This window comes from Butyricimonas sp. Marseille-P2440 (assembly GCF_900091675.1).
Classification (GTDB): domain Bacteria; phylum Bacteroidota; class Bacteroidia; order Bacteroidales; family Marinifilaceae; genus Butyricimonas; species Butyricimonas synergistica.
In genome coordinates this window covers 575,901-618,601 of the sequence record NZ_LT594608.1, presented here as the reverse complement: position 1 = coordinate 618,601, position 42,701 = coordinate 575,901, and the positions used below count along the sequence as shown (strand labels likewise).

Here is a 42,701-nt window from a genome sequence, read left to right as displayed (position 1 = left end):
GATCCACCTCTTCCCATCCCGAACAGAGAAGTTAAGCCCGTTAGCGCCGATGGTACTGCCGAAAGGTGGGAGAGTAGGTCGATGCCAAATTTAGAGAGAGCGAGTTCAAATGACTCGCTCTTTTTTTGTCTGAACTTTTCATTTTTAATTTTCAATTTTTCATTTTCAATTGTTTATGTATCTTTGTCGCGATGAGAATACGGACGAATATCATATCGATAGGTTTAATCCTGTTAGCGTTGTTTATGATCGCGATATATTTGATTGGTAAAAAAATCAGCGATGTTGGTAATGATATGAACAATGCAAACGTGAGGGAAGCTTCACGTTACCGGGCGGAGTCCGTGGCTTATGAATTTCGAAAAACGGAGGAATTACAACGTTTGGCTAGGGAGTTTTTCGGGCGTACGGAATCCTATAATGAAGTGGATTTGTTTTCTCTTTTGAAGACCATGTTGCAGTTAGACCCGAAATTGAGCAGAACGTGGTTTTTTCGGGGAACAAAGGATTCGTTGCGTATATTGGAACGTAATAGTGAGTCCTTTCGTCGTATGAAACTCTCGGGGAGCGAGTTGAAATATATGTACACTTTACTTGACACGATGAGAGAGCATCATTATAGCGGGACGTACACGGAGAATGGCAAAATATACTGGACGACGATTGAAACGATAGAACCGGCGGTTTCCCGAAAAGCTCTTTTCGGTTTTGATATTTTGCTAACGGATTTGCATTCTTATTTTGCCGAGGCTAGCGGAAAAGTTTCCAGTTACGTGTTTATCGTGAACGAGCAAGGGGTATTGCTATCTCATCCGGATGAAAGGTTGTTGGGGTCATCTCCTTTCCAGCAGGAAGAGCTAGATACCTTGAGGGAGGTGATGAAGACGAAGCATGAAGTGGAGATGATGGTGCATTCTGTTTTCTTGTCTTCCCCGGTACTTCGTATTTATTATCCCTTGACAATCGGCGAGGAGAATTGGGTAATAGCCGTGAACGTACCCCAGTATGGAAATAGAGAGATTTTGGATGAATTTCATCGTTATACGTTGATGATAGCTTTGATTACGATCGTGATATTTGCGGTGTTGCTTTTCTTCGCTCAGCATAAATGGCGTAAAGAGTATCGGTTGAGACGGAAAATAGAGCGGGAGTCAATGGAACTGCATTTACAGCAATTGAAAAACCAGATTAACCCGCATTTCTTATTTAATTCCTTGAATTCTTTGAGCGTACTGATCGGTACGGATTCTGTCTTGGCGAAAGAGTTCGTGTTGAAGTTATCTAAAGTATATCGTTATTTGCTGGAAACGAGGAATGAAAGTTTGTCTACTATAAAGGAGGAGATCGATTTTACCCGGCAATATTATTTTTTGCAGAAGATACGTTTCGGTGAACAGTTAGAGTTAACGATTGACGTCTCTCTAGCCTGTCTGGACGCGAAAATACCTTCCATGAGTTTACAAATGCTGGTTGAGAACGCTATCAAACATAACCAGATCACGATGCAGAGTCCATTGCATATTCACATCCATGATGGTGAAGATTGGTTGATAGTGAGTAATAATTACCAACCTCGAGGGGAATCCGGCGAAGCCTCGATGGGCGTGGGATTTGAGCGAATCCGTACTATTTACGAGTTTTATTCCCGTGAAAAATTTGTATATGGTTGTCAAAATGGTTATTACGTGTGCAAATTGCCTCTTTTGAGAAATGATTTATAACTAAAAATCGAACTTTCACTCCGTTTTTTCGGGGATTCACTCCTATTTTATTTTTATTCGGCGAAATCTGTCTTAATATTGTATAGCATCAAAGATTTAGGTCAGATTTAACGAATAAATAAAGTATGGCAAAAACAAAGACATTTATCTTAGGCGTGACAATGATCGTGGCATTATTGTTACTTTCCATGACGGGATATTCTCGTGAAAGACAAAAGAAAAAAAAGTCTGAAGAAAAAACGGAAGTAGCCAGTAAGGATACTTATGGTGAATTAGTAAAAAAGGCAAAGGTTGCCGAAGGAGTGATCAAAATTCTGACGGTGGAGAATGATTATTATTTCGAGATCGCCGATTCATTGATGGGACGTGATCTCTTGATCGTGAATAAAGTGTCGGGAGTGCCTTACGAATTGAATGATGCAGGGTTGAATCGAGGAATGGAATATGATGATAAACTAATCCGTTTCTATAAAGACGAGAAGTTGAATAAAGTATGGGTGACAACCTATAATCCGAGAGTAAGTGCGCCGGAAGGAGATGCGATAGCGGAATCGGTGAAGGCGAATTACCGGGAGTCGGTGATCGAGTATTTCCCGATCGAGGCATACGGGAAAGATTCGGCATCCGTGGTGATTAAAGTAAATAAGATATTTGACGGAAGCGAGAAAAGTTTTAATGATGTATATAATAGTATCTCTTTGGGGGGAGCGATAAAGACAAATTTATCAAAGATATTGAGTGTGAAAGTGTTCCCTGAGAATGTGGTGGTGAAAGCGCTGATGACGACGTCAGTGGTAGATGGTGGCGTGGCTGTCCCTTTGACCGTAGAGACGACAACGAACTTGGTGTTGTTGCCGGAAGTGCCGATGAAGCCGCGTTTCGCGGATCCCCGTGTAGGGTTCTTCACGACGGAGCATGCTTATTTTAATGATGCGCAACAAAAAGTAGAAAAACGGGAGTTCGTCCACCGTTGGCGGTTGGAACCGAAGCCGGAAGATGTAGAGAAATATAATAGAGGAGAGGTGGTAGAGCCTGTTAAACCGATTGTGTTTTATATCGATCCTTCAACCCCGAAACAGTGGAGGGAGGAAATAAAGGCAGGAGTATTGGATTGGCAGGCAGCATTCGAGGCAGCAGGTTTCAAAAATGCTGTTATCGCGAAGGATGTCCCCGAGGGTGATGAAGATTTCGATATAGATGATGTTCGTTATTCTGTCATCACCTATGCGGCATCTGAGCAGGCGAACGCTATGGGACCTTCTGTTGTGGATCCCCGTTCCGGTGAGATTATAGAGGCTGACGTGGTATGGTGGCATAACGTGATGTCATTGCTTCATTCATGGATACAAGTTCAAACGGGACCGATAGACCCGAGAGCACGGGGAAATAAATTGAGTGACGAGCATATGGCTAGTGCTATTCGTTTCGTGTCATCGCACGAAGTTGGTCACACGTTCGGGTTGAAGCATAATATGGGTGCCTCCTCGTCTTTCCCTGTGGATTCATTGAGATCCCCGAGTTTTACCTCGAAGATGGGGGGCACGGCAAGTTCTATCATGGATTATGCCCGTTTTAATTACGTGGCACAACCTGGAGATGGTGTCGTGGCTATTACTCCTAAGATTGGAATATATGATAAATTTGCTATTAATTGGGCTTATCGTTGGTTAGACACGGAAACACCGCAAGAGGAGTTGCCGATTTTGAACGGCTGGATTCGGGAACACGAGGATGATCCGATGTATTGGTACGGGGAGCAACAAGACCCGAAAGACCCAATCGACCCGCGATCACAAGATGAAGACCTGGGTGATGATGTTGTGAAAGCGAATCGTTACGGGATTATGAACTTGAAGCGAATCGTGCCGAATATTATCACGTGGACGGAAGAAGAAGGAGAAGGATTCACGCAAGCTGGCAGGTTGTTGATGGCAGTGATTAACCAATGGAAAATGTATGCCGGACACGTGACGGCAAACGTGGGTGGTATATATATAAACAATCCGGTGATGGGTAGTTCAGAGGATCGTTACGTTCCCGTGCCGAGAGAGAGACAGAAGGAGAGCGTGAAATATTTGATCGATGAAGTATTTATCGTGCCGGATTGGTTGTTTGGAGCAGAGGTGTGGAAGAAGAGTTACCCGATACAAATGGGTGTAGAATATTCTCCTTACACGGTGGCACGAGAGATGCAGTACGCTACGTTCTATAATTTGTTGAAAGACGATCGCCTGATGCGTATGTTTGATGCGGAAGCGACTTTAGGACGTGCTAAATGTTATACTCCCGAGGAGATGTTCGCGGATATTCACAAAGTTATATTCGCCAGTTCTAATGCGGGAAAGAACCTGTCACTTTATGAAAGGATGACACAGAAGAACTTTATCGATGCCATCATTGTGAGTTCAAATAAAGCCGTGGAGAAAACAACAAAGAAGGCTTTACACAATACAAACGCATGTTGCTTTGCCTCAAAAGAAGCTGCGTTTAAAATAGAACCTAGAGAAGACGCTCAATTGAGAATTTTGCATTTCACTTCCATGGGACGGGTATCTGAGGCGGTGTCCGTGAAAAGAGGTGAGTTGTTGAAAGTTCTGAAATTGGCGGAAAGTAAGCGAAACACGGGCAACGTTGAAACGAGAAATCATTATGAAGATTTGATTATCCGTATCAAGGAAGCTTTGAACATGAGATAATTATTATACCTTTAACATACGAAGTAAACAAATGAACATGAGAAAATTTTTATTATTGATTGCGTTATTCTGTCCGCTTTGGTTGCTCGCTCAGAACGAGGGAGACTACCGAACAATTAAGGGCGTGGTAATGGATTCCGTTACGAACGAGACTTTGATTGGAGCGACAGTGGTTATAGATCCGGATGCCCCGGAGTCCAAGAATTTGGGACCTAAAGGAACAATCACGGATATTGATGGAAATTTTGAATTGAAAGTTCCGAAAGCCGTGAATTACGTGGTAATTAGTTTTATCGGGTATAAACCCTTGAAACTGGACATCTCTAAAAAGACGGAGTTCAAGGTGCTTTTACAACCGGATTTGGAGCAGTTGGAGGAAGTGGTGGTGACTGGGTATCAAAAAATAGAGAAACGAAAAGCTACCTCTGCAATTCAAACTGTAAAGATGGATGATATAAAACGAATAGGAGTTGCCAGTATCGATCAACTATTGGAAGGACAGGTTGCGGGTATGACTTCAATCCCCACGAATGGAGCTCCGGGTGCACCTAATAAAATGCGTATTCGTAGTACGGTGTCTTTGAGTGGGAGTACGGATCCGCTGTGGGTTATGGATGGTATGATTTTGGAAGGGAATGATATTCCGACAGATTTTAATAGTAAAGATAATATTGATGAATTATATAATACATCTATCGGAGGTGTTAATCCTTCGGATATTCAAGATATCACGATATTAAAGGATGCGGCGGCAACTGCAATTTATGGTGCTCGTGCTGCAAATGGTGTAATTGTTATAACGACGAAAAAAGGCTCTAGGGGAAAACCTCGGGTGAATTTTTCAGGAGGAGTATTTTATACATTAAAGCCGGATTTGGATAAGTTGAATTTAATGAATGCTTCAGAAAAAGTTGATTTTGAGTTAGATTTAGCTTCTCGTTCAGATTTGGATTATCGGAGTGATTATGGAGAGGTTGCTCGAATATTAAAAAGACACGATCAGTTAGGAGTTCTTCGGGAAAATGGATTTGGAGGATTATCCTCTGATGCTCAATCTGAGATTAATGCATTACGTAATATTAACACGAATTGGGGGGATGTCATTTATCGGAATGCAGTGAATCAACAATATAATATTAGTGTTTCGGGAGGTTCTGATTTCGCTAGATATTATTTTTCAGGTGGTTATTATAACGAAGAGGGTACTACAAGAAATACGGGATTTGAGCGTTATAATATAACGATGAAAACAGATTTTGATATAATTCCGAATTTGAATGTAGGAGTTTCTTTATTTGTAACTGATAGTAAACGGAATAGTTATTTGACAGATGCAGATGCGTTTATAAATCCGGCGAACTATTCTCGAAATGCAAACCCTTATTTGAAATTAAGAGATGAGAATGGCGATTATGTCTATGATCAGGATATAGAAGGATATAGTGGGAGGTATGTGAAGTTTAATTATTTGGAAGAGATGAATAATACGAAATATACCTTAAAAAATAGATCCATAAAACCGATGCTTTCTTTAAATTATAAGGTCGCTTCATGGTTAAATCTTTCTACACAATTTGGTATGCAATTGGAACATACCAGTTCTGAAAAGATTGCAGATAAAGAAACTTATTATGTCCGTAAATATAGAGAAAGAACGAGAGTAAACGATGGAACATATTTTCTCCCGGATGGAGGTATTATTCAAAATGCTACAACTGATATGAATCAATACCAATGGAAATTACAAGGAGAGTTTAATAAATATTTTGCAGAAAAGCACGAAGTGAATGTGATGGCTGGATTGGAAATGAGGGGAAATAAGACAACAACGATTCAGACTAAAGGGTTTGGGTATGATCCAAATTCCTTGACAACGAAGCCTCTAGTTTTTCCTACAGGAAGTACAGCTGTTGATGAAGCGGCATTCCGTCAATATCAGAAAAGTTTTGCGGAAGATAGATTCTTGTCTTATTACATGACGGCTTCCTATGCTTATGATAATCGATATGTATTTTTTGGAAGTTTGCGTTACGATGGTTCAAATATGTTCGGTGTCGATCGTAAATATAAATATCTGCCTTTATGGTCTGTATCCGGGGCGTGGAATATAAATAGAGAAGAATTTATGCGTGATGTAGAGTGGCTATCGAACTTGAAATTGCGAGCATCTTACGGTATTCAAGGAAATGTAGATAAAAACACGTCACCAGAACTTGTTGGTAGCTGGGGAAATGTTACGATTTTACCGGGTGAGAGCGAACCAAATATTTCAGTTGATTCTCCTCCAAATCAATATTTACGTTGGGAGAAAACAAGAAACTGGAATGGTGGCTTGGATGTTGCTGTACTTGATAATCGGGTAGCTTTGAGTTTGGATGTGTACCATCGTTTAAGTAAGGATCTTATTGGTTTACGGTCTTTGCCTGGCGAAAATGGGTTTAATTTTTCAAATATGAACTGGGCAAGATTAACTAATAAAGGTTTTGAGTTTTCTTTATCAACTGTGAATATTCAAACAAAGAATTTCAAATGGTCGATGGACTTTAATATCGCACATAATAAAAGTGTAATTAATAAGATTAATGTTCGGGAAAATTCATATGAACCTTCTCGAGAAGGGTATTCTGTTGGTGCTGTATTTTCTTTGAAAACAGCTGGTTTGGATGAAAACGGGATGCAGATGTTCTATAATAAACAAGGACAAAAAGTTTCGTTTAATGAATTTTATCAATTGAGAGAAGGATCTCAAATGGGAGGTTTCATAACCTTTTTGGAAAGTGGATTGTCTGCAGAACAATATCGTGATTTATATACTTATGAGGGAACAACGGAACCGAAATTTACGGGAGGTTGGATAAATAAATTCCGTTATCGTAATTTTGATTTAACTATTGCAGCTTCATTTATTTTGGACCAAACAGTACAAGAAACTCCGTTCTATAATCCGGCAACTACATCGCCTGGACAGAATTATTCGAATAGGATGTTCCAAATATGGTCTCCAAGTAATCCGAATGGGAAATATGCACGGTTGATCGGTACTAATACAGAAGGAGAAAAAAATTGGGGTTACCAATGGTTACAGGTGAAAGATCCGGGAAACTCATATAGGAGTTATGATATATGGTTTAAGCAAATGAGCTATATGCGTATTAATAGTATTCGCTTGGGGTATAATATCCCAGAAGAAATAATGAGAAAAATAGGTTTTGCTGCAGCTCGAATTAGCTTTGAATCTAGGAATCCTTTTGTTTTTGGGGGAAGTTACAAAGGTTATTTCGATCCGGAGACTTATGGAAGTATTTATGCGCAGCCTTTGGCAAAAACGTTTTCTTGTGGTATAGACTTGACCTTTTAATTAATTTAGTATGATGAAATATATACAATCTGTAATAATATCTTTGGTTATGTTCACGTCATGTAACTATTTGGACGTGGAACCAGTAGGCAAAGTGATACCTGATGAAGTTTCCGAATTTAGGGCTTTATTAGCATCGGCTTATTCAACTTATCCTAGATATAAACATTATCTGACCGTACGTTCGGATGAAGTATTCCCTTATATATATGGATTGTCTTATGACAATTATATTGATATGGCTACGTGGAAAGACGAGAGTGATGATCCTCTCACGTATGATTATCCTTGGCAACAAATGTATAGAATGATCTTTTATGCGAATAGTATAATTGATGGAGTATTGGATGCGAAAGTAGACGTGACTGATGATACTAGAGAACAAATTTTGGCAGAAGCTTATTGTTTACGGGCTTATACGCATTTTGAATTACTGAATCTCTATGCGAAGCAATATACGAGAGAAACAGCTTCATCTGATAAAGGTGTCCCTATTGTTTTGAAAGTGGATATAGATCAAAATTTTCCAAGAGCAACAGTGGAAGAGGTGTATACTCAAATACTGAAAGATATAGAAGAAGCTGAGAAATATATGCAACTAGATGAGCAACCGGCTTCTACACGTTACCGTTTTTCTAAGAAGTCATTAAAAGCTTTGGAGGCTAGAGTTCGTTTATATCGGGGAGAATGGGATTTGGCACAGGCGGCAGCGGAAGAAATTCTTCCTCAGTGTGCATTGACCGATATGGTCGCAGATGTTGAGGCTAAACCTTGGGCTTATGATTCACAAGAAGCTATTTTGTCATTAGAACAGGTTTCAAATGTGGATATTGTAGATGATATGACAATGCTTTGGAATATTGGCGATAAATATAACTCTGGGCAAGAGAATGATACTTATAAAGATACTCGGGTTAACCGTTATTTTAGAGTATCATATAGTGGGTATATTCCTAATAAAGGTACGGCGCTAAGTGATAAGGTTACTTTTAGAAGTTCTGAAATTTATTTGATTGCAGCTGAAGCTGCTGCAAGGCAAACGGGAAAGCTTGATGTTGCAAGGGGGTATTTGTTGTCAGTGATGAAAAATCGTTTAATTGCCAGTTATTATGATGAGAAAAAGGTTGAAATAGAGAAAATGAATCAGGAGCAATTAATAAACGAAATTATGGATGAACGAGCTCGGGAACTCGTATTCGAAGGACATCGTTGGTATGATTTGCGTCGTACAACACGTCCCGAAATTGTGAAAACTTATTATAATGAAGAATTTGAAGAGTTTACCGCAACATTGTATGCTGATGATCCCAAATATACTATTCCTTTCCCAAAAGAGGCAATTGAAAATAATCCTAATTTGATAGATTAGGTTGTATGTTTTAGGTTTATTAGTGGTTGGAAGCGCAGAGGAAAAATCCTCTGCGTTTGCTTTTTTGCTTTCGTGAACTATTTTCTATATTTTTGTAGATACGGAATCGGGGATGTACCCTGATGGGTATTTATAAAAATAGCCTATGAATGCAGTTATTATTGAAGACGAGTATCTTGCAGCTTCGGAGTTGGAGAGGTTGTTGGGGGAGGTGGCTCCGGATGTTGTTATTTTGGCGAAGTTGGGTTCGGTGAGCGAGAGCGTGGCGTGGTTGCGGAAGAATAAAGTGGATGTGATTTTTATGGATATTCATCTGGGGGACGGGCAGAGTTTTGATATTTTTGGGCAGGTGGAGATCACGGTGCCGGTAATTTTTATCACGGCATATGACGAGTACGCGTTAAAGGCGTTTAAGTACCAGGGGATAGATTATATTTTGAAACCGTTTGATAAGGAAGAGTTAGTGCAGGCATTGGGTAAATTGGACTCGCTTTCTGCTGCAAATGTTCCTTTCCCGGCGGCTTCATTAACCGTGTACCAAGAGCGTTTCCTCGTGACCGTGGGTACCAAGATGAAGTCCGTGACGATCGGGGATGTGGCTTATTTTATGGCAGACGGGAAGTATTTGGTGCTTTTTACCCGGGACGGGCAGAATTATATCCTCGACCAAACGATCAGCGGGATCGAGTCGAAATTGAACCCCGCTCGTTTCTTCAAGATTAACCGGAAGTTTATTATCAGCTATGATGCTATCAAGGAAATGGTGAAATATTCCAATAGTAGGATTAAGATTATTTTGTCGCCATTGCCGCCAAGTGGGATTGAAGCTATCGTGAGTTCGGAGCGGATTCAGGAGTTCAAGCAGTGGCTGAACCAATAACGAAAAGACTGTGCCCTTGCGAGCACAGTCTGTCCCTATTGATTACCTAGTTGTTTTTGTTTATTTAGTTTCCCATAAACACGATACCCAAGCTAAGCGTGAAGTTTTGCATGGCTTCTACTTTCCCGGCTTTCGTGCCGTAGGTGTATTTAGCCCCGATGTTGAATGCAAACTGGTCGTTAACTGGGATAATTGTACCTATTTCAGGAGCGAAGGCGAATTGCCATTTGGAGTTGGTGGAGCTGAATTGTCCCACGTCTAACTTCATTTCCGTCCAGCTTGTACCGACGCCTAGTCCGAAATAAGGTCTGAACGTGCTATTCTGATCCGTGAACCAGTAACGCCCGATTGCCATGATGGGCACAGTATTGACGTAGCGGTATTGATAACCGGTGATGGTGTGAATGTCATTGCTGCCTTTAAATCTAAAGTTGCCACTTATTTTTCCTTTGTCTTTGTAGAAGGTATTCCAGCCGATCATACCTCCGACGGAGAATTTCTCTCCTAGGAAATGGTGGTATTCGAGATCCATGCCTCTGAAACTCATTTTACTTGCGAAATCGTGCATTTTGCCAACCGGAACAGACATCTGGTAGTTCAAGTTCAGCATTTGTCCTTTTACTAATGGGCTTAACCCGAATAGTATAAGTGATATTATTAATAACTTTCTCATAATCGTTTGAATTTTAAATTGACAATTAGTGATCTACTCTATTGTGCCTGTTTTTTCAAGTAAGGTGATTGAACGAAACATTGGTCGATGGTTGATTCCATCCTGTCAAGAATAGATTGCGCGGAGCCTTGTAACAAGCCGTCAGCAACTCCACTCCAGAGTACCGGAATCTTTTTCTCTGAGCTTGTCGGAGCCGTTTGGTTTGCCGCAATCATGTCGATCACGATAGAACCGCTTCTGTAAGAGTATACGGCAACAGGATTCCACGGGTAAGAAGGTCCCCAACCCGGTCCCCAGGTCGGTCCCCAAACCCAGTTCCATCCCGGATACCAACCCCAGTAGTTGTACCAGTAGTCGTTGGCGTAGTAATAATTCACGTTAGAGAAAGCTGATACGGTGACAATGAAACTCGGCTGCACATCACTTTCGCTTTGCGGGTCAATGTAGGTGTAACCCAGTTGAGTGAAATTGTCTTTTACCAGTTGTAAGATTTGTGGGTCATAAGTGTGGTTCGGTGTTTCCCCTTGAGCCACGAAGTAGACAATCGTATCGGGAAGTGAGAATGTAGTATACTTGGAGAAGTCTGCATTCTTGTCATAATTGGTTATGGCAACATCCATCTCCTTCACTGTGTCTGCGCCTCCCGGGTAACATGAGACCAGAAACTGTGCAAACAGTCCGATGCATGATAAAAAAAGTAAACGTTTCATACTGTGTTAGTTTTAGTTTAACAATTGTTGCTAATATATTTTATCTACAACGAGATAATCATTACAAGCGATGAGTATCAAGTTCTTGATCACTTGTGTGAGGTTGTATACGCCAACGTGGGCGATAGGTTTCAGCTTCGCCAATTTATTTTTTACATAGGTCTGTAAGCTAATCTATTCGGGGGTTGTGGCTAAGATCAGGCGGTATTTATGGTCTTTGGCGATATTCATTACTTTCACGATTTGCTCCAGTGGCACGGATTTATCAGCCTGGAGAGAAATGCAGGGATCGTCTTGTTCTTTTAATTCTTCCACGAGCCGACGCTCGAGCATCGAGAAAGGGATTACCTTTTCGTTCAAGTAGAACGTGTAGTTTTTGTCAATGGACACGACCACGATAGGTCTGTCGGAAGTTTGGTTCGTGCTTTCCGGTAACAGTAATCTTAAGGCGTTCGGGTTGATCAAGGTGGATGAAACCATGAAAAAGATCAACAATAGGAATACAATGTCGGTCATGGACGACATGTTGAAATTCGGGTTGATTTTACTTTTGCGTTTGATTGCCATGACAAAAAAAGTTGAAAATTTAAAGTTATTTTTTTAGATGGAGAAGGTCGATGAGTTCGGAGGAGTGGTGTTCGATGGTGAGGACGATTTTATCGATTCTTGCGACTAGAAAGTTATAAGCCAACTGTCCGATGATACCAACGATAAGTCCTGCCACGGTAGTGATCATTGCCGTGTAAATACCTCTGGACAGGAGAGTGATGTCAATGTTACTTCCTGCCATTGCCATATCATAGAAAGCTTGCACCATGCCGACCACGGTTCCGAGAAAACCGATCATGGGGGCAACTCCGGCACAGGTGGCTAACGTGGGCAGGCCTCTCTCCAACAAGGCGACCTCGTAGTTGGCGGTGTCTTCCATTGCCTGGCGGATTTCACTCGGGATTTCCCCTTGCATGGTGATTCCCTTGGCGATTGTTTTTGCCAACGGGCTTGCTTCTGCTTCACATTCGGCGAGCACGGCTTTGGTGTTGTTGTTTTGGATGTATTCCCGAATTTTCTGCATGAAGGTCGCATCATTTATACCCGTTTTGCGGAGTAGCCAATAACGTTCGCAAGCGATGTAAATAGCTATGATAGAGAGTATAAAGATGGGGATCATTAGCCAGCCGCCTTTGACAACCATTCCCCACAAGCTCATGTCTGTGTCTGCTGCCGGGGTGGCAAGGATTATAAATGTTGTGTACACCATACGTTTTTCATTTTGTCGTGCGAAGATAAAAACTTAAAGTTAAAAACTAAAAGATAAGAGGTAAAAGTTTAGTGATTGCCAATAGGGTGATTCTTTAAACACAAAATCATCAAATCGGCAATCACGAAACTTTTAGCCTTTTCGTTTCCTTATCTGGATCTGATTTCTTTCCTCATAAATGAGGCATAAGATAGGGCGAAACAGATTACAGTGGCAGCAATTAGTCCCGTGAGTTGAGGCCAGACTACCATCAAGCTTTGCCCGAGTGGCAGCGGACTAGGGATTGCACCGTGCACCTGTTCCATTGTTAGCGGTCCAAGACTTCTTACCGAGGGCATCAGCAACGTGGTGGTAGCTTCGTTGAAAAGCATACTTGGAGCGAAACGCAGCAGGTTGAGCATGAATTTCTGGTAACTGATGATCTGGTACGTGCTTGCCATTGCCGAGGGGCTGATGGCTTTCCCTACCAGGTTGACAATCATGTTGTAGAATACACTGAAAAACAACCATACTGCTATGCATGCCAGTGCAGAGGTGGCAGCCTGTTTGAATTTGATCGAGAAGAATATCGACAAATTTAACCAGAATGCCACGTAAACGATGCTTACCCCGATAAAGCAGATAATACGCGAGAACTCTTCGGCTGTTGGGGGTATCCCGATGGCGATTAACCCGAATCCCATGACCAGCAGTGCCAACGTTAGCAACATAACCCCGATGACGATCAAGGCGCCCATGAATTTGGCATTAATGAGGTAATCCCTGTGTATGGGTTGGGATAGTACCCGGCTCAGCGTTCCTTTGTTTTGCTCGGAGTTGATGGCATCGAAACCTAATCCAATCCCGAGCAAGGGCCCCAGAAAGCTGATGAAGATCACGAAAGAGGGCAACGTCCCGTCAGATGCGGTAAAGAGTTTCAAGAAAAGAAACGAACCGTCTGGATCATTGGGTTTTATTGCAGCCCCGATGTTGGTCAGTGCCGTGTATAGTGAACCCATGCAGGTTAGCGCAATGATGGCAATCAAGATGATGAACCTCCAACTTCTGACGTGGTCGGCAACTTCCTTACGGACGATCACCCAAAACGGACTTTGAATTTTATTCATGGCTTTTTCCTCCTCCGAAATAACGGTTATACATATTCTCGAGCCCGTGTTCTTCGCTTTGCAGTTCTTCGATGTTTACTTCTGCCAGTAATTTTCCCCCTCCGAACAATCCAACCCGGTCGCAGATCTGCTGTACTTGATCCAGATGGTGGGAGGAGAAAAGCACGGTTAGCCCGTTTTCGTCTCTCAGTTGCCGGATGAGATCCATGAACTCTTGTACCCCGGCGGGATCTATTCCGGACGTGGGTTCATCAAGGATAATGACTTCCGGGTTTTTGATTAATACATCGGCAAGACCGAGTCGCTGCCGCATTCCCCGGGAATATTTTCCCGCCTTTTTCTTCGTGTCCAAGGGTAACCCGACCCGTTCGAGTAATTCCCGTGCTTTTGCCTGAGCTTTTTTCTCGTCGATCCGGTTGAGGCGTGCTGTATAGAGCAAGTTCTCGATACCGGTCATGTCGTCGTAGAAGCCCACGTCTTCGGGCAAGTACCCTACCTTCTCCCGTACTTGTATGGGATTTCGGGTGGAGTCGATACCGCATACTTTTACGTCGCCCGAGGTGGGATCTGTCAACCCGAGCATCATTAGTATTGTGGTGGATTTCCCGGCACCGTTCGGTCCTAGTATGCCGAAGATCTCTCCTTTGCGTACGGTAAGGTTGATACGGTCTACAGCGGAGAATTTCCCGTATTGTTTGGTTAAATCATGGAGTTCTATGATAGGCTCGTGCATGATTTACCTCCTTCCATATTTGCGGAATAGGAAGTACACGCATCCTAGTGCAACCAGAATGACCAATACACCCATCCATCCCCAGATCATAGGTGTTCTTACTGCAATACGAAAATCTGCCGATGAGTTGACCTCCGGGGTCTTGGCAGAGATCTTAGTTACATAGTCCCCCGGAAGGGCTTTCTTGGATGCCTTCACGATGGCAACGGCATTGGCTGTTTCCCCGGCTTTCAGACGATCTATTTTCACGGGTTCGAATGTAACTTCCCAATCTGCGGGTTTGTTAGCGGAAAGTTGGATGTCTTTTAGTTCTGCCGATCCCGTGTTTTTGATCACGAGGTCGAGGCGTTTCGTATCGCCTGCCGTGATTTCGGCACTAAGTAAGCCGCGGGGAGTGGTTAATTCCATCTGGTAAGTACCTGTGATGACAACTTCGAGTTGCAGGTCTGCTGATGTAGTGCTAGTTGCAGCTCGAACGGGAATTTTGTATGTTCCTGCCTCCACGTTGGCGGGAGGGGTAATGTCTATCGTGATGTTTTGGGTTGCGTTAGGTTCCACTTGCGCGGAAGTTGCTTGCTTGTAATTAGCTTTGAAGACCGCATTCCACCCCCGGGGGGCTTGAGCCATAAGAGCGTAGAGTTGTTGGTCGGCGGTTTGGTTTTTCAACGTGGCGTTGAACGTGAAAGTCGATTTCGAGTTCCCTTGCATATTGGGTTGGTTCGTCGTGAAATCCGTTTGGTAAGTACCCTGTTTTGAAACGGTTATTGATAAGGGAAGTTCGCCCAGCCCCTCTGCCGCGACGGTGAATCGGTAGGTGCCTTTGTTTACTTTCAACGGGATGTCTACCTTCAGGGAGAAGTTCTTTTTTTCTTTCGGGAGTACGGAGAGCTGGTTCACGATCCACGTTCCGGCTTTGATCTCGTACTTCCATCCCCGGGGCATTCCCTTGATGGTAATGTCGGCGTTTTTTACTTTGTCGCTGTTGTTGATGACGTCAATACTGTAATTAATAGATTCTCCCGGCGGCACGGCTATTTTCGTGTAGGGAGTGTACAGAATCACCTTTTTTTCGGGTTCTGATGCCTGCATTTTGAAGGGAAGAACTCCCGTGAGCAGGATGAGTAACAGACTTAAATAATTTGCACGCATTGTTGTAAAAATTACGTTAGATATTTAATTTATTATTCTCACTACATCGCTTACAAATTTAATTACTATGAGTATTATATAATTTTAAAAGATCGGAAAAAAGTTTATGGAGAAGCTATGGTATCCCCGGGGTGGCAGGAAATAAAAAGAGCCTGTTATGACAGGCTCTTTATGTATGAATGAAAAAAATGAACAGAATAATCAGAGAAGTAAGATCACGCTGGCAGACAAGGTGCTGATACAAATCCATAGGACAATACCGAGCAGGATTGGTTTGAATCCGACTTGTTTGATTGTATCTTTAGAAAGTCCGGCGCCGATCAGGAACAGTGTAAACAACATTCCTACCTTGGCGAAGCTGACGATCTCCGTGTAGAGATGGTTCCATTGCGGGGTATAGGTTGCGACGATCATGGCAATGACGTACAGGAATATGAAATAAGGTATCGAAATTTTTGATTTCTTGTTTGTTCCTTTGTTGTAAAAGAATGCGGCGATAAGCGATATCGGGATAATCCATAAAGCTCGTATCAGTTTGGTCGTGGTAGCAATGACCAACGCTTCGTTGCTGTATGTTTTGGCGGCTCCAACCACGGAACTCGTGTCGTGGATGGCAATGGCACACCAGTATCCGAATTGATGGTCGTTCATTTCCAACCAACGCCCGAGGGGGGGGAATATGAATAGAGCTACGGCGTTTAACATGAAGATGGTTCCCATGGCAACCGTGATGTCTTTGTCTTTAGCCCCGATTACTGGTGCCAAAGCTGCAATAGCACTTCCGCCGCAGATGGCTGTACCCCCGGAAACGAGAAACCCCGTGTCCCGTGCGACACGCAGTTTGCGTGTAAAGAAGAGTCCCAGTCCGATGGTGACCACGATGGAAACGATGGTGAACAGAATTCCGGTTTTCCCGGCTTCGATGGCTTGTCCCACGTTCATGCCGAATCCCAAGCCGACAACTGATATTTGTAGAAGAATATGGGTGACCCGGCTATTGATAGCCAAGAACGGGTGACCGATAGTCAGAGATAATATTAAACCTAATAAAAGGGCAAAGCCCGGATCAAGAAAAGGTACAAGAAACATCGCAACGATGAAGAGTACTTCTTTTTGGTTTGTGTTCAGATGAATTTTGTTCATGATCTATTTTAAATTTTGTTCGGTACAAAATTCTTCTAAATCTATGAATTTTGGAAATAAGAAATATTCAGAGGGTATTACTTAAAGATATAGGGTTAGCGTTACTTTTTTTATCCCGGTAATCGACCGGGCTTTTACCCGTGTGTCTTTTGAAATAGCGTGCCAGGTAAGACTGGTTGGGAAAATTCAGTCGGTTGGAAATTTCCTGGATAGTCATTTCCGTTGATTGTAACAATACCTTTATTTCCAGTGTGATATGTTTGTCAATAATCTCTTTTGCCGATTCGTTCGTGACTTTCCGTGTGATAACCGACAGGTAACGGGGTGAAATACACAATTCGTCGGCGTAGAAAGATACATCCTTTTGTTGAATGCAATGCTTTTGCACGAGGGAAATGAATGCGTGGAAAAGTTCCTCACTTCGATCATGTCCTTTCTTTTGTTGCCGGGTGAAGAATCTTTGTGTCTTGTCGTACATATTCAGAAAGAAGCATTGCAACAGGTTCTTGAGGATGGGGGTGCGGAACATATTTCGGGAGTCCCGGTACACGAGGGTAATCATGTTTATCAGTTCATTCACGAGTTCTATTCTCATCCTGTCGTCGTGGGTACACACGGGGTGATCTTTCAGGAAACCGAAAAAGGGGGCTTCCAGGCGAAAGGAGACTTCGTCCATTAATGCCTTAGAGAACGCAATATAGGTTACTTGAAAATCTTTTGACAAGTGGTTTATTGACAGTATTGTAGCCGGGAGAATCACAACCTCTGCATTGGGGCTAACCTTATGTTTTTTTAAATCAATCTCAATTTCTGCCGAACCGTTCCGGCAGAACAGGATCAACCCGTTGTCCAGCCTGAATGGACGGTCGAGGAACATATCCAAGTTGGAGGTTCCGGTTACGAGTGGTTCTTGGGTGGTGATGTAAAATGGCTCCATGTATTCTTGTTTTTGTACAAAAATAATGGAAAAAGATCATTTATCGAATGATTGGTTCTCAAAATGGACAACGACGAGCGGATAATGGAAATAACTGGTTGGGAACATCTCGGTATCTTTGTCTTCGAAAAAAGATGGATATATTGTATAACATGAAGAAATAATTAACGATTATGGTAAAAAATAGAAATTCAAAACTTTTCTTGCTACTTTTCACGGGTTCGCTGACAGCTTTCGGACCTGTTATGACGGATTTGTATTTGCCGGCATTCCCGCAGATACAGGAATATTTCGGGACATCGGTTTCGCTGGTGCAGTTGAGCCTGACATTTGGGATGCTGGGACTTGCCCTTGGGCAATTGTTCCTGGGTCCGATCAGTGATAAGTACGGGCGGGTTCGTCCGTTGGCATTCTCGCTGGGGGTGTTTTCGTTGGCGACTGTAGCTTGTATTTTTTCTCCCACGATTTATTTTTTTCTGTTCTTTCGCCTCGTGCAGGGTATATTCGGTGCGGGGTGCGTGGTGATCGCCCGCTCCGTTATCGTGGATTTGTACACGGGACGGGAGTTGTCCACGTTCTTTTCCCTGCTTGCAGGGATACAAGGCATTGCGCCTATCGCTGCGCCGATTCTGGGGGGAGTACTCATGAGCGTGACGGATTGGAGAGGTATTTTTGCCGTGTTGTTTGCCTTCGGTATGATTTTGTTTTTCACGACTTTTGCTTTTCGGGAATCACATACCAGGGAGAAACGTGTTCAGGGTAGCACGTTTTCTGCTTTGAAAGGTTTTGTTCCAATTTTAAAGAATCAGCGTTTTATGCGCTACGTGCTTACGCAATCTTTGGCTTTCGGGGTGTTCTTTGCTTATATCGCTGCTTCGCCTTTTATCTTTCAAACACATTATCAACTGTCCCCTGCGCTTTATAGTTTATGTTTCGGGGCAAATGCATTCTGTATTGTGATCGGGAGCGTGCTGGTTTCTTTCTTGAAAAATGAGCAGAAGGTTTTGTCACGGATGACTAAATTATTCTTGTTACTTAGCGTCTTCACCGCGGGAGCGTTGATAATGGAGATGGCTTTTTTCGTGGTGGAGGGAATGTTTGTTTTGCTCGCTTTCTGTTTTGGGACGATTATGCCGCCAACGACTTCTCTCGCATTGGATTTGGAAAGGACTAATTCGGGCTGTGCCTCGGCAATACTTGGTTTCTTCCAGTTTCTGTTCGGGAGTATTGTTTCCCCGCTGGTCGGAATCGGTAATATGTTCGTGACCACGGGTATTATTATATTCGTGTGTAGTTTGTTCGCCTTTCTTTTTTGCCCGAGGGCGGAAAAGAAAGAACAATATGTCTGATTTACTTTTGAATCATTTTCTTGCGAGCCTCGCAGAATCTTAACAGTAATTCGGCATAAGAGTCTATCTGTCCTTGTTTGTGGATGGCGTAAAGGGTTCGGGTGATCTCAAGGTCGTCCATGTCGACGATTTTGAGTATTCCACAAGCCAATTGATCCCGGATGGAGAAGATGGAAACCAGAGCGTAGCAATCCGAGTATTTCAAGTATTGTTTGATGCCTTCCGTACTCCCGATCACCATTTGTTGGTTTAGTTCGTTGACAGAAATCCCGGCGTTGGAGAGATGGCGTTGGATGATGTTGTAGGTTCCTGAACCTTTCTCCCGAACCACGAATTTTAATTCTTTTAGTTGTTCTTTGGTAATTGAGTCATGTGTCGTGTTTTTAGACGAGGTGACCAGTACAATCTCGTCTTTCAGGAAGGGGATGTAATGGATGTCCGATTGTGAAGGAGTACCCTCGATGAATGCGAGTTGAATGTTGCGGTTCAGGAGTTCCTGCTCTATCTGGGCTGTATTACCGCTAATCAAGTTGATCTTTATCTGGGGATAACGTTCCCGGAATTGTGCTAAAAGTTCGGGTAGAATGTATTGTGAGAGTGTGGTACTCGCCCCGATGTGGAGGGTACCGGAAAACTCTTCTTTCATGTGTTGCAGGTTGAACGTAATTGCACGCTCCCGCTCGATAAGGTCTTCGCTTTGTTCCAGCAGGTATTTTCCGGCAGGGGAGAGTGCCAGTCTTCCTTTTTCCCGTTCGAAGAGGGTTAGCCCCATTTCCCGTTCCAGTTCTTTGATGCTCTTGGACACGGCGGGTTGGGAAATCCGTAATATTTCCGCCGCTTTCGTGGTATTTAGGTTCTTTGCGGCGTGGTAGAATATGGTAAGTTTGTGGTCTAGCATCTTTATACTTGTTGAAATTCTTGTCAAAGGTAGTAATAATTTGTTGGGTTGAACGAGTATTTATTCCGGGTATTGTTTTATCGGGAGGTGGTGATATAGAATAATCCGACCCCGAAGGTGTAATCGGTTCGGTTTGGGTGGCATGGTGCAAACATCGATGAGATAAGCGTCGACGAGGGGAATAATGAAAAGTTAAACAAGGGAAGAGCCGCATCTAAATGGTGCGGCTTTTCGTTATACTAAATTCCTTACGTGTACTTTTTGCAGACCGTTGGAATATGAGAAAATATTTGTTTTTGTGAAGGTTTTTTAATATCTTGACGCCGTTTTTCTGGAACACTGGCACATTTATTGAATTCTAATTATCTGGATGAAAGAAGAATAAATTAATATATATAATACGTTTTTTTACTATGGAGAATAAATTAGATATTTTGACCAAGAAGCTTTATGATGAGGGGGTTGATAAAGCTCGCCAAGAGGCAGAGAATATCATCAACCAAGCGAAGCAAGAGGCCGAAAAGATCGTTGCCGAAGCGAAGGCGAAGGCTGATCAGATGAATGCCGATGCGGAGGCAGATGTCGCTAACCTGAAGAAGAAGGCCGAGTCCGAGATGACGTTGAGTGCCCGCCAGGCAATCACGGCATTGAAGCAAGCGATCGCCAATCTCGTTGCCGGGAATGTTGCCGGAGAGGTTGCCAAGGTCGGATTCGAGGAGAAGGCTTTCATCCAGGAACTGTTGATGACGATCGTCAAGAAATGGGATGTTGCCGGGGGAAACCTGGATATGGAAATACTTCTTTCTGCTGGCGAGAAAAATAAGTTCGAATCATTCGTGACGGCAAAATACAAAGATTTGCTGGATAAAGGACTCGCGGTGAACGTGGGTAATCTGGAAGAAGGATTCGTGATTCAACCGAAAGACGGAGGGTTCCAGATAGCATTTTCGGAGAAATTGTTCGAGGCTTTCTTTAACCAGTACATCAAGGGCTTTACAAAGAAACTATTATTTAATGATTGAGTGATTGAATGATTTCGGATTAGGCGATTGTTATATATCACAGAATCATGGAATCGTTGAATCATAAAATCACAGAATGAATAATATGGTATTTAAGAATAACTATTACTGTTTGATTGCGGGTTTACCGGAGGTCTTTCTGGACGATCGGAAATTATCGTTGTCCGTGAATGGGTTCCGGGAGTTGGCGCAAGGGGCTTTGAAGAAGGAGGACATGAAGCTGATGAATCTTTTTTTCCTTCCTGCCGATAACAAGCAAGTCCTTCGATTACTGAATAAAATGGAACCCGATACCGCTCTTGAAACAGTATACCCGTTACAACAACTGGAAGACGAAATCGCCGAACCGAAAAATTCTTTACCTGCTTACCTGAATCAATTTATCGCGGATTTCAAAGGAGAACACCTCAAATACGAGGTTTCGCCCGAGAACGTGTTGAGTTGGATGTATTACGATTACCTGATGAGTTGTGGAAACAAGTTTGTCAGGAAATATGCGGAATTCTCGATGAATATCAAGAATCTGACGAATGCATTGACTTGTCGGAAGTATGGTAAGGAAATAGCCCCGGAGATTATTGGCGATAACGCTTTTTCTAAGGCTTTGCGGACTTCAAACTCGAAAGATTTCGGTTTGGGGATGGAGTACCCTTACGCGGAGAAAGTGTTTTCGTTGATGAATAACCCGAATCTAGTGGAACGGGAACGGGGAATGGATTTGTTCCTTTGGGATTACATCGAGGAGGCTGTCGTTTACGAGTATTTTTCCATGGAAAAGGTGTTGAGTTTTATGCTTGAGCTGATGATCGTCGAGAGGTGGAGTAAGATGAACTCCGAATCGGGACGAAAAGTATTCATGGAAGTCGTCGATAAGTTTAGGCGGAGTTTCGAGTTTGCGGAAGAATTTAAATAAATTGGGAGATTAAGGGATTTTCGATTAAGAGATTTAAGAATCAGAATAATTTACAAATTGAAATATGAGTAAAACACAAGGAAAAGTTCATAGTATTATTTCCAACCTTGTACTTGTGCGTATCGAGGGACCGGTATCTCAGAACGAGATCTGTTTTATCCAGCTCGGTGCCGAACGATTGATGGCGGAGGTCATCAAGGTGGTTGGGGACATTGCTTATGTGCAGGTTTTTGAAAGTACCCGGGGATTGAAGCCCGGTTCTTTGGTGGAGTTCGAGGATCATATGTTGGAGGTAACGTTGGGTCCGGGCTTGTTGTCAAAGAATTTTGATGGTCTTCAGAACGATTTGGATAAGATGACCGGGGTGTTCCTAAAACGTGGAGAGTACACGAACCCGCTGGAAAATGATAAAAAATGGAGTTTTACTCCGTTGGCAAAGGTCGGCGACAAGGTGAAGGCTGCCGATTGGTTGGGTAATGTGAAGGAAAACTGGTTGGACCACAAAATAATGGTGCCTTTTAAATTAAAAGGCGAGTATACCGTGGCTTCTATCGTGGGAGCCGGGGAATACACGATTATGGACACGATTGCTGTATTGAAAGATGAGGCAGGGAAGGACGTGCCCGTGACTATGACGCAGAAGTGGCCGGTGAAAGTGGCTATCCGTAATTATGTGGATAAACCGCGTCCGTCTCGTCAGATGGAAACAGGAGTGCGTGTTATTGACACGATGAACCCGATCCTCGAGGGGGGTACCGGATTTATCCCGGGACCGTTCGGAACGGGAAAGACGGTGTTGCAGCACGCTTTGTCGCGTTTTGCCGATGCCGATATTATTATTATGGCTGCCTGTGGTGAGCGTGCGAACGAGGTGGTGGAAATCTTTACCGAGTTCCCCGAGTTGGAAGACCCTCGTTCCGGTCGCAAGCTGTACGAGAGAACGACAATCATCGCTAATACCTCGAATATGCCTGTTGCCGCCCGTGAGGCTTCTGTTTACACTGCAATGACGATCGGGGAATACTATCGTTCCATGGGTATGAAGGTATTGTTGCTTGCCGACTCTACTTCCCGTTGGGCTCAGGCGTTGCGCGAGATGTCGAACCGTATGGAGGAGTTGCCGGGGCAGGATGCTTTCCCGATGGACTTGTCTGCAATTATTTCTAACTTCTACGCTCGTGCCGGGATGGTGTACCTGAATAACGGTAAGACGGGTTCCGTGACTTTTATCGGAACGGTATCGCCTGCCGGAGGTAACTTGAAGGAACCGGTGACGGAGTCCACGAAAAAGGTAGCTCGTTGTTTTTACGCTTTGTCACAGGCTCGTGCCGATGCGAAACGCTATCCGGCTATCGACACGTTGGAGTCTTATTCCAAGTATCTGGAATACCCGGAATTCGTGGAGTTTGCCAAGAAGAATATTTCCGACACGTGGATTGACGGTGTGAACGAGGCTCGTAATATATTGGTACGAGGACGGGAAACTGCCGAGCAGATCGATATTTTAGGAGATGACGGTGTTCCATTGGAATATCACGTGGTATACTGGAAGTCGGAGTTGATCGACTTCGTGATCTTGCAACAGGATGCTTTTGACAATATTGATGGTTCTACCTCGATGGAGCGCCAGAAGTATATGTTGGAAATGGTGTTGGGTGTAGTTCGTTCCGAATTCAATTTTGACACGTTCGAGGAAGTAAATCCTTACTTTAAACGGATCATCAATGGATTCAAGCAGATGAACTATTCCGAATTCCAATCTGATGCTTTCAAGAAATACGAAGCAGAGGTGAACGAGATTATTAACGAGAGAAAACGAATTTAGTGATTGGCGATTAGGTGATTAGATGATTGGGTGTAAAATCACCGAATCGGAAATCACTGAATCACAGAATAAATATAATAGGTATGACGACTGCTTTTCAAAAAGTTTATACAAAGATTACCCAGATCACGAAGGCAACGTGTACGTTGAATGCTCAGGGCGTCGGGAATGACGAGCTGGCGATTGTTGACGGACGGTTGGCACAGGTCGTGAAGATTTGGGGTAATGATATAACCCTTCAGGTGTTTTCCGGAACAGAGGGTATCCCGACGAATGCAGAAGTGACATTCTTGGGTAAGGCTCCGACCTTGAGGGTGGGTGATGATTTGTGCGGGCGTTTCTTTAACGCTTTCGGTGAGCCGATAGACGGGGGACCGGCAGTTGACGGTGAAGAAAGAGAGATTGGTGGTCCTTCTGTGAATCCGGTTCGACGTAAACAACCGTCTGAATTGATCGCAACGGGTATTGCCGGTATCGACTTGAACAACACGTTGGTGTCCGGGCAAAAGATTCCGTTCTTTGCCGATCCCGACCAACCATATAACCAGGTTATGGCGAACGTGGCGTTGAGAGCGCAAACGGATCGTATTATTTTGGGAGGTATGGGTTTGACGAACGACGACTACCTGTATTTCAAGAATCTGTTCGATAATGCCGGGGTGCTCGACCGTATTGTCAGCTTCGTGAACACGACGGAGGCTCCTCCCGTGGAACGTTTGTTGGTTCCGGATATGGCGTTGACGGCAGCCGAGTATTTTGCGGTGGAGAAGAACGAGAAGGTACTGGTGTTGCTGACAGATATGACGTTGTATGCCGATGCTTTGAGTATAGTGTCCAACCGTATGGACCAGATCCCGTCGAAGGATTCCATGCCGGGTTCTTTGTACTCGGATTTGGCGAAGATTTACGAGAAAGCGGTGCAATTCCCTGCCGGAGGTTCTATCACGATTATCGCTGTGACCACGTTGTCCGGAGGTGATATTACTCACGCAATCCCGGATAACACGGGGTATATTACCGAAGGACAGTTGTTCTTGCGTAAAGATACGGAAATTGGTAAGGTTATCGTAGACCCGTTCCGAAGCCTGTCTCGTTTGAAGCAGCTCGTGATCGGTAAGAAAACCCGGAAGGATCACCCGCAAGTGATGAATGCCGCTATCCGTCTGTACGCCGATGCAGCTAATGCCCGCACGAAGATGGAAAACGGTTTCGACTTGACGGATTACGACCGCCGTACCCTGGATTTTGCGAAAGAGTATTCCAACAGCTTGCTTGCTATCGACGTAAACATCAGTGTCGAACAAATGTTGGATACTGCGTGGGAGCTGTTCCGCAAATACTTTAATAAAGCGGAATTGGGTATCAAGCAGGAAATCGTGGAAGAGTTTGGAAAATTTAGTGATTAAGTGATTGCCGATTAAGTGATTATTTGATTAGTAGAATGTAATGTTATGAACCAGATAGAGTTTAAACGTAGAACAAAACAATTTGGACTGGCGGTTATTCGGATGACAGAGAAGTTTCCGGAAACACGGTTGGCTTGGGTTGTGAAAGATCAGATTTTGCGTTCAGCTTTGTCTGTCGGTGCTAATTATAGAGCTGTTTGTCGTGCTAAATCGGACAAGGATTTTATCAATAAAATGAGAATAGTGGAAGAGGAAGCAGATGAAACGGCTTACTGGCTTGAGATTATCGAGGAATCTGAATTGTTGAAGGCAGATGAGTTGAGTGTGCTCAAGAAAGAGATAAATGAATTAGTGGCTATGATTGTTGCTTCAATTAGGACTAAAAGTATAAGTCTTAACAAAGAGCGTGAATCACAGAATCACTAAATCGCAAATCACAGAATAAATTAAAAATTGGTAAGGTGATAAGGTTTCAATATAATAAAACTTCGCTTCAGGGGCTGGATAAGCAATTGAAGATGCGAGTACGGGCATTGCCTACCATCAAAAACAAGGAGTCGGCTTTGCGGTCGGAGGTGAAGAAAGCGAAACAGGTGGCGGATGAGTTTAGTGTGAAGTTGGAGGAAACGCTGAATTCGCTGAACGATATGCTGCAACTTTACGACGAGTACAAGGAAGATATACTTGTCGTGAAGGATGTGAGGATGTCGGTGAAGAAGATCGCCGGGGTGAAGACGCCCGTTCTGGATGGGGTGGACTACGAGGTGAAGGATTTCAGCTTGTTCAACCAACCGGGATGGCTCCTTGACGGAGTGGAGTACATCAAGAAAGTGGTGAGTATCGCTTTGGAGAGAGAGTTTTTCGCTAGAAAAATGGAGTTGCTCGATAAAGCGAGAAAAAAGACCACGCAGAAGGTGAACTTGTACGAGAAGGTGCAGATACCGGGTTACCAGGAGGCTATTCGTAAGATTAAGCGTTTCCTGGAGGACGAGGAAAATCTGTCCAAGTCGTCGCAGAAGATCGTGAAAAACCGTAAATTGATGGAGGAATAGCCAATGATAGTACCAATGATGAAATTATCCCTGTTGATATTTTACAAGGAATATCAAACGTTTCTCGGAGAACTCCGGGAAAAGGGAATGGTTCATATTCATGAGAATACGGAACGATCGGCAGAGGATACGGATCTGCAGGCTAAGTTGATGTTAATCAAACGTGCCGGGGAGATGATCACGCATATGCAGAGTCGGAATGACGTGGAGCGGATAGAAAAAGTGAAAGCGGACGACGAGCATTTGCTGGATTACCTGGAAAGTTTATATAGCAGACAAGAACAGATCGAGCAACAATTGGTCGGTTTGGAGAAAGATTATGCCGCTTATCGCCCGTGGGGTCAGTTCTCCCGGGAAACAATCCAAAAGCTGGAAGCCGCGGGATGGGAATTCCATTTCTTTTCGGTGCCGGAACAAAAGTACCAGGAGGAATGGGAGGCAATGTATGATGCCATTATTATTAGTGAAATGATGGGGCAGAAGTATTTTGTCACGGTTACTCCCGCGGGAATGAAGCTGGAATTAGAGGCTGATCCTTATGTATTTCCCCTGGCTACACTGGACGAGTTGAAAAAACAAATCAAGGGTTTGCGGGAGGAATTAGTGAAAATCGGCGAAGAGTTGGATGCGATTTCTCAAGATGCGATAGATCGGTTGAAGACTTATCGTTTGCGTATTACGGAGGTGGCGGATAAACTGAAAGTGGAAGATGCCGTACAGGCATTCGTGGACGAAAAGGTTATTGCGCTCGAGGGATGGATTCCCATGGAACGGGAAGCTGAGATGAGAAGCTTCCTCGAAACGAGGGATGTGTACTTCGAGTTTACGAGACCGACACCTGAGGATGATGTGCCCGTGCAATTGAAGAATAACGCTTATTCGAGGTTGTTTGAGCCGGTGACGAAGATGTTTGCCTTGCCGCAGTACAAGGAGTTGGATTTGACGCCTTTCCTAGCACCCTTCTTTATGTTGTTCTTCGGAATGTGTATGGGTGACGGCGGGTATGGATTGATTATCTGGCTGGTTTGTTTTATTCTCGGGCGGAAGGCTTCTCCCTCGATAAAAGGATATCTCGTGCTGGGGCAATACTTGGGTATCATGACCGTGGTAGTCGGGTTGCTGACAGGTTCATTCTTCGGTATCGCTTTGGATAGCGTGGAATGGTCTTGGTTGGCAGGCGTGAAGTCATTGTTCCTGACGGAAGCGAATTATGGAAAATACTTGGGTGGTTATAATCCGATGATGATTATTGCCGTAGCCGTGGGTATTATTCAAATCCTTTACGGTATGTGCTTGAGTGCGGCGAGGATCACGAAACAGTTCGGGTTTAAATATGCGGTATCCACGTTAGGCTGGGTTGGTGCGATCATCTTGTTGGGTGTGCTGATCGGTCTGCCGATGTTGAAGGTGGTGATTCCGGAAGTTTTGAAGTATGTGCTTTACGTACTTTTGGGACTTTGTGCGCTCACGATCTATTTCTACAACTCGCCGGGAAAGGGTGTTTTCTCGAATTTTGGCTCCGGGTTGTGGGGAACGTACAATATGGCAACGGGATTGCTGGGAGATACGCTTTCGTATATTCGTCTGTTCGCTATTGGGTTGACGGGTAGTATTTTGGGAGGAGTGTTCAACACGTTGGCATTCCAACTCACGGACGGATTGCCTGTCGTTGTAAAGTTTATCGCGGTATTCCTGATCTTGATTATCGGTCACTCGATTAACTTCGGTTTGTGTATGATCAGTTCGTTCGTGCACCCGATGCGTTTGACTTTCGTGGAATTCTACAAGAATGCCGGTTTTGAAGGCGGTGGTAAACAATACGAGCCGTTTAGAAAAAAAGTAAATGATTAGAAAACAAAGATTATAAAAATAACAAATTAAATAGATTAGAATTATGGAACCAATTTTATTAGCTTATTTAGGTATTGCGTTGATGGTGGCATTATCTGGTATCGGTAGTGCTTATGGGGTTACTATTTGTGGTAATGCAGCTGTGGGTGCTTTAAAGAAAAATCCGACCGCTTCCGGTCAGTATATCGGTTTGTCCGCGTTGCCTTCTTCACAAGGGTTGTACGGTTTCGTGGGATACTTCCTGTTGAGTAGCTTCCTGACGAACGTGGATATGGGCTGGGGACCTGCTTCTGCCATCTTCGGAGCCGGATTAGGTCTTGGTTTGGTAGCGTTCTTCTCGGCTATCCGCCAGGCTCAGGTATGTGCTAACGGTATCGTGGCTATCGGTAGCGGTTACAACGTGTTCGGTACGACTATGGTATTAGCCGTGTTCCCGGAGTTGTACGCTATCTTGGGATTGTTGGTATTGATCTTGATTACGGGATTGATTCCTGCATAAATAAGTAATTTTATTTCATATTTTATAGATAGATGAGGTTGTCGTGAGGCAACCTCATTTTTAATCTTGTTACAGGAGTTTTTGATGTAAAACAAAACGCATTTTATAACGTATTATCATTTGAATGTTAATGTTGAAAGAATATGACTTGGATGATACGTTATGGTTTGGTTCTGCTTTTCGCGTGGTTGGGGGTAGAAGGGAATGCCGAGAGGATAAAGAAGAAGTTGTTGTATGACCAGCATACTTTGGCGGACACGTACAAGTACGGGAAGCAGGAACGGTGTTTTCAATGGGATAAAATTTCGGCATTTCTAGATACTCTTGAGGCTTTTCAGGAACGAAATGACGGATACGGGGTGTTAATGAATTATAAAAACCAGAATGGGATAGCTCCTTTGACGGGGAAATACGTGACTGATAAATACGGGCAGATTCGGGATACTTTCGGGGTGAATCGTTACCAAGGGATACCCTTGTATCGCTTGGATGACGTGAAGATGCCGTTCCGTTACGGGAGGGACGGGGCTTATGTTTCCGTGATCAGTGATAGTGCCGATTATTTTCAGATTATTCCGGCTACTTTCGGAGGCGTGTGGCACGTGCCTAAAAAATACATGAAGCTGATAGGACCTCTTTCAATTAAAAAAGTTATATTTGTTGACCGAACGAACCAGAATATTGCGACTTTGGAACAAGATGGAGATACGTGGTTGGTGAGAAGTATGAACCCGGTCACAACGGGAGCCAACAGACCTCCCTACCAGCAACCGACACCTCCGGGGATTTATTTCATACAACGAAAATTGACGGAAATGTTATTTCTGAAGGATGGGTCGGATGAAAAAGGTGGATTTGCGCCATACGCTATCCGTTTTACCGGGGGTGCTTATTTGCATGGTGTTCCGGTGAACTATCCGCACCACGAGCTGGTAGAGTTCAGTTGGACGCTCGGGACAACGCCTCGGTCACATATGTGCGTGAGAAATGCCACGTCGCATGCCAAGTTCATGTATGATTGGGCGGAAGTGGATAATACTTTGGTAATTGTATTTGATTGATATAAATGATGTTTTTTATGCGTGCATTGTTCATGTTTTTTGTGATTGGCTTTACTTGTTGGGGAACGCTTTCCTGTGTCGCATCGGAGAAACACGTGCCTATGAATAGCCGGACTCTTTATCATGAAATTGGGTTGGAGGGGATCGTGGATTACGTCATTTTTGAACGGGCTGTTGCCGGATTCAACCAAACGGATTCTTTGACAAAGGATATTCTCACGTTGATAGATTTCTCGAAACCTTCAACCGAAAAACGTTTGTACGTGATTAATTTGACACTAAAGAAGCTGATGTACGTTTCTTACGTATCGCATGGGCGCAATAGCGGGGAGAAGTATGCAACTTCATTTTCCAACCGGGAAGGTTCTTACAAGAGTTCTTTGGGGTTCTACCGGACGGAAAACACGTATTACGGGAAGAACGGGTACTCGCTGGTGCTTGATGGGTTGGAAAAAGGAATCAACGATAAGGCAAAGGAAAGAGCGATTGTTATGCATGGGGCTACTTACGCGGATCCGTCTACAATCCGGTCATGCGGTCGTTTGGGGCGTAGCCTGGGATGTCCGGCATTGCCTCCGGCAGTGAGCAAACAAATTATAGATGCGATAAAGGATGGAACGCTTTTATATATTCATGGGAATGATAAGACTTATACCGAGCGGACTGTTTTTGCCAAAGAATCGGATCTTAAAAGTGATCTTGTGAACAAGTTGTGATTTAATTTTAAATATTGGATATGATAACTTACGCTATACTTATAGCCACGGTGGTGGTATCGATAGCTTGTTTCAGCAACGGCTCGTTGTTTAACAAGTTGTCTTATTCGCCTTACCGGATGGTACACGCTAACGAATGGTACCGCATTATTTCTCATGGGTTTGTACACGCGGATTGGGTTCATTTGTTCGTGAATATGTTCACGTTCCTTTCTTTCGGGCAGTACGTGGAAAAGGCTTTTTCTTACATGGGTTTTAGCGGGGGAAGTTTTATACTTCTTTATTTCGGGGGGATGATAGCGGCTTCGCTCTATGACTTGTGGAAATACCGGGATAATCGTTATTATACTTCTATCGGGGCTTCGGGAGCCGTGTCGGCAGTGTTGTTTACCGCTATTTTTTTGAATCCGTGGGATAAAATTTATTTATTCGCGGCAATTCCTATTCCCGGCATCGTGTTCGGTTTCGTTTATTTGTGGTATTGCCAGTATATGGCGAAACGGGGAGGGGATAATATCAATCATAACGCTCACTTTTACGGGGCTGTATACGGGTTCGTTTTCCCGATCTTGTTGGAACCCGGATTGTTACAAGTATTTATTCAGCAACTTTTGCGACATTAGGCGACGATAGAGAGTAAAAAAACTCTATATTTGTAATTCCAAGTGCAAGAAATAGATATGCGAGTGATAGATCAGGAGATTTGTGCGTTGTTGAAGGTGCGGAAGATAGGCGGGATGGAGCTTCTCTTCAAGGAATACTACAAGCCGTTGGTGGTTTGGGGGGCTACCTTTTTGCATGATACGCAGCGCGCGGAGGATGTGGTGCAAGATTTTTTCGTGAAGTTGTGGGAGAAGTCGCTTGCGGATAATTTGTTGCCTGATACTCTGAAATCCTATCTGTTTACTTCCGTGCGGAATTTGTCATTGAATCAGTTGGATAAAATCGATCCGTTGGCACGAGCTTGTGATGTGGCTCGTTACGAGAGCCCATGGGAAGAATATGATAGTTTCGAGGAAGAGGTGTTCCGGCGTGTAGAGGCGGAGATCGAGAAATTACCTCCCCGCATGCGGGAGATCATCCGGTGCGTGTATTTGAAAGGCATGAAATATAAAGAGGTTGCCGAAGAATTGGGTATTTCGGTCGCCACTGTTAATTCTCTTTTGGTAAAAGCATTAAAAATCTTACGGCAACAGGCTGATAATAAGGATGAAATTGCCGTGTATTTATTTTTCCTTGAAAAAAAATTGCTTTTGCGTCAATGATCTTGTATGCATATGATTTGTTGACAAATCTCAATATATGAGATTTCGTACTGGGACGTTTGTGTCAGATTTTTGGATGTTTATAAAGTTATTTGGTTATCTGTGTCATTTTATTGTAGACGAAAGATTGGGTAGGTATTTTTGTATCGTTGATTTAAAAATGAAAGATGATGAAAATGCAAATATGGTACAAAAGATTGGTGATACTCGATGAACTTTCGGTGAAGACAGGGTGTAATCCCGGTGAAGACAGGGAACAAAGTCCTTTTAAACTCCTTTCAAAGTCCTTTCAAAGACCTTCGGGAAGGTTTTTGAAAGGAAAATGTTAAGAATGTGAAAAGAGATAGATAAGCGATTGCTTACTTATCTCTTTATTTGTAGAAGGCGATTTCTGTCGGTCGAGGAGGAAATAGAAAAAATATTTGAGTATAGATTTCGAGTGAGTTTTCTTGAGTGAATTATTTTTCTTTGAAAAAAGTTTGTTGTCGAGTCAATGATTTTTGCTCTTGAACGGTATTGTGATTATAGGTTGTGAGGATATTTACATGACTTATAGATGAAAATTTATTTACTAATCAGAGCTAATAACATGTTTTATGAAAGAGAAAATTGTTTTATTGACCTTCTTTTTCTTGGGTGCTGTCGCTTGTCATGACCATTCTATTGAAAATGCTTTTTGGGAAAAAGAGGCGGGAGGTTCTCCTATCGAAGAATTTTTGAAAATAGACGATACTCGGTATGGAGAGTTTTGTGCAGATGAGAGATTTGTTGAGATTTGTTCGGTTTATAATGAAATGTCGCATCTTTCGAATTCAAGTAGATTAAAGCGTACAGAGGTTTTGAAATCGATAAAATTGTATGGGGAAAATAAACAATGTGATAATCTTTTGGCATATATTATCAAATATGTTGATGAAAATCACAGGATGCCTTCTTCTCGTATTATACACGATTGGGGAGTGTGTGAATTATACCCGTATGCTGATTACGTATGTAATGTAAGAAATAATTGGGATATGGCATGGCGAGATTATTATTCGGATTTAATTGCAATGGTTGGTTTTTATGATAGTCCTGAGTTGCGGGCTTATGTAAAATCGACAATTGAAGTTCTTGAGAATAAGTATTATGGCTATCAGTTCGGTCACAATTATCGGTATGATGATGTGTGTCGTTTGATTATATCGTCAGGGATGGATATGGGGAAACGATATTCTGAATTTAGTATATTAGAAATACAAGATATTATTAATATTTGGGCTCATGTTCCAGTGAAGAATACGTGTACTTATGTATATTGTCTGAGAGAGGCTCTTTATGATGCAAGTAATATAGCAAGTAATCTTTATACGTCATATATTCCAGAGATGTCCGAGAATTTTCCTCCTACTGATTTTGATCCAATTTTAGGAGGAAATACCGTTTCGGGGAATGGTTATTTTGAAGGAGAAGTGAGAGTGGAATGGTGGGAATCTGGACATAATAGTATTTTGAAGAAAGTTGTGGATAAACTTAATTTGAGCGAGATTTGGTTAGAATATATGGCGGCAGGAAGTGCTGCTGTGGATGAGGTACAAGATGTAGAGTTTGCGTATAAACATGCAATGAGAGAAGAGAATCAGACTGAAGAGGAAGCTATTGAATTGATGAGAGTTTTTTTTGTTGAAGAATCTTATTCTTTTATTGTACAAGAGGATTTATTTTCTTTAGGAGAGGCTTTACATCCGATAATGGATATATATAGTCCGGCTCATGCTTTGAAAGTTTGGAAAAATAATGTATGGTACTATTTCCCACATCTATTTGAAAATTGTGTATTTCATGGAGATAAAATGGATTTAGCGGCTTTGGCTGTAGAGGAGATATTTGTAAAAGTTGTTGATATAAATCCAAATTTGACAGAAGAGGAGATAAGGACTAGACTGACTGAAATTTTTTATCAGTGGTTATTGGGTGAAAATGGACCATTAGGACCGCCGTATTAATAACTAATATAATATTTTTATGGGAAAATTGAAGACTGTTCTAAGGTACACTTTTTATGTAGTGGTGACGATAATTGCATTTTTTGGTGTTGGCGATTGTTTCGAGAATCGTCGATACGAAGATGTCCGGAAGTGGGGGGAGGGAATGAATCCTAATAGTTACGTGTTTCATGTATCACGTGATAGTTTGAAACGGGTGGTAAATATCCTTTTTCATCATCCTTCATATAAAGATTCTACCGGGATATTGGTAGATCGAGATTTCAGGGGAATTTCTACTGTGCGTTGGCGATCTGAAAATATGGCGGAACTTCGTTATGGATGGCAGAAACGTTCTTGTGTATATAGCGACGGGAAAGGGAAGTTGTTGTTACAAATGGCTGAATATAATTTGTACTTGGATTCATTGGCACCTGATAAAACTCGAGTGTTAGTGCATGGCAATGCTGGAGGATTATCCGTACAAGCGGGAGATTATTTCTTTTTCAATCCTCGTGCAGGGCGGTGGGGCATACCGAATTACGTGTATTTGCCATTAACGACGATAGAAGAATATGAGTTTTTAAAGTATATTGGAATATACTTGGGTGAAGATAAAATGCCGGCGATTAGTTATCCTTCGATGATGACTTACGGTCTGGTGAAAGAGTGTTGTGTTAATGGATTCTATAGGAATTATTTTCCGATAATGGAGAGGGATATGTCGTTTGGCGAGTAATGAAAAAATGAATGGTTATGAGTAAGCTAAAATTGATTATATGGGGAGTGGTGGTCGTATTTGTTGTCGTGAAAGTTGTGAATTGGGAAGAAGGAATAGATTATCATTATTTAAAATCACATCATGATGTACGAGAAAAAGGGGACGGGCTTAATACGAATAATTATATTTATTCTGTTCCGTTGGATAGCATGAAGGCGGTTTTAAACAAATGCTTCGGGGATTCCGTTTCAGCTTTTCGCGGGATTCATGGGATAGAGTGGCATGGAAACACGGTGTTGTTGCAGTGTCCGAATGTGGGGAAATCTTATGTTTATAAACGTAATGATGGCACTTGGTTCGATTATAAAATTGGGTATATATTAAAGTTAGTGTCTCTTGCGGACGACTCAACAATGCTAATCGTAAGACTGTTTCCAAGTTTGCTGCGGGTGCGAAATTTTGGATTTTTCAAGTTAGAATGGATAGGAATCAATAGACCTGAGTTTATTGTGGTTCCCTCGTCCACGATAGAAGAATACGAGTTATTGAAATATATAGGAGAATGTTTGGGAGAAGTGGAAATGCCTCCTGTAAAGTATCCGAAAGCGGTTTCCGTAGAGGATATTAAAAAAAATGCGGTGAGATTAATGAGCTGATTTTTAGTGTATATTCTATAGTGAGTATTTTTTTTTACAAAAAAATCATTTTCGAGTCAATGATTTTTGCTCTTGAACTGTATTATAATTGAAAAAAAATAAATGACAATGGTGGAGCAAAACGAAATAGATGATAAATTACTCTTGTACCTTTTGGGCGAAGCGGATGATGCCGAGCGGAGAGATGTAGAGGTGTGGTTGGAGGCGGAGGAGTGCAATAGAGCGTATTTCCGGGAGTTTCAGCGTGTGCATCTGCAATTACAATGGGGTATGTATGCTCGGGAGGTGCAACCTGATTTCGCTTCTTTCCGGAAGAGGTTGCAAAAACGTCCGAATATGCGGATTTGGTATAGTGTGGCAGCTGTATTGGTGTTAGCTTTGAGCGTGGGTGGTGCTCTTTTGTGGTATTCGGGAGAGAAACCGGTACAAATGACACAGGTACAAAGCATCCAACCGGGAAAGCCTCAGGCGGTTCTGGTGTTGTCTTCAGGGGAGAAGGTCGAGATGGGAGAGATAGCCCGGCAGTTGGAAGAACAAGATGGAACTTCGGTACAGGTGAGTGAGTCGGGTAGTGTTTTCTACCAGTCTACACAAGGGAAAGAGGGTACGGAAAAGGATGCGGAGGAAATGATGAACCGTCTGTTGGTACCGAGAGGTGGAGAGTTTAATTTGACTTTGTCTGACGGAACACGGGTATGGTTGAATGCGGAAACGGAACTTCTTTATCCTGTAAGGTTTAACGGAAAGCAGCGGGTTGTTTATCTAAAAGGCGAGGCTTATTTCGATGTGGCAAAGAATCAGGAGGTTCCTTTTATCGTACAAGTAGAAGATGTGTCCGTCAAGGTGTATGGAACGGAGTTCAACGTGAATACTTACGAGGGTGTTGAAACGGTACTCGTGACGGGAGCCGTGGGAATGAAACAAGGAGGGAAAGAAGTGTTGTTAAAGCCAAATCAAAAAGGTATATTTGATAAGTCAAAGGATGGGATAAGGGTAGAAGACGTGGATGTATTGCCGTACGTGGCATGGAAAGACGGTGATTTTATCTTCCGGAACGAATCGTTGGGTTCGATCATGGATAAGTTGAGTCGGTGGTATGGTTTGGAAGTGTTTTATCAAAACGGAGAATTGTGTGATGTGCATTTATCCGGTAATTTGAAACGATATAAGGATGTGCAAGAGTTGTTCCGTTCTTTCGAGAGGATTTCGGACGCTCGCTTTAAGGTAAAAGGAAATACTGTATTTATAAGTAAGTTGTAATAAAAAAAGATGAAGATGTTCCCCCATCTTCACCTTTTGAAAGATAAATGAATAGGTCCATTGGCAAGCGGATCCCTATTCACTATGTGTAATCTTTTAATACAAATCTATGAAATCTAATTGGAAATACGCTGTTTTTAGCGTGAAAAAATCAAAGACTTTGAAAATTATGCGACTGTTGATGATTTTTTGTTTCTTTTTTGTTTCTGGGGTAATGGCAAACGGCTACTCGCAGGAACAGATTGTTTCCCTTGACTTGCATAAGTGTGATGTGAACACGTTATGTCAGGAAATTTGGAAACAGACAGGATTACGGTTCATTTACAATGAAGATCATGTAAAGAACTTGAAGGCTTTCGACGTGAAGGCAAGTGGAAAAACGGTTCGGGAGGTATTGGATGAGGTATTCAAAAATACTTCATTGCGTTATTTTTTCGAGCAGGATATCATCTATATCACGAATAAAGATGATGACAAGAAAAAGGAGAGTAAATCCGTGTCTGGGACGGTGAAGGACAAGAAGGGCGAACCGCTTCCGGGGGTGACCGTGTTGATCAAGGGAACAAGTGTCGGAGTCGTGTCTGATATCGAGGGTAAGTTTAAGATTGCCATCCCGAAAGATACGGTGACTTTCGTGTTCTCTTTCGTGGGAATGAAAAGACAGGAGGTGAAATATATCCCGGGCAAGAAGTTGAATGTCGTGATGGAGGAGGATGTGGAAGAAATGGAAGAGGTGGTTATCACGGGTTACCAAAGAATAGACAAGCGTCATCTGACGAGTGCCGTGACAACGTTGAAAGCTGATGATATTAATGTTGCCGGTATTTCAACCATTGATAAGATGTTGGAAGGGCATGTGCCGGGAATGATCTTCATGCAGAATTCCGGGCAGGTGGGAGCTGCCCCAAAATTGCGAATCCGGGGTTCTTCTACCGTGTTGGGTTCCCGTGAACCGCTTTGGGTATTGGACGGGATTATTTTGCATGATCCGGTGAATGTTGATCCTTCTCAAATCAATGATTTGGATTTCGTGAATTTGTTGGGTAACGCCATTTCAGGTTTGAATCCGGATGATATCGAACAGATTGATGTGTTGAAAGATGCTTCCGCAACAGCGTTGTACGGTACGCGTGCCGCCAATGGTGTGATCGTGATTACCACGAAGAAAGGTAAAGTGGGACCACCGACAGTTTCTTATTCGATGACTGGAAGTTTGTCTTTGCGTCCCCGGTATGGAGATCGGGAAGTAAATATGATGAATTCCGAAGAACGAATGGCTTTTTCTCGCGAATTGATTGAAAAAGGAGTCATGTTCACGAGGTTAAATGCTTGGGTTGGTTATGAGGCTGCAATTTCTGATTATTGGAATGGTAAAATGAATTTTGACGAGTTCCAATCTTTGGTAAGTCGTTATGAAACGGCGAATACTGATTGGTTTAAATTATTATGTCGTGACGCATTCTCGCATAATCATACTTTGAGTTTATCCGGGGGGACCGATAATATACGTTATTATGCTTCTTTGGGATATAACGATGAAAAAGGAGTGCTTAAGGGAGAGCAGAATAAACGTTATTCCACGAATTTGAATGTGACGGCTAACTATAATAAATTTTCAGCTCGTTTCGCTTTGCAGGCTAATGTAAATGAGAAAAGTTACACGCCTGAAGAGATCGATGTTTTGAGTTATGCTTTCAATACTGCCCGTACTATTCCGGCTTATAACGAGGATGGTTCTTTATATTATTATGATCGTATCGGAGAAGAAGATGGATCATTCCGTTATCCTTTCAATATCTTGAATGAGGTGAAAAATAGTTCTCGGGATATTGAAACGAATGGATTTACATTTAATACTTCTATAAATTACAAATTTACTAGTTATTTGAATACCGGATTGACAATCTCCTATTCAAATAGTAATACAAATGAAGAAACTTACAGGGGGGAGGAAACATTCTATGCTAATGAATTGAGGGATCGAATTGAAGAAAGTGGTAAATCTAATTATATGCCTTTTGGAGGAGAGTTGAATCAGTTGACTTCACGTAATAAGTCTTATACGGTAAGGTTGCAAGCTGATTTCAATAAATTCCTTGATGCGGAAAATATACACTTGATTACAGCTTCTATTGGGGGGGAGCTTTCTTCAACCCGGTATCGAGGGTTGCGTCAAACCCGTCGTTGTTATATCCCGGGACGTGGAGAAATTTTTGCACCTGTGGATATTAATGAATATCCGCTTTACGGAACTTGGTTAGCCACGGATGAACTTGCCCGGGGAAAACGTACAAATTCTTTGACAAATATGACATCAGGGTATTTTACTTTGGCATATAGCTATCGTGATCGTTATGTTTTAACTTTTAACACGAGAAGTGATGCTTCCAATAAATTCGGTAGTAAAAGTAATAACAAATTTTTACCGATTTGGGCTATTGCCGGACGTTGGAATACAAAAGAAGATGTATTAAAAACGGTAAATTGGGTAGATTTATTGTCATTGCGTGTTTCTTTCGGTTATCAAGGGAATATGTTGGATTCGCAAACCCCAGAATTGATTATCAAAAAAGGAGATCCGAATAATCAATTCGGGAATAAGTATGAATCAACGGTTAGTTCATTCCCGAATCCGAATTTGAAATGGGAAAAGACGTCTTCTTTGAATGTTGGTTTGGACTTTTCGTTCTTGAATACGGCGATTAGAGGTACTGTTTCCTATTATTATAAAAAAACGACAGACGCATTCTTGAGTAAAACGATTTCCGAGGTCAATGGTATAACCAATTACACGGTAAACTCGGGAACGATAGAGAATCAAGGTTGGGAAGTGTCTTTAAATTTTATACCTTTCAATCCTCAAGGAGGAACGGATGGTTTCCGTTGGAGCATTGATCCGCAGATTGGTCAGGTATTAAATAAATTGCTGAATCGGGCAATTAATAATAAAGACAAAGTAACCCGGGATGAGATTACTTATGCCGATTATTTGAGTGGTAATGTGGAAATACCCGGACGTGCTTTGAACTCGTTCTATTCTTATAAATTCAAGGGGTTGGATCCGAATGATGGTCGTCCGATGTTTTATGATATAGAGCTAGACGAGGTAAAAGAAAAATATCTTGCGATGGATGACAAAGAAGAAGTATATAAAACTGTCATGAAATACTCCGGCTGTCGTGTCCCGGTACTTCAAGGAAGTATCAATAATAAACTTTCCTATAAACGTTTGGTACTAGGATTCAATTTTACTTACAGTTTAGGCTCTAAAATTCGTTTAATGAAATTGTATCCTAATTTGAGTGGTTCGTATGGAACTTTAGCTCCGCAGCCTCATCAGAATGTACGTAGGGAGTATCTGAAACGTTGGCAAAAGGCTGGGGATGAAATGTATACAAATATTCCGGGTATAGTTGGTGGTACTGAGTTTACAAATTCATTATCTCCTTGGTGGAGAGATTATTCTTTCGCTTTTGGTAGTAATGTTTGGGAAATGTATGATAATTCAAATATTCGTGTCGTAAGTGGTAATTATTTGCGTCTGTCTTCTATGACATTACGATATTTATTTACTGAAAACATATGTAGAAAACTGCATTTGAAGTCAGCTTCTATTGAATTCACGGGAACGAATTTATTTACCTTATGTAATAAAAAATTAAAAGGGCAAGATCCTGCGACTCAATCGGGAAGTTCCCCGACTATTAATATGAGTATTCGTCCGACGTATTCTTGTCGTTTAAATATTACATTCTAATGTTGAGAAGTTATGAAAAATAGAATATTATATTGGGTTATTTGCTTGTTGGTTTTCACTTCTTGTGGTGATTTCCTGGAGGATTATTCTCAAGATTTGGCTTATGCCGCTTCAACTTCGGATTTGGAGGAACTATTGATTGGGAATTGTTATATCAAAAGAACCGCAAAAAAAACATCATTGTCGATAGCGGGAAGTGAGAAACATACTTTTCCATGGTTACATGTAATGGATGATGATTGTGTGGAACGTAATAGTTTAACGGATGCATACGGGGGATTTATGCCTATAGAAGGTTTCTATCATTGGGATAAGAATCCGTTCAATCAGAATGGGACACCGTATAAGGATGAAACATGGAGTGATCTTTACTCGCGAATCGCTATAGCGAATGTCGTTATTCCGAAAGTAGATGATATGACAGACGACCCTATAGAAGACCGTAACCGGATCAAAGGAGAGGCTTTGTTTTTGCGGGCAAGTTTCTATTATTTTTTGATAAATTTCTATGCTTTGCCATACTCTAAGACTACTGCCGACACGGAATTAGGAGTTCCGTTGAAACTAACAGAGTATATAGAGGATAAATATTTTTCTCGTAATACTGTTGCAGAAGTATATGACGCTATTGTCGAAGATTTGCAACAAGCCATCCCGTTGTTGAAAGGTGTTGAGCAAACTACAGTGTATCAGACAAACGAAGCTGCAGCCCGCTTGTTCTTGAGTCGGGTGTATCTGTATATGGAAAAATGGGAGGATGTTATCGCTCAATGTGATTCCGTGTTGAAGATGGCAACTTATTCTTTGGAAGATTTGCGTTCATTTACCATGGGAACCAGTTTTACTCGTTCCGGTTCTCCCGAAACCATTTTTTCTCAAGGATCTTATTCAATGGATCTGGTGATGCGCGAGCAATATTATAATGAATGGTATACTGCCGTTCTTCCTTGCCCGGTCGTTTCGGATGATTTGCAGGATAGTTATAATGAAAATGATTTGCGGTGGCAAGCTTTCATGCTGGAGAGTTATAAAACCCCGGGATTGTATCGTTGCATAAAATTGAGAGATCAGGATGTAGATGGTTATGTTTCGGATGTGTTTTTGTTGCGAATGGCTGAGGTGTATTTAAATAAAGCAGAGGCACAAGCCATGTCTGGTGATGAAGCCGGAGCGAAGGCAACGTTGAATATATTACGGGAAAATCGTTTTGTCCAAGGTCAAATGCCTACTATTGAGGATGAAATGATAACCAATAGGGACGAGAATTTCATTAACTTTATTAGAAACGAACGTCGTCGGGAATTGTGTTTCGAGGGGCATCGTTGGTTCGATTTACGTCGGTATGCAGTATCTTCGACACATCCTTTTACGAAAGAAATTCTTCATCCGCATTATTCAAGACCTTCTGCGTCACAATATTCTTTCGAGGGAAATTTCCGCTTGAAGAAGTATAATGAAGAGACAGCTTATGTACTGCCTATACCTGATTATGCCATAAGTTATAACAATGGTTCTTTAGTTCAGAATGAAATAAGAGAAGAACGTAAGATTAATAATTAAGTAGTCTATGAAAAAGATATTTTATATAGCAGCCATTATTTGTACATCATTTTTAGTTGCTTGTGATGATAAAGAGGATGATGTAATGCCAAGTTATCAAGATGAAAACTGGTGGGTAAATAAAGACAATCCTAATAGTGCATTGGACCACACGATATTTCAAGTTTATGAACAGTATGGTGTACCGATCTTTTATAATGATACCATTGGTTCCCAAGATAGGGGAACCGATGCTTTCGGACGTCCTAATATTTATTACGAGGTGATTAAATTGAATTACACGATTACAGGTAATATCTATGGAGAAGTTCCTAATGCTTATGTATTGTCTTCTAATGAAGAGGATATAATGGAAGGTGTTAAATTGCTGCGGGACTATGTTTTAGCGAGTTTTCCAGATTTTATAGATGCTCCTCGTAGCTATTTACTCGTGGATACATTGCATATGGGTTTGAACGATAAAAATTATCTGCCCTACATTGGTTCAGCTTTTTCCGGATTAACGACTGTTGCTGTCGGTAAACTACCGGACATCAAAAATATGGATGAAAAAGAAAAAAGGATGCTTGCGGGAGAAATATTAACCGCTCAAGTTGGAACTTATATTTACAATACTTACAACAAAACGGATTTGGATCCTTTTTATAAAGTATTGACCAAAGATGTTAATGAATATTATGGTTATGGAAACAAAGTGGATATTAATACTGCTCCAAGCAAATATAGTCCTTCTTATGCGCCTTGTGAAGAATACGGTTTCTTGAATCCTGCCCCTAATCGACCGATTATAGAGGGAGAATTGTATTATTTCCCCGCGAGAGATCAAGATGTGAATGACTATGTAGCTCTATATTTAGGTTTCACGGAAGAACAAGTGCGGGAATTATACGAGGAGGATTATCCACACGTTTTTAAAAAGTATGGTATTGTGAAGAGTATCATTGAAAAAATGCGAGCTGAAAAACTAGGAAACAATTAACAAATAAGTATCTGTATGAAAATTGTATGTAGATTAATAGCATTGGCAATATGCTATTTAGGGATGTGTGTGCCTGTACTTTCTGCCCAGGAGAAAGAAAAAGTAGAGGCGGATTCGACGAAACGGAAGGGGTTACCCGCTATTTCGGAGTTTATCAAGTCCGAGGCGGAAGTGCATGAAGGGATGTTCAACGTGTACGTGCAGGATGACAAGT

At 42.3% G+C, this 42,701-nt stretch carries 36 protein-coding genes and 1 rRNA gene (1 of these 37 only partly in view); 27 read left to right on the top strand and 10 right to left on the bottom strand.

Features of this window, described 5'->3' with window-relative positions; translation table 11 throughout:
- From rrf to BN8899_RS06105, 6 genes are all read left to right on the top strand, one after another.
- Positions 1–90: ribosomal RNA gene (gene rrf, locus BN8899_RS06130) — 5S ribosomal RNA — on the top strand; the annotation flags it as partial.
- Between the two features lie 101 nt (positions 91–191).
- Complete coding sequence (locus tag BN8899_RS06125) at positions 192–1,721, top strand: histidine kinase (protein WP_148375294.1); 1,530 nt, start codon at positions 192–194, stop codon at positions 1,719–1,721.
- A 125-nt stretch (positions 1,722–1,846) separates the two neighbouring features.
- Entirely contained in the window at positions 1,847–4,417 is a 2,571-nt protein-coding gene (locus tag BN8899_RS06120; RefSeq protein WP_187376784.1) for a zinc-dependent metalloprotease, read from the top strand.
- Positions 4,418–4,454: 37 nt separating this feature from the next.
- Entirely contained in the window at positions 4,455–7,775 is a 3,321-nt protein-coding gene (locus BN8899_RS06115) for a SusC/RagA family TonB-linked outer membrane protein (protein ID WP_026207869.1), read from the top strand.
- A 10-nt stretch (positions 7,776–7,785) separates the two neighbouring features.
- Positions 7,786–9,144: a RagB/SusD family nutrient uptake outer membrane protein gene (locus BN8899_RS06110; protein WP_065218723.1), complete on the top strand. Its 1,359-nt coding sequence runs from the start codon at positions 7,786–7,788 to the stop codon at positions 9,142–9,144.
- A gap of 145 nt (positions 9,145–9,289) precedes the next feature.
- On the top strand, positions 9,290–10,024 hold the full coding sequence (locus tag BN8899_RS06105) for a LytR/AlgR family response regulator transcription factor (protein ID WP_018339447.1): 735 nt from the start codon (positions 9,290–9,292) through the stop codon (positions 10,022–10,024).
- Positions 10,025–10,088: 64 nt separating this feature from the next.
- On the opposite strand, the gene BN8899_RS06100 is transcribed toward BN8899_RS06105, so the two are convergent.
- The 9 genes from BN8899_RS06100 to BN8899_RS06060 all read right to left on the bottom strand — a co-directional run bounded on the left by BN8899_RS06100 (position 10,089) and on the right by BN8899_RS06060 (position 17,733).
- Positions 10,089–10,697 carry an outer membrane beta-barrel protein gene (locus BN8899_RS06100; RefSeq protein ID WP_026207867.1) on the bottom strand — a complete coding sequence of 203 codons (609 nt, stop codon included), beginning with the start codon at positions 10,695–10,697 and terminating at the stop codon, positions 10,089–10,091.
- A 38-nt stretch (positions 10,698–10,735) separates the two neighbouring features.
- A complete protein-coding gene (locus BN8899_RS06095) occupies positions 10,736–11,407 on the bottom strand; it encodes a DUF4136 domain-containing protein (protein ID WP_065218722.1) in 672 nt (223 codons plus the stop codon).
- Positions 11,408–11,581: 174 nt separating this feature from the next.
- The gene (locus BN8899_RS06090; protein WP_065218721.1) at positions 11,582–11,974 is read right to left on the bottom strand and encodes an ExbD/TolR family protein; all 393 of its coding nucleotides are present in this window, start codon (positions 11,972–11,974) and stop codon (positions 11,582–11,584) included.
- A 25-nt stretch (positions 11,975–11,999) separates the two neighbouring features.
- Complete coding sequence (locus BN8899_RS06085; RefSeq protein WP_065218720.1) at positions 12,000–12,665, bottom strand: MotA/TolQ/ExbB proton channel family protein; 666 nt, start codon at positions 12,663–12,665, stop codon at positions 12,000–12,002.
- Positions 12,666–12,814: 149 nt separating this feature from the next.
- Positions 12,815–13,771, bottom strand: coding sequence for an ABC transporter permease (locus BN8899_RS06080; RefSeq protein WP_065218719.1), 957 nt, complete (start codon positions 13,769–13,771; stop codon positions 12,815–12,817).
- Positions 13,764–14,504: an ABC transporter ATP-binding protein gene (locus tag BN8899_RS06075; RefSeq protein WP_018339440.1), complete on the bottom strand. Its 741-nt coding sequence runs from the start codon at positions 14,502–14,504 to the stop codon at positions 13,764–13,766. The genes BN8899_RS06080 and BN8899_RS06075 overlap by 8 nt, the downstream gene beginning before the upstream one ends.
- Before the next feature lie 3 nt (positions 14,505–14,507).
- Complete coding sequence (locus BN8899_RS06070) at positions 14,508–15,653, bottom strand: COG1470 family protein (RefSeq protein WP_065218718.1); 1,146 nt, start codon at positions 15,651–15,653, stop codon at positions 14,508–14,510.
- 201 nt (positions 15,654–15,854) lie between these two features.
- Positions 15,855–16,796, bottom strand: coding sequence for a YeiH family protein (locus BN8899_RS06065; protein WP_065218717.1), 942 nt, complete (start codon positions 16,794–16,796; stop codon positions 15,855–15,857).
- 67 nt (positions 16,797–16,863) lie between these two features.
- On the bottom strand, positions 16,864–17,733 hold the full coding sequence (locus tag BN8899_RS06060) for a helix-turn-helix domain-containing protein (RefSeq protein ID WP_018339437.1): 870 nt from the start codon (positions 17,731–17,733) through the stop codon (positions 16,864–16,866).
- Between the two features lie 173 nt (positions 17,734–17,906).
- On the opposite strand from BN8899_RS06060, the gene BN8899_RS06055 reads away from it, so the two are divergent.
- Entirely contained in the window at positions 17,907–19,082 is a 1,176-nt protein-coding gene (locus BN8899_RS06055; protein WP_018339436.1) for a multidrug effflux MFS transporter, read from the top strand.
- Position 19,083: 1 nt separating this feature from the next.
- Here BN8899_RS06055 and BN8899_RS06050 read toward each other — a convergent pair whose 3' ends face one another.
- On the bottom strand, positions 19,084–19,980 hold the full coding sequence (locus tag BN8899_RS06050; protein ID WP_018339435.1) for a LysR substrate-binding domain-containing protein: 897 nt from the start codon (positions 19,978–19,980) through the stop codon (positions 19,084–19,086).
- A gap of 413 nt (positions 19,981–20,393) precedes the next feature.
- On the opposite strand from BN8899_RS06050, the gene BN8899_RS06045 reads away from it, so the two are divergent.
- From BN8899_RS06045 to BN8899_RS05950, 20 genes are all read left to right on the top strand, one after another.
- Complete coding sequence (locus BN8899_RS06045) at positions 20,394–21,002, top strand: V-type ATP synthase subunit E (protein WP_065218716.1); 609 nt, start codon at positions 20,394–20,396, stop codon at positions 21,000–21,002.
- 76 nt (positions 21,003–21,078) lie between these two features.
- Positions 21,079–21,915, top strand: a complete 837-nt coding sequence (locus BN8899_RS06040; RefSeq protein WP_065218715.1) for a DUF2764 family protein — start codon at positions 21,079–21,081, stop codon at positions 21,913–21,915.
- Positions 21,916–21,979: 64 nt separating this feature from the next.
- Positions 21,980–23,740 (top strand): V-type ATP synthase subunit A, encoded by a 1,761-nt coding sequence (locus tag BN8899_RS06035; RefSeq protein WP_065218714.1) that lies wholly within the window; start codon positions 21,980–21,982, stop codon positions 23,738–23,740.
- 83 nt (positions 23,741–23,823) lie between these two features.
- Complete coding sequence (locus BN8899_RS06030) at positions 23,824–25,146, top strand: V-type ATP synthase subunit B (protein WP_018339431.1); 1,323 nt, start codon at positions 23,824–23,826, stop codon at positions 25,144–25,146.
- 45 nt (positions 25,147–25,191) lie between these two features.
- Positions 25,192–25,572: a four helix bundle protein gene (locus BN8899_RS06025; protein ID WP_018339430.1), complete on the top strand. Its 381-nt coding sequence runs from the start codon at positions 25,192–25,194 to the stop codon at positions 25,570–25,572.
- Positions 25,573–25,607: 35 nt separating this feature from the next.
- Positions 25,608–26,198: a V-type ATP synthase subunit D gene (locus tag BN8899_RS06020; RefSeq protein WP_026207866.1), complete on the top strand. Its 591-nt coding sequence runs from the start codon at positions 25,608–25,610 to the stop codon at positions 26,196–26,198.
- Positions 26,199–26,213: 15 nt separating this feature from the next.
- Entirely contained in the window at positions 26,214–28,049 is a 1,836-nt protein-coding gene (locus BN8899_RS06015) for a V-type ATP synthase subunit I (RefSeq protein ID WP_082986927.1), read from the top strand.
- Positions 28,050–28,092: 43 nt separating this feature from the next.
- Positions 28,093–28,548, top strand: a complete 456-nt coding sequence (locus BN8899_RS06010) for an ATPase (protein WP_065218712.1) — start codon at positions 28,093–28,095, stop codon at positions 28,546–28,548.
- A gap of 143 nt (positions 28,549–28,691) precedes the next feature.
- Positions 28,692–29,609 (top strand): L,D-transpeptidase, encoded by a 918-nt coding sequence (locus BN8899_RS06005; RefSeq protein ID WP_065218711.1) that lies wholly within the window; start codon positions 28,692–28,694, stop codon positions 29,607–29,609.
- A 101-nt stretch (positions 29,610–29,710) separates the two neighbouring features.
- The gene (locus BN8899_RS06000; RefSeq protein ID WP_231932280.1) at positions 29,711–30,325 is read left to right on the top strand and encodes a murein L,D-transpeptidase catalytic domain family protein; all 615 of its coding nucleotides are present in this window, start codon (positions 29,711–29,713) and stop codon (positions 30,323–30,325) included.
- 20 nt (positions 30,326–30,345) lie between these two features.
- Positions 30,346–30,948: a rhomboid family intramembrane serine protease gene (locus BN8899_RS05995; RefSeq protein ID WP_065218710.1), complete on the top strand. Its 603-nt coding sequence runs from the start codon at positions 30,346–30,348 to the stop codon at positions 30,946–30,948.
- 42 nt (positions 30,949–30,990) lie between these two features.
- A complete protein-coding gene (locus BN8899_RS05990; RefSeq protein WP_231932278.1) occupies positions 30,991–31,590 on the top strand; it encodes a sigma-70 family RNA polymerase sigma factor in 600 nt (199 codons plus the stop codon).
- 596 nt (positions 31,591–32,186) lie between these two features.
- On the top strand, positions 32,187–33,575 hold the full coding sequence (locus BN8899_RS05985; protein WP_065218708.1) for a hypothetical protein: 1,389 nt from the start codon (positions 32,187–32,189) through the stop codon (positions 33,573–33,575).
- Between the two features lie 19 nt (positions 33,576–33,594).
- Positions 33,595–34,293 carry a hypothetical protein gene (locus BN8899_RS05980; RefSeq protein WP_065218707.1) on the top strand — a complete coding sequence of 233 codons (699 nt, stop codon included), beginning with the start codon at positions 33,595–33,597 and terminating at the stop codon, positions 34,291–34,293.
- A gap of 17 nt (positions 34,294–34,310) precedes the next feature.
- A complete protein-coding gene (locus BN8899_RS05975) occupies positions 34,311–34,931 on the top strand; it encodes a hypothetical protein (RefSeq protein ID WP_065218706.1) in 621 nt (206 codons plus the stop codon).
- 108 nt (positions 34,932–35,039) lie between these two features.
- Positions 35,040–36,191: a FecR family protein gene (locus BN8899_RS05970; protein WP_065218705.1), complete on the top strand. Its 1,152-nt coding sequence runs from the start codon at positions 35,040–35,042 to the stop codon at positions 36,189–36,191.
- A gap of 109 nt (positions 36,192–36,300) precedes the next feature.
- Positions 36,301–39,948: a SusC/RagA family TonB-linked outer membrane protein gene (locus BN8899_RS05965; protein ID WP_065218704.1), complete on the top strand. Its 3,648-nt coding sequence runs from the start codon at positions 36,301–36,303 to the stop codon at positions 39,946–39,948.
- Between the two features lie 12 nt (positions 39,949–39,960).
- A complete protein-coding gene (locus tag BN8899_RS05960) occupies positions 39,961–41,508 on the top strand; it encodes a RagB/SusD family nutrient uptake outer membrane protein (RefSeq protein WP_065218703.1) in 1,548 nt (515 codons plus the stop codon).
- Between the two features lie 7 nt (positions 41,509–41,515).
- Positions 41,516–42,487, top strand: a complete 972-nt coding sequence (locus BN8899_RS05955) for a hypothetical protein (protein WP_065218702.1) — start codon at positions 41,516–41,518, stop codon at positions 42,485–42,487.
- A gap of 15 nt (positions 42,488–42,502) precedes the next feature.
- Positions 42,503–42,701: the start of a zinc-dependent metalloprotease gene (locus BN8899_RS05950; RefSeq protein ID WP_065218701.1), read on the top strand. It continues 2,285 nt past the right edge of the window; only the first 199 of its 2,484 coding nucleotides appear in the window; its start codon is at positions 42,503–42,505; its stop codon lies off the right edge, out of view.

Coding starts and splice junctions, on each gene's coding strand:
- BN8899_RS06100 (WP_026207867.1), bottom strand. CDS start 10,697: ATGAGAAAGTTATTAATAATATCACTTATACTATTCGGGTTAAGCCCA.
- BN8899_RS06075 (WP_018339440.1), bottom strand. CDS start 14,504: ATGCACGAGCCTATCATAGAACTCCATGATTTAACCAAACAATACGGG.
- BN8899_RS05995 (WP_065218710.1), top strand. CDS start 30,346: ATGATAACTTACGCTATACTTATAGCCACGGTGGTGGTATCGATAGCT.
- BN8899_RS06105 (WP_018339447.1), top strand. CDS start 9,290: ATGAATGCAGTTATTATTGAAGACGAGTATCTTGCAGCTTCGGAGTTG.
- BN8899_RS06095 (WP_065218722.1), bottom strand. CDS start 11,407: ATGAAACGTTTACTTTTTTTATCATGCATCGGACTGTTTGCACAGTTT.
- BN8899_RS06070 (WP_065218718.1), bottom strand. CDS start 15,653: ATGCGTGCAAATTATTTAAGTCTGTTACTCATCCTGCTCACGGGAGTT.
- BN8899_RS06045 (WP_065218716.1), top strand. CDS start 20,394: ATGGAGAATAAATTAGATATTTTGACCAAGAAGCTTTATGATGAGGGG.
- BN8899_RS06030 (WP_018339431.1), top strand. CDS start 23,824: ATGACGACTGCTTTTCAAAAAGTTTATACAAAGATTACCCAGATCACG.
- BN8899_RS06050 (WP_018339435.1), bottom strand. CDS start 19,980: ATGCTAGACCACAAACTTACCATATTCTACCACGCCGCAAAGAACCTA.
- BN8899_RS05955 (WP_065218702.1), top strand. CDS start 41,516: ATGAAAAAGATATTTTATATAGCAGCCATTATTTGTACATCATTTTTA.
- BN8899_RS06025 (WP_018339430.1), top strand. CDS start 25,192: ATGAACCAGATAGAGTTTAAACGTAGAACAAAACAATTTGGACTGGCG.
- BN8899_RS05965 (WP_065218704.1), top strand. CDS start 36,301: ATGAAATCTAATTGGAAATACGCTGTTTTTAGCGTGAAAAAATCAAAG.
- BN8899_RS06035 (WP_065218714.1), top strand. CDS start 21,980: ATGAGTAAAACACAAGGAAAAGTTCATAGTATTATTTCCAACCTTGTA.
- BN8899_RS06055 (WP_018339436.1), top strand. CDS start 17,907: ATGGTAAAAAATAGAAATTCAAAACTTTTCTTGCTACTTTTCACGGGT.
- BN8899_RS05980 (WP_065218707.1), top strand. CDS start 33,595: ATGGGAAAATTGAAGACTGTTCTAAGGTACACTTTTTATGTAGTGGTG.
- BN8899_RS06015 (WP_082986927.1), top strand. CDS start 26,214: ATGATGAAATTATCCCTGTTGATATTTTACAAGGAATATCAAACGTTT.
- BN8899_RS05985 (WP_065218708.1), top strand. CDS start 32,187: ATGAAAGAGAAAATTGTTTTATTGACCTTCTTTTTCTTGGGTGCTGTC.
- BN8899_RS06110 (WP_065218723.1), top strand. CDS start 7,786: ATGATGAAATATATACAATCTGTAATAATATCTTTGGTTATGTTCACG.
- BN8899_RS06125 (WP_148375294.1), top strand. CDS start 192: ATGAGAATACGGACGAATATCATATCGATAGGTTTAATCCTGTTAGCG.
- BN8899_RS06115 (WP_026207869.1), top strand. CDS start 4,455: ATGAGAAAATTTTTATTATTGATTGCGTTATTCTGTCCGCTTTGGTTG.
- BN8899_RS05975 (WP_065218706.1), top strand. CDS start 34,311: ATGAGTAAGCTAAAATTGATTATATGGGGAGTGGTGGTCGTATTTGTT.
- BN8899_RS06085 (WP_065218720.1), bottom strand. CDS start 12,665: ATGGTGTACACAACATTTATAATCCTTGCCACCCCGGCAGCAGACACA.
- BN8899_RS06010 (WP_065218712.1), top strand. CDS start 28,093: ATGGAACCAATTTTATTAGCTTATTTAGGTATTGCGTTGATGGTGGCA.
- BN8899_RS06060 (WP_018339437.1), bottom strand. CDS start 17,733: ATGGAGCCATTTTACATCACCACCCAAGAACCACTCGTAACCGGAACC.
- BN8899_RS06065 (WP_065218717.1), bottom strand. CDS start 16,796: ATGAACAAAATTCATCTGAACACAAACCAAAAAGAAGTACTCTTCATC.
- BN8899_RS06120 (WP_187376784.1), top strand. CDS start 1,847: ATGGCAAAAACAAAGACATTTATCTTAGGCGTGACAATGATCGTGGCA.
- BN8899_RS06080 (WP_065218719.1), bottom strand. CDS start 13,771: ATGAATAAAATTCAAAGTCCGTTTTGGGTGATCGTCCGTAAGGAAGTT.
- BN8899_RS06040 (WP_065218715.1), top strand. CDS start 21,079: ATGAATAATATGGTATTTAAGAATAACTATTACTGTTTGATTGCGGGT.
- BN8899_RS06090 (WP_065218721.1), bottom strand. CDS start 11,974: ATGGCAATCAAACGCAAAAGTAAAATCAACCCGAATTTCAACATGTCG.
- BN8899_RS06000 (WP_231932280.1), top strand. CDS start 29,711: ATGAATAGCCGGACTCTTTATCATGAAATTGGGTTGGAGGGGATCGTG.
- BN8899_RS05960 (WP_065218703.1), top strand. CDS start 39,961: ATGAAAAATAGAATATTATATTGGGTTATTTGCTTGTTGGTTTTCACT.
- BN8899_RS05970 (WP_065218705.1), top strand. CDS start 35,040: ATGGTGGAGCAAAACGAAATAGATGATAAATTACTCTTGTACCTTTTG.
- BN8899_RS06005 (WP_065218711.1), top strand. CDS start 28,692: ATGACTTGGATGATACGTTATGGTTTGGTTCTGCTTTTCGCGTGGTTG.